This is a genomic window from Arthrobacter sp. 24S4-2 (assembly GCF_005280255.1).
Lineage (GTDB): Bacteria > Actinomycetota > Actinomycetes > Actinomycetales > Micrococcaceae > Arthrobacter.
On sequence record NZ_CP040018.1, the window covers coordinates 569,322 to 626,992 of the forward strand.

Annotated in this window: 47 protein-coding genes and 3 pseudogenes (1 of these 50 only partly in view); 25 read left to right on the top strand and 25 right to left on the bottom strand. The window is 65.4% G+C overall.

Annotated elements, in window-relative coordinates:
• The 11 genes and pseudogenes from FCN77_RS02755 to FCN77_RS02805 all read right to left on the bottom strand — a co-directional run.
• A protein-coding gene (locus FCN77_RS02755) for a DUF6226 family protein (RefSeq protein ID WP_137321018.1) crosses the window boundary here: on the bottom strand, positions 1–92 show its beginning. The gene continues 1,072 nt to the left of window position 1, outside the view; only the first 92 of its 1,164 coding nucleotides appear in the window; the start codon lies at positions 90–92; its stop codon lies off the left edge, out of view.
• 169 nt (positions 93–261) lie between these two features.
• Entirely contained in the window at positions 262–465 is a 204-nt protein-coding gene (locus tag FCN77_RS02760) for a cold-shock protein (RefSeq protein WP_013599688.1), read from the bottom strand.
• 289 nt (positions 466–754) lie between these two features.
• Positions 755–3,478 carry a PEP/pyruvate-binding domain-containing protein gene (locus FCN77_RS02765; protein ID WP_137321019.1) on the bottom strand — a complete coding sequence of 908 codons (2,724 nt, stop codon included), beginning with the start codon at positions 3,476–3,478 and terminating at the stop codon, positions 755–757.
• Between the two features lie 10 nt (positions 3,479–3,488).
• Positions 3,489–3,806 carry a hypothetical protein gene (locus FCN77_RS02770; RefSeq protein ID WP_137321020.1) on the bottom strand — a complete coding sequence of 106 codons (318 nt, stop codon included), beginning with the start codon at positions 3,804–3,806 and terminating at the stop codon, positions 3,489–3,491.
• 80 nt (positions 3,807–3,886) lie between these two features.
• Positions 3,887–5,064: pseudogene (locus FCN77_RS02775) on the bottom strand (diguanylate cyclase).
• Positions 5,065–5,200: 136 nt separating this feature from the next.
• Positions 5,201–6,255 (bottom strand): annotated as a pseudogene (locus FCN77_RS02780) (zinc-dependent alcohol dehydrogenase family protein).
• A 61-nt stretch (positions 6,256–6,316) separates the two neighbouring features.
• Positions 6,317–7,543: a hypothetical protein gene (locus FCN77_RS02785; RefSeq protein ID WP_137321021.1), complete on the bottom strand. Its 1,227-nt coding sequence runs from the start codon at positions 7,541–7,543 to the stop codon at positions 6,317–6,319.
• Positions 7,540–8,829, bottom strand: coding sequence for a glucarate dehydratase family protein (locus FCN77_RS02790; RefSeq protein WP_137321022.1), 1,290 nt, complete (start codon positions 8,827–8,829; stop codon positions 7,540–7,542). The genes FCN77_RS02785 and FCN77_RS02790 overlap by 4 nt, the downstream gene beginning before the upstream one ends.
• Positions 8,830–8,879: 50 nt before the next feature.
• Positions 8,880–9,788 (bottom strand): carbohydrate ABC transporter permease, encoded by a 909-nt coding sequence (locus tag FCN77_RS02795; protein ID WP_137321023.1) that lies wholly within the window; start codon positions 9,786–9,788, stop codon positions 8,880–8,882.
• Positions 9,785–10,735, bottom strand: a complete 951-nt coding sequence (locus FCN77_RS02800; RefSeq protein WP_137321024.1) for a carbohydrate ABC transporter permease — start codon at positions 10,733–10,735, stop codon at positions 9,785–9,787. The genes FCN77_RS02795 and FCN77_RS02800 overlap by 4 nt, the downstream gene beginning before the upstream one ends.
• Entirely contained in the window at positions 10,732–12,063 is a 1,332-nt protein-coding gene (locus FCN77_RS02805) for an ABC transporter substrate-binding protein (protein ID WP_137321025.1), read from the bottom strand. The genes FCN77_RS02800 and FCN77_RS02805 overlap by 4 nt, the downstream gene beginning before the upstream one ends.
• A gap of 102 nt (positions 12,064–12,165) precedes the next feature.
• Here FCN77_RS02805 and FCN77_RS02810 point away from each other — a divergent pair, with 102 nt between their 5' ends.
• Entirely contained in the window at positions 12,166–13,002 is an 837-nt protein-coding gene (locus FCN77_RS02810) for an NAD(P)-dependent oxidoreductase (protein ID WP_137321026.1), read from the top strand.
• Positions 13,003–13,041: 39 nt separating this feature from the next.
• Positions 13,042–13,851 carry an IclR family transcriptional regulator gene (locus FCN77_RS02815; protein WP_137324612.1) on the top strand — a complete coding sequence of 270 codons (810 nt, stop codon included), beginning with the start codon at positions 13,042–13,044 and terminating at the stop codon, positions 13,849–13,851.
• On the opposite strand, the pseudogene FCN77_RS02820 reads toward FCN77_RS02815, so the two are convergent.
• Positions 13,848–14,134, bottom strand: a pseudogene (locus tag FCN77_RS02820) (response regulator transcription factor); the annotation flags it as partial. The gene FCN77_RS02815 and the pseudogene FCN77_RS02820 sit on opposite strands and share 4 nt — an antisense overlap.
• A gap of 333 nt (positions 14,135–14,467) precedes the next feature.
• Here FCN77_RS02820 and FCN77_RS02825 point away from each other — a divergent pair.
• The 5 genes from FCN77_RS02825 (at position 14,468) to FCN77_RS02845 (ending at position 22,377) form a co-directional block, all read left to right on the top strand.
• Positions 14,468–16,396 carry a hydantoinase/oxoprolinase family protein gene (locus FCN77_RS02825; RefSeq protein ID WP_137321027.1) on the top strand — a complete coding sequence of 643 codons (1,929 nt, stop codon included), beginning with the start codon at positions 14,468–14,470 and terminating at the stop codon, positions 16,394–16,396.
• A 49-nt stretch (positions 16,397–16,445) separates the two neighbouring features.
• Positions 16,446–16,886, top strand: a complete 441-nt coding sequence (locus FCN77_RS02830) for an acetone carboxylase subunit gamma (protein WP_254678824.1) — start codon at positions 16,446–16,448, stop codon at positions 16,884–16,886.
• 27 nt (positions 16,887–16,913) lie between these two features.
• Complete coding sequence (locus FCN77_RS02835; protein WP_137321029.1) at positions 16,914–19,040, top strand: hydantoinase/oxoprolinase family protein; 2,127 nt, start codon at positions 16,914–16,916, stop codon at positions 19,038–19,040.
• A gap of 63 nt (positions 19,041–19,103) precedes the next feature.
• A complete protein-coding gene (locus FCN77_RS02840) occupies positions 19,104–21,434 on the top strand; it encodes a hydantoinase B/oxoprolinase family protein (RefSeq protein ID WP_137321030.1) in 2,331 nt (776 codons plus the stop codon).
• 121 nt (positions 21,435–21,555) lie between these two features.
• Positions 21,556–22,377: a hypothetical protein gene (locus FCN77_RS02845; RefSeq protein ID WP_137321031.1), complete on the top strand. Its 822-nt coding sequence runs from the start codon at positions 21,556–21,558 to the stop codon at positions 22,375–22,377.
• Positions 22,378–22,388: 11 nt separating this feature from the next.
• Here FCN77_RS02845 and FCN77_RS02850 read toward each other — a convergent pair whose 3' ends face one another.
• The 5 genes from FCN77_RS02850 to FCN77_RS02870 form a co-directional block, all read right to left on the bottom strand.
• The gene (locus tag FCN77_RS02850) at positions 22,389–23,240 is read right to left on the bottom strand and encodes a LuxR C-terminal-related transcriptional regulator (protein ID WP_137321032.1); all 852 of its coding nucleotides are present in this window, start codon (positions 23,238–23,240) and stop codon (positions 22,389–22,391) included.
• Entirely contained in the window at positions 23,201–25,192 is a 1,992-nt protein-coding gene (locus FCN77_RS02855; RefSeq protein ID WP_137321033.1) for an AAA family ATPase, read from the bottom strand. Before FCN77_RS02855 ends, FCN77_RS02850 begins: the two co-directional genes overlap by 40 nt.
• 145 nt (positions 25,193–25,337) lie before the next feature.
• A complete protein-coding gene (locus FCN77_RS02860) occupies positions 25,338–26,522 on the bottom strand; it encodes an acetyl-CoA acetyltransferase (protein WP_137321034.1) in 1,185 nt (394 codons plus the stop codon).
• Entirely contained in the window at positions 26,519–27,208 is a 690-nt protein-coding gene (locus FCN77_RS02865) for a CoA transferase subunit B (RefSeq protein ID WP_137321035.1), read from the bottom strand. Before FCN77_RS02865 ends, FCN77_RS02860 begins: the two co-directional genes overlap by 4 nt.
• A gap of 101 nt (positions 27,209–27,309) precedes the next feature.
• Entirely contained in the window at positions 27,310–28,029 is a 720-nt protein-coding gene (locus FCN77_RS02870; protein WP_137321036.1) for a CoA transferase subunit A, read from the bottom strand.
• A gap of 208 nt (positions 28,030–28,237) precedes the next feature.
• On the opposite strand from FCN77_RS02870, the gene FCN77_RS02875 reads away from it, so the two are divergent.
• From FCN77_RS02875 to FCN77_RS02885, 3 genes are all read left to right on the top strand, one after another.
• The gene (locus tag FCN77_RS02875) at positions 28,238–29,014 is read left to right on the top strand and encodes an IclR family transcriptional regulator (RefSeq protein WP_137321037.1); all 777 of its coding nucleotides are present in this window, start codon (positions 28,238–28,240) and stop codon (positions 29,012–29,014) included.
• Between the two features lie 471 nt (positions 29,015–29,485).
• A complete protein-coding gene (locus FCN77_RS02880; RefSeq protein WP_137321038.1) occupies positions 29,486–30,451 on the top strand; it encodes a plastocyanin/azurin family copper-binding protein in 966 nt (321 codons plus the stop codon).
• 44 nt (positions 30,452–30,495) lie between these two features.
• On the top strand, positions 30,496–31,398 hold the full coding sequence (locus tag FCN77_RS02885) for an NADP-dependent oxidoreductase (RefSeq protein ID WP_137321039.1): 903 nt from the start codon (positions 30,496–30,498) through the stop codon (positions 31,396–31,398).
• A 166-nt stretch (positions 31,399–31,564) separates the two neighbouring features.
• Here the strand turns inward: FCN77_RS02885 and nadE are convergent, their stop codons facing one another.
• Together nadE and FCN77_RS02895 are read right to left on the bottom strand one after the other, a co-directional pair.
• Positions 31,565–32,386, bottom strand: a complete 822-nt coding sequence (gene nadE / locus FCN77_RS02890; protein ID WP_137321040.1) for an ammonia-dependent NAD(+) synthetase — start codon at positions 32,384–32,386, stop codon at positions 31,565–31,567.
• Between the two features lie 73 nt (positions 32,387–32,459).
• On the bottom strand, positions 32,460–33,518 hold the full coding sequence (locus tag FCN77_RS02895) for a LacI family DNA-binding transcriptional regulator (protein WP_137321041.1): 1,059 nt from the start codon (positions 33,516–33,518) through the stop codon (positions 32,460–32,462).
• 215 nt (positions 33,519–33,733) lie between these two features.
• On the opposite strand from FCN77_RS02895, the gene FCN77_RS02900 reads away from it, so the two are divergent.
• The 11 genes from FCN77_RS02900 to FCN77_RS02950 all read left to right on the top strand — a co-directional run bounded on the left by FCN77_RS02900 (position 33,734) and on the right by FCN77_RS02950 (position 47,730).
• A complete protein-coding gene (locus tag FCN77_RS02900; protein ID WP_175417119.1) occupies positions 33,734–35,095 on the top strand; it encodes an ABC transporter substrate-binding protein in 1,362 nt (453 codons plus the stop codon).
• Positions 35,096–35,098: 3 nt separating this feature from the next.
• Positions 35,099–36,127 (top strand): carbohydrate ABC transporter permease, encoded by a 1,029-nt coding sequence (locus FCN77_RS02905; protein ID WP_137321042.1) that lies wholly within the window; start codon positions 35,099–35,101, stop codon positions 36,125–36,127.
• Complete coding sequence (locus tag FCN77_RS02910) at positions 36,124–37,047, top strand: carbohydrate ABC transporter permease (protein WP_137321043.1); 924 nt, start codon at positions 36,124–36,126, stop codon at positions 37,045–37,047. Before FCN77_RS02905 ends, FCN77_RS02910 begins: the two co-directional genes overlap by 4 nt.
• Positions 37,048–37,049: 2 nt before the next feature.
• Complete coding sequence (locus FCN77_RS02915; protein WP_137321044.1) at positions 37,050–37,898, top strand: sugar phosphate isomerase/epimerase; 849 nt, start codon at positions 37,050–37,052, stop codon at positions 37,896–37,898.
• The gene (locus tag FCN77_RS02920; RefSeq protein ID WP_137321045.1) at positions 37,895–39,061 is read left to right on the top strand and encodes a Gfo/Idh/MocA family protein; all 1,167 of its coding nucleotides are present in this window, start codon (positions 37,895–37,897) and stop codon (positions 39,059–39,061) included. Before FCN77_RS02915 ends, FCN77_RS02920 begins: the two co-directional genes overlap by 4 nt.
• A gap of 4 nt (positions 39,062–39,065) precedes the next feature.
• The gene (locus tag FCN77_RS02925; RefSeq protein WP_137321046.1) at positions 39,066–39,971 is read left to right on the top strand and encodes a sugar phosphate isomerase/epimerase; all 906 of its coding nucleotides are present in this window, start codon (positions 39,066–39,068) and stop codon (positions 39,969–39,971) included.
• A gap of 4 nt (positions 39,972–39,975) precedes the next feature.
• Positions 39,976–41,379 carry a glucuronate isomerase gene (gene uxaC / locus FCN77_RS02930; protein ID WP_137321047.1) on the top strand — a complete coding sequence of 468 codons (1,404 nt, stop codon included), beginning with the start codon at positions 39,976–39,978 and terminating at the stop codon, positions 41,377–41,379.
• Entirely contained in the window at positions 41,376–42,809 is a 1,434-nt protein-coding gene (locus tag FCN77_RS02935; protein ID WP_137321048.1) for a mannitol dehydrogenase family protein, read from the top strand. Before uxaC ends, FCN77_RS02935 begins: the two co-directional genes overlap by 4 nt.
• A 5-nt stretch (positions 42,810–42,814) precedes the next feature.
• Entirely contained in the window at positions 42,815–44,044 is a 1,230-nt protein-coding gene (manD, locus tag FCN77_RS02940; protein WP_137321049.1) for a D-mannonate dehydratase ManD, read from the top strand.
• Positions 44,034–46,403 (top strand): gluconokinase, GntK/IdnK-type, encoded by a 2,370-nt coding sequence (locus FCN77_RS02945; RefSeq protein WP_137321050.1) that lies wholly within the window; start codon positions 44,034–44,036, stop codon positions 46,401–46,403. The genes manD and FCN77_RS02945 overlap by 11 nt, the downstream gene beginning before the upstream one ends.
• A 79-nt stretch (positions 46,404–46,482) precedes the next feature.
• Positions 46,483–47,730: an FAD-dependent oxidoreductase gene (locus FCN77_RS02950; RefSeq protein ID WP_137321051.1), complete on the top strand. Its 1,248-nt coding sequence runs from the start codon at positions 46,483–46,485 to the stop codon at positions 47,728–47,730.
• Here FCN77_RS02950 and FCN77_RS02955 read toward each other — a convergent pair.
• The 5 genes from FCN77_RS02955 to acsA are packed head-to-tail and all read right to left on the bottom strand — an operon-like array spanning position 47,709 to position 53,166.
• Entirely contained in the window at positions 47,709–47,951 is a 243-nt protein-coding gene (locus tag FCN77_RS02955) for an acyl carrier protein (protein WP_137321052.1), read from the bottom strand. The two genes, FCN77_RS02950 and FCN77_RS02955, sit on opposite strands and share 22 nt — an antisense overlap.
• Positions 47,948–49,375 carry a 2-oxo acid dehydrogenase subunit E2 gene (locus tag FCN77_RS02960; RefSeq protein ID WP_137321053.1) on the bottom strand — a complete coding sequence of 476 codons (1,428 nt, stop codon included), beginning with the start codon at positions 49,373–49,375 and terminating at the stop codon, positions 47,948–47,950. The genes FCN77_RS02955 and FCN77_RS02960 overlap by 4 nt, the downstream gene beginning before the upstream one ends.
• Positions 49,368–50,348, bottom strand: a complete 981-nt coding sequence (locus FCN77_RS02965; RefSeq protein WP_137321054.1) for an alpha-ketoacid dehydrogenase subunit beta — start codon at positions 50,346–50,348, stop codon at positions 49,368–49,370. The genes FCN77_RS02960 and FCN77_RS02965 overlap by 8 nt, the downstream gene beginning before the upstream one ends.
• Positions 50,345–51,346 carry a pyruvate dehydrogenase (acetyl-transferring) E1 component subunit alpha gene (gene pdhA, locus FCN77_RS02970; protein WP_175417120.1) on the bottom strand — a complete coding sequence of 334 codons (1,002 nt, stop codon included), beginning with the start codon at positions 51,344–51,346 and terminating at the stop codon, positions 50,345–50,347. Before pdhA ends, FCN77_RS02965 begins: the two co-directional genes overlap by 4 nt.
• Positions 51,343–53,166, bottom strand: a complete 1,824-nt coding sequence (gene acsA / locus FCN77_RS02975) for an acetate--CoA ligase (RefSeq protein WP_137321055.1) — start codon at positions 53,164–53,166, stop codon at positions 51,343–51,345. The genes pdhA and acsA overlap by 4 nt, the downstream gene beginning before the upstream one ends.
• Positions 53,167–53,312: 146 nt before the next feature.
• Between acsA and pyrE the strand changes: the two genes are divergently transcribed.
• The 4 genes from pyrE to FCN77_RS02995 all read left to right on the top strand — a co-directional run bounded on the left by pyrE (position 53,313) and on the right by FCN77_RS02995 (position 56,605).
• Positions 53,313–53,885, top strand: coding sequence for an orotate phosphoribosyltransferase (gene pyrE, locus FCN77_RS02980; RefSeq protein WP_137321056.1), 573 nt, complete (start codon positions 53,313–53,315; stop codon positions 53,883–53,885).
• 125 nt (positions 53,886–54,010) lie between these two features.
• The gene (locus FCN77_RS02985) at positions 54,011–54,793 is read left to right on the top strand and encodes a GAF and ANTAR domain-containing protein (RefSeq protein ID WP_137321057.1); all 783 of its coding nucleotides are present in this window, start codon (positions 54,011–54,013) and stop codon (positions 54,791–54,793) included.
• A gap of 127 nt (positions 54,794–54,920) precedes the next feature.
• A complete protein-coding gene (locus tag FCN77_RS02990; protein WP_175417121.1) occupies positions 54,921–55,514 on the top strand; it encodes a hypothetical protein in 594 nt (197 codons plus the stop codon).
• Positions 55,515–55,564: 50 nt separating this feature from the next.
• Positions 55,565–56,605, top strand: a complete 1,041-nt coding sequence (locus FCN77_RS02995; RefSeq protein ID WP_137321058.1) for a thioesterase domain-containing protein — start codon at positions 55,565–55,567, stop codon at positions 56,603–56,605.
• A gap of 25 nt (positions 56,606–56,630) precedes the next feature.
• Here the strand turns inward: FCN77_RS02995 and FCN77_RS03000 are convergent, their stop codons facing one another.
• Positions 56,631–57,461: an HAD-IIA family hydrolase gene (locus FCN77_RS03000; RefSeq protein ID WP_137321059.1), complete on the bottom strand. Its 831-nt coding sequence runs from the start codon at positions 57,459–57,461 to the stop codon at positions 56,631–56,633.
• Positions 57,462–57,671: the final 210 nt, after the last annotated feature.

Here is a 57,671-nt window from a genome sequence, read left to right on the forward strand (position 1 = left end):
CCGGACCCCTGTTGGTAGAGCGCGCTGCCGCGCGGCACGGGCGCCGGCAAACCGGTTGGCTCCCCTTCGAACAGTTCCTCTATGGTCCCCATACCGGGATCCTAGTCCTTTGTGGTGCCGGCGATGTCCTGCCGGGCGCCGGAAGCTTACCGGGGCGCCATGCCTCAACACACAACAGCCCCTCCGAAACTTTCGTTTCAGAGGGGCTGTTGTGCTGGTACAGGGTGGCCCGGCTGTGCGCCGGAGCCGTTACCCTAAGCCTTAGAGAGGGCGGATGTTTTCTGCCTGCGGGCCCTTGGGGCCCTGGGTCACATCGAATTCGACCTTCTGGTTCTCATCCAGTGAACGGTAACCGCTGCTCGCGATCGCCGAATAGTGGGCGAAAACGTCAGCTGATCCGTCATCGGGGGCAATGAAGCCAAAACCCTTTTCGGCGTTGAACCATTTAACTGTGCCTGTTGCCATGGCTGCATTCCTTTATGTGACTCTGATTCTCTCCGCGGACACAACGGCCCGCGGAGCGGAGAACGTCCCCCGCTGTCCCCAACGTACGGGGCAGACGCCCCGGGTGCAAGGGTATAAGTGCTCTTTCGCCTCATAGTCCGGGGATCGTGCCCATATTTCCGGCAGCGTTCCGCCGCGGAATGACGCGGGGACGCTGGGCGGACTGCCTCCCGGCGCTCGCGGATCGCCGCCCCAAATTCTTCGTAACATAGGCGCACTGGCCCGGCTGTTGCGGACCAGGGCAAGGAACTCACCACGTTACGGTCCCGGACGCCCCGTCCACCGTGACGGTCTGGCCGTCATGCAGCCTCGACGTCGCATCAACGACGCCGACGACGGCGGGGATCCCGTATTCGCGGGCCACCACAGCCCCGTGGGAGATCACTCCGCCCATCTCCATCACCAGGGCGCCGGCGGTCATGAACAATGGCGTCCAGCCGGGGTCGGTGGAGGGAGCAACCAGGATTTCCCCGGGTTCCAGATGGGCGCCCACCGGGTTCATGACCACCCTGACCCTCCCGGTGGCCGTACCGGCAGAGGCGGGCGTCCCGGCCAGCCCGGCCGCGGCGGACTGGGGGAGCGCTGCGGTTTTCGCCAGGAAGGCGGCCTCGACGTCGGTGCCGTCCGAGAGCAGCAGGCGCGGTATGCGCCGTCGCCGCAGTTCAACGTCGTACAGCCGACGGCGGTCGCTGACCATGCCCTTCAGGTCCGCCCCGCGCAGTCCCACGAGCACCTCGTCGAAGTCCAGGAAAAACACGTCGGCGGCGGAAGCGACGGCACCGGAACGCGCGAGTTCGGCACCGACGGCAGCGAGTTGCCGGTGCATCTCGGCAAGGACCATCACGATGTAGAACTTGGGCAGCTCGCGGAGGCCGGCCAGCTGTCGCGCCCTCCGGAGGCAGAGCCCCACCAGCCACCCGCGCAGCCGGCTTCTGGTGCCCGCACGCTCAACCAGGTCCTGGACCCGCGCCTCCGCATGATCCGCTGCCCGGGCAAACTGGCGGTCCGGCGCCTGTTCCGGGTCTTCAACCCTGAGGTAGTTGGAGATCATTCCCAGCAGGTGGTCCGGTTCCTCGGACCACCGGGGCATCCCCAGGTCGATCTCCGCCACGGCGCGGTGGCCGTACTCTGCCAGGAATGTCCCGAGCCCGGCCTGGGCAGCTCCGGGCAGCGTGCCCGCCCTGTACCGGGCGGCCAGCTCGCTGGGGCTGTGCTGCAGGAAGGCACCGCGCACCTCGGGATCCTGTCCCAGCGAAACCGCCAGCTGCCACAGTTCAAGGTCCATGATGGTGGTCACGTTATGTGGCAGCCCGCGCAGGACAGCCTCCAGCTCGCGCGGCTTGGCAATTCCGCGCAGCAGCCGGCGCGCCAGGGCCAGCATGAGGTACCCGACCGCCGGGCCGGGCAGCGTGGCCTGCATCAGCCCGTCAACCGTTCCGTCCAGGACATCCCGCGCGTGCTGGAGGCGACTGGCCGGAGTCGCCGGATCGGGCAGCCTCAGCCGGGCTTCGAGCCGTTCTTGGAACTTCCGCGCCCTGCGCAGTTCCGCGTCGGGCCGCAGTGCGGCACGGACCAGGGCCGGAATGAGCTTGACGGCCAGGGCACGGCTCTGGGCTTGTTCAGTCCCCCCGCTTCGCTTCCTGCGGGCGCCCGAGGCTTCCTTCCTGCCAGGCTTCCTACGGTGAGACCGGACGATGCCGAACCTTGGGTCTTCAAGTATTGCGGGCAAAATGGCTGCCGACCTCCCGTCCGCCAGCGGGATCATCCTCAGCAGTGCCCGGCGGCCGGATTTACTGCGCACGATCGGCGTCAGGTCGACGTACATCCGCAGCCCGGGGTTGGCGTATTTCCACGGGCCGTTGTCGTTTCTCATGAGGCCCAAAACGGACAGTCCCATCGGAGTGATGGGGCGGGTGAGACCCTGAAGCAGCGTGCCGCACAGGTAGATGCGCGGCTCCGTCCCGGCGGCCGGGTCCGTTCCGGCGGCCGGCTCCGGCAGCGGATACAGCGTGGTGATGGGCCGGGACTGCGTGAGCCAGGTTTTGCCTTCAGCGTCGATCACCCATTCCACGTCCTGGGGCGCCCCAAGGAGGCGCTGGGCGTCATCGCCCAGGGAGGTCAGCTCGCGAATCTGTGTGTGGGCCAGGCTCCGTCCCCGGTCCGGCGGAGATTGCAGGATCCGGCCCGTGGCGGTTTCCACCACGAAGTGGTCGGGGTTCACCGCTCCCGAGACCACCGCCTGGCCCGCCCCCGGGCTGGCATCAATCACCGTCTCCGTGCGCGTGCCGGTCACGGGATTGGCGGTGAACAGCACTCCGGCCATGCCGGCGTCCACCATTTGTTGAATCACGACGGCGAGGCTCACCTCGCCGTGGCTGATCCCGTTCGCGGCGCGGTAGGCGACGGCCCGGTCCGTCCACAGCGACGCCCAGCACCGCCGGACCGCCGCCAGGACGGCGTCGGCCCCGACGACGTCCAGGAACGAGTCCTGCTGGCCAGCGAAACTGGCGAAGGGCAGGTCCTCGGCAGTGGCTGACGAGCGCACGGCCACGGGCCGGGCACCCAGCGCCGCATAGGCTCCGCGGATGGCGGCCTCAACGTCGGGAGGGACCGGCGCAGCCGCCACGGCGTCGCGGGCGCGCCGGGCCAGATCATCCCGCTCTTCTGCCCGGTGGCTGGCCGTGATGTTCAAGCCGTCCGGGCTGCCCGGGGCGTCCGCGGTGTTCAGGCCGTCCAGGGCGTCCAGCCGGGCCACCATGCCATCAAGTTCTGGTGGCGCGGCCATCCGGTAGGCGGCTGTTGTCAGGCAGAAACCGGACGGCACGGGAAAGCCCGCTGCGGTAAGCCTGCCGAGATTCAGGGCCTTCCCGCCCACCAGCGCCAGGGACGCTGAACCCGTTTGGGCCAGCTCCACAACCAGGTTCCCGGGGACCCCGGCGGAAATGTCCGGGGCGGCAGGGCTTGTGGAACCCATCGTCGGGCTTCTACGGGTTATCCGTGGTGTCTCCGGTGTCCTCCCACAACACGTCCAGGTTGCGGAAGACCGGAGGCGCGTCGCAGAGGGCCGCCATCTTGGCAGCGAAATCCGAGGTTTCCGGACGGCTGGAATTTTCCATGGCCGATTCGTAGGAATCGAAGTGGACGATGGTGTAATACGTCCCGGGCCTGTCACGGTCAGCAGTGGCCACAATCTGCCGGAACGTGGGCGCGGTGCTTCCCTCGGTCCTTGACGGACGGCCCAGTTCTTCTATCTCCTGGATCCGGGAGGTCTGGAATTCGATGATCTGCACAAAACCGGCCATGACGGCTCCTCGACGGCGGTGGATGCTGATGCGGATCAGGCTAGACCCCGGGCCGGTGCGGCGCAACAGGTAGAAGTGCCCTACCTTGGCGGGGCCGTGCCGGGTGCCACGGCGCGGGTACTTCCCCGGACCGCGCGGTTGCGCCCCAGCGACTTGGCCCGGTACAGGGCGGCGTCCGCAGTGGCGATCAGCTCGTCAAGACCGGACGCGTCGTCGCCGATGGGAGCAATGCCGTAGCTCGCCGTGGGCATCCGGGCGCCGCCGGGACCGTGGACCGTCCCCAGCTGCCGGTTGATCTCCGTGGCGATGGCTTCGGCGCCGTCCGCATTGGCGCCGGGCAGGAGAAAGATGAATTCCTCGCCCCCGTAGCGTCCCACCAGGTCCGTTGACCGGACCGTGGCGTTGCAGGCGGAGGCGAAGGACTGCAGCGCCACGTCCCCGCGGCGTGGCCGTAGGTATCGTTGACCACCTTGAAATGGTCGAGGTCGGCAAGGATCAGGGACCCCGAGGCCCGGTTTTGCTGCAGGCGCTGGAGCTCATCCGAGGCCAGCTCCAGGAAGGCCGCCCGGTTGAGCAGGCCCGTCAGGCCGTCCTGCGTGGCCACGGCCCTCAGCGCGCGCGTCTGCTGCTCGCTGCTGAGTGCCGCCATGCTGAAAGACACCACCACCAGCAGCACCATGGTGACCAGCGTGGTTACGGCGGACCCGAAATAGCCCGCAAAGAGCGGCCCGCCGGGGCCCTCGAAGATGAACACCACCATCCGGCAAAAGTAGTACGCGGCAAATATTCCGGCCGTCAGGGCAAGAGGTATGCGGACGCGGGAGTAGCCCGGTTCGAGCCGCCACAGTTCCCGGGCGGCGAGACCGATCATCAGGCTCATGGCGCCCAGGAACACTGCTCCTCCGGGCCAGATGTTCACTGCAGGATGGTCCACCGCCGCCGCCACCGTGCTGACGGCCGGAGCAGCGGCCAATTGCCACCATTTGGGCGTAGCCGCCCTGAGCGAACGGGCACCGGCCCAGACACTGGCTGAGCCCGTAACGGCCAGGCAGTTGCCCAGCGGGTTCGCCCACACCTGATGGACTGTTCCGTTGAGAAGGTACGCAGCGGATCCCGCGAGGAAGAGCGTCAGGGCAACGCACCACCAGGCGCTGTAGGCGGACCGGGTGGTCCGGTACGCCGCGAAGTAGAACAGGAGGGCAAGGGTGAATGCGACCACGGCGAAGGCAACCCTGAGGGTTAAGGTGTCGAGGTGCATTCGGATTCCCCCAGTTCGCGATCATGCGAAATCCCGGACCAGGCCCGGAACCAGTGCATGCGTGGACTTAGTATCCCATCCGTAGGCGCCGGCGCCAGCTCCGCAATCGGTTAAGCGGTGCGGCAATCCGGCCGGGTCAGGGGGTGTGCAGCACCTTGATGGCGCGCCGTTCGTCCATGGCCTTGTAGGCTTCCGGTGCTTCCTCCAGGGGCATCACGGAATCGAACACCCGGCCGGGATTGATGTTTCCGGCCAGCACATCCGCAGCAGTTCCGGGATGTAGGTCCGGGCGGGCGCCATCCCGCCTGCGATGGAAACGTTGGTGTCGAAGAGGTAGCGCAGCGGGGCTTCCGCGCCGCCGGTGGGGACGCCCACAAAACCCAGGGCGCCTCCCGGGCGGACGCAGTGCAGGGCCTGTTCCATGGACTCCTTGGTGCCCACGCATTCCAGCACGGAGTCGGCCAGCACGCCGCCGAGAAGCTCGCGGACCCTGGTTGCGCCGGCGTCGCCCCGTTCCTCCACGATGTCGGTGGCCCCGAATTCGCGGGCGATCGCCTGTCGGTCCGCGTGGCGGGACATCGCGATGATCCGCTCCGCCCCGAGCCGCTTGGCTGCCAGTACGCCGCACAGCCCGACGGCGCCGTCGCCCACCACTACAACGGTGCGGCCGGGTCCCACCTTCGCGGACAGCGCCGCGTGGTGGCCGGTGGCCATGACATCGGACAGCGTCAGCAGGTTCGCCGTGAGAGCGGCGTCCGGGTCACTGACGCCCGGAACCTTGACCAGGGTGCTGTCCGCCCGCGGAACCCGGACGGCCTGGCCCTGGCCGCCGTCGATCTTGTGGCCGGTGTCATCCTTCCCGCCCCAACCGGCCAGATAGTCGCACGCGACGGTGACGCCATTGAGGCACTGCGGGCACTTGCCGCAGCTGACCACGAAGGGTGCGATCACGAAGTCGCCCTCCGCCAGCCCGGTCACGTCGTCGCCGACGCTTTCCACCACGCCGACGAATTCGTGGCCGATTGCGGACGGTTTGTGGGTTGGCTTGACGCCGCGGTACGGCCACAGGTCCGAGCCACAGACGCACGATGCGGTTACTTTCACCACAACATCGGTGGGTAGCTGGATGGTGGGGTAGTCACGGTCTTCGACCCTGATGTCTCCAGGGCCGTGGATGATGGTGGCGCGCATGAGGGCTCCTTCGAACGAGTGCTGGGCCAGGACTGAGTCTAAACCCGGCTCAAGCGCCTGGTCATTCCTCCGGGCTGGTCCCCTCCCGGCCACGAAGCAGTTCCAAGGCACCTGCGGCTGCCTCCCTCCGACGGGTCGAGGCGAGCCCCAGGTGATAGAGGTGAAGCTCGGTGCAGCCTCCGTCCAGCAGCGCCTTCCATTCCTGCGAGAGGGCACGGCTATCTGCGGACTTCGGTGGCAGCGCGAGCACGTAGGCGCCGGTTGCGGCCGCTGGCGCGTCGCTCCGGAAGGACCTGAGCGCTGCGGTGCTGTCCGTCGTGGCGCCCCAGCACGGGAGCACCGCTGTCGCGCCCGGAAAGCTGTCCCACAGTTTGCTTCGCTCCAGCGCGCGCAGGGGCGCGAACGGCCCGGTGGCCCAAGGGTCCGGGGAGGCATGGATCGAAAGCCGGACGTCCGGCCGTGCTGCTGCCTCCGCCAGGACACTGTCCAGGAGCCTGGCAGTGGCATCCCACCGGCATTCCAGGAGCGGCACGAACCCGTCTGCCACACCGCCCGCTCCCAGTTCCAGACGGTGATCCTCACCGGACCCCGTGGAAACGGACAGCACCGCGGATCTGACTTTCGCTGCCATGTCGCCGGCATCCATGCCCCGGCGTCCGTACCCGCAGCGGCAGGCATCGCAGAAGCAAAGGGAGAGCAGGGCCTGGACCCAGGGCGAATAGTCCGCCCCCTCGGTCTTTTCATGCTGGTTCTGGTGGCTGAAGCCGAGTGGCCCGGCTGCCTCAAGCACCAGGCCGTCCGGATTTCCGTGCCGGAGCACCTGGCCCACGATCATGCGCGAGTAATTCCGGACGGCCTCGTTCGAGGGGCACAAGGCATGGAGGTAGTTTTCCCCAAAGGCGTTGCGGACGCACAACTGCGGATGCCTTGCGCCCAGGGAGCTGGAGTGGGTCAGCACTGTCCAGGCATCCACCGGGACACCTGCGGCCCGCAGCTCCCGGGCAGCTTCGCCAAAGGCGTCACTTGTTCCCGTCCAGCCTGTGCCCTCGGCGGGAACCAGGCACTGGCCCTCCCAGGCGTCGGTCACCGGGACATACAGGGCCGCCGTGCGGGCGTCCACAACGCGGCGGCGGGGGTGGCGGGGTGTTGCTGCCCGCACCGAGTGATAGGAAGCAGCCAGGGCAACCCGGTCCACGCCCATTGCAGCGACGTCCCCTGCGGCGCCGGGATCATCCAACACGTCCCAGGGGTAGAGGTAGCCGGTGACGCTGACTCTCGGATTTTTCACCAGCGCGGAAGGTCCGCTGTGTAATCCGGGACGAACTTCTGCATGTAGCCGGTGTCGTCCCTCGCCGTCATGCCGGCGTCAAGGTATTGCTGGTGGAGTTCTCCCAGCTTCTCCCGGTCCAGCTGGACGCCCAGTCCCGGACCGGACGGGACCTTGACGCTGCCGTCAACGAATCGCAGGGCGCCCGGTTTCACGACGTCGTTGTGGCCGTTCCACGGATAATGCGTATCGCAGGCGTAGGTAAGCGCGGGGGTCGAGGCGGCGACGTGCACCATGGCTGCCAGGCTGATTCCCAGGTGCGAGTTGGAGTGCATCGACAGGCCGATCCCGAACGTCTGGCAAATCGCTCCGAGTTCACGGGTATGCCGCAGGCCTCCCCAGTAATGGTGATCGCCGAGGATGACCTGCACCGCGCCGAGTTCAACGCTGCGCTTGATGTGGTCAAAAGCCACCACGCACATGTTGGTGGCCAGCGGCATGCCGGCGGTCGCGGCCACCTCCGCCATGCCGTCAAGGCCTGGAGTGGGGTCCTCGAGGTATTCAAGTAGCCCCGACGTTTCCTGGGCTACCCAGCGCGAGGTTTCCACGGTCCAGGCCGTGTTGGGGTCGAGCCGCAGCGGCAGCCCGGGGAAGGCCTGGCGAAGCGCCTTGATTGCTTCGATTTCCTGGTCGGGCGGAAATACGCCGCCCTTGAGTTTGATCGATTTGAAGCCGTACTCGGAGATCATCTTGCGGGCCTGCAGGACGATGCCCTCCGGGTCCAGGGCTTCACCCCATTCGTCGGAAATGGCGGGCTTTCCGTCCAAGGCCGGATGTTCCGCCCACTTGTAAAAGAGGTAAGCGCTGAAGGGAACCTCGTCCCGGACCGTGCCGCCCAGTAGTTCGCTGACGCTCCTGCCCGTTGCATGGCCCTGGATATCCAGCGCCGCTACTTCGAAGGCGGAGAACACGGCGGCCCGCTCAAACACTGAGGGCTCAGCAGCGAGCGCTTCATTGATGAGCAGCTCCATAAGGGTGGTATCGAAGACGCTCGCGCCTGTGATGGCCCTTGCCCCGACTGCCAGGTTCACCAGCCGGCTCTGCCCGCCGGCGCACTCGCCCAGGCCGAGCAGGCCGTTTGCGGTGCGGATCTCGATCACTACCCGGTGGACCAGCGGTTCATGGACGCCGACGGCGTTGAGCAGCGGTGGATCGGAGAAGGCGATGGGGGTGATGGTGATGTCAGTGATCTTGAGGTCCGCGGCTGTGGGAGTGCTGATGGCCTGGAAAGTGGTACTGGTGTTCATTGAGCTTCTTTCGGGGAAGGTAGGGGACTAGGCTGCCGCGACGGCGGAGCCTATCCCTTGGTGGCGCCGGAGGTGATGCCGCGAATCATGGATCGTTGCAGGAGGAGGTACACCAGCAGGCTGGGGATCATGGCCATCACCGCGCCGGCAACCAGGACTCCGGGACCAACTGTTGTGTCGTTGCGAAGCACGGAGAGTGCCACGGTGAGCGTGTAGTCACTGGGATCGTTGGCCGCGATCAGGGGGAGCAGGTACTGGTCCCACACCATCATGAAACCGAAGATTCCAATCACGCCCAGCGCGGGCTTGCAGAGCGGCAGGATGATGGTGAAAAGCATCCGGAATTCGCCCACGCCGTCCAGCCTGGCGGCCTCCTCGATTTCACCGGGGATCTCCTTCATGAACTCGCTCATGATGAAGATCGAAAACCCCCAGATGCCCACCGGCAGGATGACGGCCAGGACGCTGCCCTTCAGGCTGATGCCAAGCAACGGCAGGTCGCCAAGGACCAGGGATAGCGGGATACCGATGACTTCTTCCGGCAGCATCATGGTCATGAGGACCAGCAGCAGCACCAGGGCCTGGCCGCGGAATTTCTTCCGGCTCAGGCTGTACGCCGCGAACACCGAGACCGTCATCTGAAGCAGCAGTCCGCCGCCCGCGATGACCAGCGAGTTCAGCAGGTAGCCCCAGAGGCCCTGTTGCTGCGCCACCTCGAAGTTCTGCAGGGTGAAGGTCTTCGGCAGCAGCGAAATTTCCGTGGGGCTGGAGTTCCGGTCGAAAGCCGCCGAGATGATAGCCACGAACGGCAGGGCGAAGATGCAGAACACCAGGATGCAGAGGGCGATTCGCAGGGCCATGTTGGCGCCGAACTGCGGCGACCAGCCAATCGCTGTATCAAACCGGGCTGACGGGGACGGCCGGCGCCCGGGAGCAGCCGTTGTGCGGGTCAGGGTCATCGATCGGCCTTCCGTTTGGCAAGGTACTGGGTTCCGACTGTCAGCAGCAGCGTGACAACCAGCAGAAGCACGGCGGCAGCTGACGCGACGCCGATGTCGTTGCGCTGGAACCCGAGCGAGTACATCCGGGTCATCCAGACTTCGGTGGATCCTGCAGGGCCGCCGCCGGTGAGCACGTACACTTCCGTGAAGCTGCGCAGGCTCCGGATCGCGGCGAGGGTAAGGACGATGACCAGCGAGGGGCGCAGCGCAGGCAGGGTGATGTAGCGCAGCCTCTGCCAGACAGTGGCTCCGTCAACGCCCGCTGATTCGTAGAGGGAGCGGTCCACCCCGGTCAGCCCTGCCAGGATGATCACCATGTTGTACGGGGCGCCGCTCCAGATTCCCACCACCGCGATGGACCACAGCGCAGTGTCGGTGCCGTTGAGGAACTGCAGCGGACCCAGACCCAGCCAGCCGAGGATGGAGTTCAGCGGCCCGTCGGCAGTGGGAAAATACAGGATCCGCCAGATTTCGCCCACCACGGCCAGGGCGGTGACGACGGGAAGGAAGATGGCCGTCCGAAGGAACCAGAGTGAACGCGCCTGGCCCTCCAGAAGCAGTGCCAGCACGAACCCCACCAGTAATGCGCCCAAGGTCTGGGTGACACCGAGGAATATGGTGTGGCCCAGGGCCTCCATGAAGCGCTGGTCACCGAGGACCTTGGCATAGTTCTCGAAGCCCACGAAAACGTCCCCAAGGAACGGCTGGACCTTGAAGAGGCTCAGTCGGACGCCCTCGAACATCGGGATGAACTTGAAATACAGGCCAAGCGCTGCAGCCGGCACCAGGAACAGCCAGACGGCGAGCGCCTGTTTGCTGCCCCTGCGCTTCCGGGAGCTTCCTGCCGCCTTGGGGGCGGGAGGCGCCGGCCGGGAAACCGGGGTTTTCGTCGGAGTTGCTGTCATGACTTGGCGTTCTGGCTGTTCAGTTCGTCATTGATGGCCGTGTCCAGTGCCTGCAGGCCGGAGGTAACGTTGTCCGCAGGGCAGTCGGCCACGATTTTGTTCAGCGCCTCAGCCGCGGCCTGCCGGAACGGGACGAAGTTGATGGCCGACGGGAAGGCCTTGGACGACGATTTCAGCGCCTCCTGCACCACTGACCAGCGCGGATCCTTGTAGACGGCGGCAGCATCGACGTCGGAATTCACCGGCACGCGGACGATCGGCTGCTTGCCGGCTGTCATGCCGGCCTTCTGGCCGTCCTCGGAAACCAGGTAGTCGATGACCTGCTTGGTCTGGTCCTTCTTGCCGTTGCTGGCCGTGACGTAGATGTTCTCGCCCTCGGCCAGCACAGTGTTGTCCTTTGAGCCCTTGGGGGCTTCGACGACCTCGTAGGCGTCCTTGCCGGGAGTCTTGTCGAACGACGAGAAGTTGTAGGGACCGGTGAGGATGATGCCGGCCTTGCCGGTCTGGAAGAACGGGGAGGCGACGCTGGTTGCTGCGGTCAGAGCGCCTGGCTGCGTGTTTCCGGGAGTGCAGAACTGCTGCTTGATCCAGCTGACGCCAGCACGGGTTTCCGGGGAGGAAGCGCTGGACGAATACTTTCCGTTGCCCTCGTCCTTCAGGTAGCTGCCGCCGTCCTGCCAGATGTACGAGGAAGCCCACCAGCCCAGGTATCCGCGTTCGGTGGAGCCGGGAACGGCCATGCCGTAGGTGTCCGCCTGGCCGTTGCCGTCCGGGTCCTGGGTGGCGAAGGCCGTGGCGAGCTTCGCCAGGTCCTCCAGCGTCTTGGGGACGGGAAGCCCCAGCTTTTCGCGCCAGTCCTTGCGGATCATGGTGACCATGGTCTGGCGGGAGAACGGAACTCCGTAGCTCGCTCCGTCCAGGCCTTCGGTCTCCTTCCACAGGGAATCGGCAATGCGGTCATTGCCGGTCACCGAGGACTTGTCGATCTTCTGGAGGTAGCCCTGCGCTGTGTAGTTCCCCAGTGCAGCGGAGTCGTTGATGACGATGTCCGGCAGCTTCTTGGAGGCCGCGCGGGTCTGCAGTTGCTGGTCCAGGTCCGGAACCCCCTGGAAATTAACCTGAACGCCGGTCTTCGCCGTGAATTCCTTAAACATGGCGGAGTAGGTGGTGGTGGCGTCGGTGCCGGCGCGCGCCCACACCTCGATGGGCTGGCCGTCGTCAGTGGCGGCCGGGGCTGATGACCCGCCTGCGCAGCCGGTCAGTGCAGCCGCTGAGGCAATGGACAGGGCCACGGCAACCCGTGCTCGAAACCTGATCTTGGAATCCACTTTGATTCTCCCTTTTTACATATGTAAATGAGTGTTACTATGTGAAACATACTTCATGAGAGTATGATCGGGATCACAGGCTGTCAATATCGGGAGGAAGAAATGTCAGCAGAGTCGAAGCCGACCACCATTGCTGTGACGGGTGGCGCCGGAATGATGGCTACCCTGCTGCGTCCGTACCTGAGGAACGCCGGTTACGCGGTGCGGCTGATCGACATTGCAGAGCCCGCCAGCCTGGCCCCTAACGAATGCGCGCTGATCGGATCAGTGGATGACAGTGCATTCATGACAGCGGCCCTGGCGGACGTGGACGGCGTGGTCCATCTCGGCGGTATCCACCGGGAAAAGCCTTGGGGCGATATCGTCCGGACCAACATCACCGGGACCCAGGTGACACTGGAAGCGGCGCGGAGCAACGGCGTCGGCAGGGTCCTGCTCGCAAGTTCGACCCACGCCGTCGGGTTCACTTCCACGGCGGAGGCCGCAGGGGACCGTGCGCTGCCGCCGCGGCCGGACACGTTCTACGGCGTGAGCAAGGCGGCCATGGAAGCATTGGGAGGCCTCTATGCGGATAAGTTCGGCATGAAGGTGGTCAGCGCACGGATCGGGACCGGAGGCGAACGGCCGGGCAACACCAGGGGCCTGTCCTCGTGGCTTTCGCCCGGGGACTCGTTTCGCCTCGTGGAGGCCACCCTCAGCGAAAAAGGGGCGCCGGGGCACCATGTTGTCTGGGCGGTTTCAAACAACACGAGGGGCTGGGCGGACCTGTCGGCGGGAAAGCGCATAGGCTTCGAGCCTCTGGACGATGCGGAAGACTACGCTGACCAAATCCCCGCGGCTTCAGTTCCAGCAGACTGGGACGGCCTGCTGGGCGGCTTCTGGGCCAGTTCAAGCCACCGTCTCGGTGTGGACAATTATCCTGAGCTTGAGCCGAAGTGAACGGACCAGGTTAGCGGAGTGGGGGAGATGAACGCAGTGATGAAGCCGGCAAATGCCGCGCCAGCCATGCCGGCCGGGGCAGCAGGAGACGTGAAGCTGGTCAAATCGGCCGAAAGAACAATCGCCATTTTGGAGATGCTTGCGTCGGCACCGAAACCGCTGACTACAGCCGAGATCTACAAGCAGACCGGCTACCCGCGTTCGAGCCTGCACTGGCTGCTGCTGACCTTGCTTGAACTGAACTGGATCGAGCAGAGCCCCGAAGGCGGATACCGGATCGGCACGCACGCCTTGCTGTGCGGAACGGCGTACCTGGACAGGGACCCGGTCATGGAACACGTCTCCGGCGTACTCGAAAAAGTTCGGAACGCCACCACGTTCACAACGCACTATGCGCGGCTGGACCGTTCGGACGTCATCTACCTGGCCACACGGCAGGCCGTGGATCGCCGGCGCCTTTCGTCCCGGGTGGGGCGCAAGCTTCCTGCGCAGGTGACGGCCCTGGGCAAGGCTATCCTGGCCGAACTGACTGACGCTGAAGTGAGGGACAGGCTTGGTGAGGGACCCTACCCTCTGCTCACCCCGAACTCGGTGCCGGATCTCGCGGCGCTCCAAACCGAGCTCGCAGATTTCCGCAAGACGGGCTATTCACTCGAACGCGAGCAAAACACGGTGGGACTCTGCTGCGTTGGAATCGTGGTTCCGTATCGGATCCCCGGCACGGATGCGATTAGCTGCTCGATTCCCACGGAGCTGGCAACCGAGCAGCTGCTCAGCGACGTCGTCGACACCCTGAAGGATGCCGCGGCCGAGCTGGCGGCGACGCTTCGGGGGGCCGGAATCCGCTAGCGCATCCCCTCGCGGCGTATCGCGGTGGCGGTCGCGGCGGCCCGGGTCTCCACCCCGAGCTAGGCGTAGATGTGGGCCGGGTGCGTCTTCACCGTGGCCTCGGAGATGAACAGGCGCTGGCCGAGTTCACGGTTGCTGAGGCCCTCGATCAGGAGGCTCAGCAGCTCCGCCTGGCGCGGCGTGAGGATCTCATCCGGGTTCCTTAGCTATGGAAGAGCCGCGAAGCCACCGGGGCGCTCATCACGCTCCTGCCCTGGACGGCGCCGCGGATGGCAGAGAATAGCCGGCGCTGTTCGGTGGCGTCCTGGTCGATGCGGTCGTATATCAGCGTCAGCATGACGCCCACGGCCAGCCGTCCCAGGAGCGTGGCAATGTCGCTGCCGCCGAAGAACAGCCGCCATCGCTGCCGGGACCGGGAAGCAGGTCCTGAACCACCACTCCACCACCCACCCGGGTGGCCGTCCAGGCCCCGAATAGTCCACCCGGTCAGGTGGTTGCGGGCCACTCCGGCTGCTGAGCCACACTGAGGTCAGTCCTCAATGTGGCTTGGATCACAGTCGCATGTTGAGGAATCCGCCGCTGGTGTCACCGCGCCTCAACATACAAAGGAGTATCAATGGAACGGCTCATTAACATCGACAACGGTGGGACGCTGACCGATATCTGTGTCTGGGACGGTGAGAATTTTTCGTTCACGAAGACTCTCACCACGCCCTTTGACCTCTCCCAGTGTCTCTTCGACGGCATGGCCAAAGCTTCCAAGGAAATCTTCGGCGAAGAGGATCTCCCCGGGCTTCTGCACTCAACCCGTCACATCCGGTACTCCACTACCCAGGGAACCAATGCCCTCGTGGAGCGCAAGGGTCCCCGGATCGGCATCCTCACTGACAGCCCCGCACTGGCCGGCGAACTCCGCGACGGCGAGGCGGCGGCAGAGCTGTTCGAAGACCTCGTCGGCACCCGGGTGGCAGTCATCAACGCTGACCAGGACGTGGAGGAGCTCTCCCAGGACATCGTCAAGCATGTCAACCGGCTGACGACCGACGGCGCCGCACGGCTTGTCATCGCCCTGGCGGACCGCAACAAGGAGAAGGCCGTCAAAGGCGTCCTGCTCCGGAAGTTCCCCCGCCACCTGCTGGGTTCGGTACCCATGCTGTTCTCGTGGGAATTCACGCCCGACACCGTGCAGGCCCGCAGGGTGTGGTCCGGAATCATCAACTCCTTCCTGCATCCCACCATGGAGCGGTTCCTCTACAACACCGAGCACCGGCTGCGCGACCACAAGGTCAAGAACCCGCTCCTCATCTACCGCAATGACGGAGCATCATCACGGGTGGCCAAGTCCGTCGCGTTGAAGACCTACTCCTCCGGCCCCCGCGGCGGGCTGGAAGGAACCAAGGCCCTCTCGGAGGCGTATGGACTCGCACACGTTCTGATGATCGACGTCGGCGGCACCACCACGGACGTCGGCTCGGTGAAGAACTCGGCCATCTCGACGGATCGCCGGGGCTCCATCCAGGGAGTTCCGGTGTCATTCGAGATGAGCAACGTCCACTCCAGCGGCGTGGGAGGCAGTTCCGTCATCGCCGTCCGCCACGGCGTCATCACCGTCGGCCCCGAGAGCGTCGGGGCTGCACCGGGGCCTGCTTGTTTTGGTTTTGGGGGCAAGCAGGCCACCATCACGGACGTCAATCTGCTGCTCGGCGTGCTGGATCCGGACACCTACCTCGATGGAGGTTTCAGCCTGGACGCGGAACGCTCCCGCGCCGTCATCACCGAAGTCATCGCCGAACCTTTGGGGATCACCCTGAATGACGCCCTGATCCGGATGGAGGCCGCCTACTTCGAACGCATGTCGCAGTCCTTCGCTGCCGACGTCGAGGATGCGGACGCCACAACAGTTGCTGCGTTCGGAGGTGCCGGACCGATGAGCGCCTGTGGTGCCGCACGGATCGCAGGAGTCCGCCGTGTCCTGGTGCCCAAGATGGCCGCTGTCTTCTCAGCCTTCGGAATCGGCTTTTCCGACATTGCGCAGACCTACGAGGCGAACGTCGCGGGAATGGACGCGGAAAACTTCGGCGCAACCAAGGAGACGCTGCTGGCCCGGGCCACCCGGGACATGTTCCAGGAGGGCCACGACATCGGCGAATGCCGGCTCGAGTGGAACGTGGTGCTGGAAGACGCCGAAGGCCAGCTGGTTTCGGAACTGCCGTACCTGGCGTCCGATCCGCAGCCCGGCACCAGCGAACACAACACCATGCTGACCCTGACCGCCCGGTACGAACTGCCGCACGCATCGATCAGGCGGGCCGAATCGGTGGCGAAGTCGCCCGCCGTCGCCGCCTCCACGCGAAAAGTCCGCTCCGCCGTGGACAAGGTGGACGAAGTTCAGGTCTTCGAGCTGGACAGCCAAACGGCCGGGGCATCGGCCGCGGGCCCCGCAATCGTCGAAGGCCCCTACTTCACGGCCCGCGTGCCGCACGGCTGGGTCTTCGACGTGACGGTCTCCGGTGACCTCATGCTCACAGACACCCTCCAGAAGTGACCCCATACAACCAGCAAGAAAACAGGTGAGACACGCTATGCGAATTCCAATGACGGAATATCTGATCATCGATCTCGACACCGAGCGGTGGAACTGCAAGGTATGCGACCAGGACCTCGGCGACGCCAGAGGCAACTACAAGGAGGGGACACTCGTCTACGACCGGGACCCCACCGAAATCCACCAGTCGATCCTGGATCCGGAGAAGTACGAGTTCACGTTCGCTCCGGACCCCACTTTCTGCCGGATTCTGGAGTTCTACTGCCCGGGTTGCGGGACACAGCTGGAAACCGAGTACGTACCGCCGGGACACCCGCCCACAGTGGACATGCTGTGGGACATCGACTCGCTCCGCGAAACGTGGATCAAGCGGGGCACCAAGCCTGAGACCGTCATCAACTACGGACCCGGCGAAGAGGCCGTTGCCGATTTCACCCCGGCCCTCGGCTCATACAACACCCACAACCATTCCCCCCATTCGTTCAGCTAGTACTTGGAATAAAGGAGACCACTGGTCATGAAACGAATCTCCGTCGACATCGGCGGCACATTTACCGACTGCTTCTTTGCCTGGGACGACCAATACGTTGAAGCAAAGGCGCTCACAACGCACCACAACCTGGCCCAGGGCTTCAATGAAGCACTCGACCTCGCCTGCTCCCGCGCCGGACTGGACCGGGACCTTGTCCTGAAGGAAGTCGATTCCGTCCGCTATGCCACCACCCTCGGCACCAACGCCCTGATCGAAGGTAAAGGTCCGCGTGTGGGGGCACTGGTCACCCACGGCTTCGAGGACACCATCCCGCTTTCCCGCGGCCGTGGCTACGGCGAAGGCCTGGATCCTTCCAAGCAGCAGAACATGCCTGACGCCACCCGCCCTGATCCGCTCGTGCCCCGCGCCCTGATCCGGTCGGTGAAGGAGCGAATCAACTCAGCCGGCAAGGTGGTCGTATCGCTAATGGAAGACGATGTCCGTATCCAGGTGCGGGAACTCGTCGACGCCGGGGCGGAAGCGATCGTGGTCTCCCTGGTCAACTCGACCGAAAACCCCGTTCATGAGCAGCAGATCCTGGAGATCATCCTGGACGAGTACCCGGCGCACGAGCTCGGGGCGATCCCCGTCCTGCTGGGAAGCCAGGTGTCGGGCCGTAAAGGCGAGTACGTCCGTGCGACGTCGACGATCGTGGACGCGTTCCTGCACGAGATCATGTTCCACGCGCTGGGACAGCTGTCCAACAACCTGCGCACGTCCGGTTACGACAAGCCCATGCTGGTGATCCACAACTCGGGCGGTATGGCGCAGTCCAACTCGACGGATGCCCTGCAGACCATCCACTCCGGTCCCATCGCCGGCGTGGGCGCTGCCCAGCACCTGGCTGACAGCACCGGTCTGGGAAACGTGATTTCGACGGACATGGGCGGCACGTCCTTCGACATCGGACTGGTCCCGGAAGGCGGCGTCAAGCACTACGACTTCCAGCCGACAATCGGCCGCTGGCTGGTATCGGTTCCCATGATCCACCTGCTGACGCTGGGTGCAGGTGGCGGTTCGATTGCCAGTTATGACCGCATCCACCACGCAGTCCAGATCGGGCCGGAATCAGCAGGCTCGGATCCGGGCCCCGCGTGCTACGACCGCGGCGGCCTCCGCCCTACAGTCACGGACGCCGACCTGGTCCTCGGGTATCTGGATCCGGACAACTACGCCAACGGCTACATCAAGCTGAACAAGAAGCGTTCCGCCTACGCAATCGACGAGGTCCTCGCTGATGACCTGAACATGGACACCATCCAGGTGGCCAAGATCATCAAGAATGCTGTCGACGAGCAGATGGCGATCGGAATGGCCAAAGAACTGCGGGTCCGGGGATACCTTCCGGAAGACTTCACCATGCTGGCCTATGGCGGCAACGGCCCCCTGCACGCCTGCGGCATCGCCGATCACGCCGGCATCCGCAGGATCCTTGCACCGCCGTTCTCCTCGGTATTCTCGGCCTGCGGCGCCGGCAACATGAAACCCCTGCACATCCACGAACGCGGCTCCCATGTGGTGCTGTACAACCCCACGGACCGCAGCCTCTACCAAAGCTACGACGAACTGAACAATGTCATCCAGGAGCTGGAAGCCAAGGGCAAGGAAGACCTGATCCGCCAGGGGTACGACGCCGCCGACATCCGCTACAGCCTCGAAATGGACATGCGCTACGGAAACCAGCTGGTGACTACGGCCGTTGTTTTCGACATCAACCGCGTGAACGGCGTCGCCGACGTGCTTCACCTGATCCGGACGTTCTCGGATATCTATGGCAAGCGCTACGGTGCCGGCAGCCAGGCTCCCGAGGCCGGCATCCGGGCCCAGACCGTGCGGGTGTCGTCCTATGTGGACGGGGACGTGGTCAAGTTTGATTCGATCGACTCCGGGCATGACAGGACCATGCCCAGCCCGGTCGGCACCCGGCAGGTCCACTTCGTGAAGATCGACGGGGCCGTCGACACTCCGGTGTACGACGCCGAGGCCCTCCACCACCAACACGTCATCCATGGACCGGCCATCGTCACCACGGAAAACACCACGTACCTGGTTGAACCGGGCTGGCGCCTGGAACCGACTTCGCAAGGAGCCGTGTGGTTCCTCAAAGACTGATCCCGTGCCTCACGGATCCCCTCCAGACCTTCCAGCTACTCCCATTGAAGGAGCTCGACAGCAATGACGCTTACAGCAAATGAACCCAGCACGTCCGGCCCAGCCGGAGAAGTTTCCCAGCCGCTGACTGCCCAGGAGCAGCAGTGGGTGGACCAGTTCATGGACGAAACAACCCTCTTCCTCGGCCCGGACCCGGCCATCATGCGAAGCCACCAGATCACGTCCCGCTCCGCCTACGAGGAAGAGTGCATCTCCAAGGGCGTGGACCCCATCAAGGTGGACCGCATCCGTAAGCGCCTGGCCGGCGCCCTGGATGAGGGCTACGAAATGTGCGAGGCCATGGGTGCCGCTCCCGGTGCCAAATGGGGGGACCTGACGACGGCGATCTACACCGCCGAAGGGGACGTCACTTACCTGTCATGCCATGGCGTGATCGCGTTCTCGGCGATCCTGCACCACCCGATCCGCTACATCATGAAGTACTGGAAGGACGAGCCGACGGTGGGGATCAACCCCGGCGACGGATTCATCCACAACGATGCCCGGTACGGAAACGTCCACAACACGGACCAGTCCATGATCATGCCGATCTTCCGCGAGGGAAAGATCATCGCCTGGGTCGCCGCGACCATTCACGAAGGCGAAAACGGGGCGTGCGAGCCCGGCGGAATGCCGTCAGGCTCCGAGACCCCGTTCGACGACGGGCTCCGGATGTCCCCGTTCAAGATCGTGGAAAAGGGTGATCTGCGCCGGGACCTGCTGACGTTCCTGCAGCACTCGGTCCGTGACCCCAAGCTGCAACTGGCTGACCTCAAGGTCAAGATCGGTGCCGTCCAGCGCATCCAGGAACGCGTCGACAGCATCATCGACGAAGTGGGAGTGGAGACCTTCGTCGCTGCCCTGCGGGTCACCGTCGAAGACGTGGAGCAGGAAGTCAAGCGCCGCATCAGCGAACTCCCGGACGGGACCGTGTCCTTCAACCAGTTCATGGACTCCACGCTCAAGGAGAACATCCTGATCAAATTCGCCTGTAAGGTGACGGTCAAGGGTGACAAAATGACGGTGGACCTCAGGGGCACGGGGCCCGAAATCCTCAACCGGGCCATCAACTCCCCGCTGTGCTCGGTCAAGTCGATGATGATGCAGGCGATCCTGGCGTTCTGGTGGCCGGACCTGCCCCGCTGCACCTCGGCGATGTCGCCCATCGACATCATCTCGGACGAACACACCTGGGCCGACGCTGGTTACGATGCCCCGATGGGGCAGTCGCTGCAGGCCTCGTTCCGGGGATTCTCTGCCCTTCAGACAGCCTTCGCCAAGATGCAGTTCTCCAACCCGGAGAAGTTCTCCAATGTCCTGGCTCCGTGGTTCAACCAGATCAACACCTTCCTGTGGGGAGGCCTGACCCAGCACGGCGACCAGGTGGGAAACCTGTGTGCCGACCTCAACGGCATGGGCGGCGGCGCCAAGGCATTCCGCGACGGTGAAGACGCCGTCTCGCCGTTGTTCTGTGCCATGGCTGACACCGCTGAACAGGAAGTCATGGAAGAGGAAGTTCCTTTCATGCAGCTGGTCAGCAAGCGGATCGTCCGCGACAACCAGGGCTTCGGCAAGAACAGCGGCGGCATGGGCTACGAGATGATCGTCGCCGCCGAGGGAACGCCGATGTGGGGCTTCATGACCGTCACCTCGGGATCCAAGTTCTCGTCGGTCACGGGAATGTTCGGCGGCTACGGCTGCAGCACCACGCCGCTGGCCATGGTCAAGGGCATCAACATCTACGACGTGATCCGCAAGGACTCCAGCAAATTCGATTTGTCCATGGAACGGATCATGAACGAGCAGCCCTACGAGGGCGGTAAGTACACCACTTCACATATGGGACTGCAGTTCGACGTCGCCAAGGATGGCGAGATGTACATGATCGCCCAGGGCTCCGGCGGGGGCTACGGCGACGTTCTGGAACGTGATCCGGAGGCGGTGGCCAAGGACCTGGAACTCGGCCGCATTTCACCGAAGGTCGCCACCAGCATCTACGGCGTCGTCTGGGATCCCGAAACCTTCGTGGTGGACCAGGAAGCAACCGCCCGGTTGCGCCACGACTCACGGCAGGCCCGGATCGCCCGCGGCAAGCCGTACAAGGAGTTCCTTGAAGGCTACGTGAAATCCGAGCCACCGAAGGACCTGCTCTACTACGGGTCCTGGGGCGACGACACGGAGGAGCTCACCGCCACCCACTTCACCAACAACGGACCGGAACGGGTCAAAGCGACCATCGACAAGCTGCCGCTGATCATGCTTCCGGACCGCAGGGAAGTCAAGATCAGCGCACTGGAGGACCGGATCCGCGAGCTCGAACTGAAGCACGGGGAAGTTGTCCACCGTAAGTCCTAGCCCGTTATGGCACGTCCCGGCCCGGGGCGCAGCAACTCACGAAGCCTTCAGCGCCGCATCCCCCATCCAGGACGGTGCGGCGCTGAAGGCCGCTATCAGCCACAGTATGGAGAAAGACGTCATGACCACTTCCACCGCCACCACCCTCGCCAACGTTGTTGCCTCCCCTCCGTCGGGGCGGCCGAAAGCCGTAGTGTTCGACCACCACGAGTACGCAGCTTCCGTGATTCTTCGCGGCCGGCCCGTCCCTTGGGACAACGCCACGGCGTATGCGGCCTTCTTCGCCCAGGCACAGGGGCTGCTCCGGCCGGACGTGGCGCTCCTGGACCTGGACCGGTTGTACGGTCACCTGCAGACCGGCAACACCAGGCTCGAGACCGCCATGGCGGCCAGGTCCCGGACGGGGTTTGCGCTGAGGACTTTGCTGGGGGACGAGGACCTCAACCGGGCGGTGCTGGACTTCGTTACCGTGTTCGCCAAGACAGCCCGCCAGCCTGTGGTGCTGCGCATCCCGTCGCCGATGAGGTGGCTGATGGCAACGCACCGATTCTCGGGCGCGGATGACTCCAGCGGCCTCGACGCCGACAACGCCGAGAATGCCTCCATGTATGTCAGTGACTGGCTGCGGGCGTTCGCGGGGCTGCCCGTCGCGGGACTTTTGCTGGACAACCGAACGCCTGCCGGCGCCTCACGCGGCGTGCACGTTCCGCTGGAGGCCTACACTCCGATTGCCAATCTGGCCGGCAACTACCGTTGGACGCTGGGGCAGCTCGACGACGACCGGGCGCGCCTGCATGGGAACGCTGCGGTTGGCGCCTACATTCCTGCAGGGTTCTGGCTGGAGTCGGACGTCGAACTCCCGGCCGGGGACTTCTACCTGGGCGAGATCCCTGGCGCCGCTTCGCCGGAGGGCGTCCTGGCCAGACTGGAAACCCTAGGGTAACTGACCACTGGTTACTTCAGCGGGAGCAGGTGCCGGCGTCGGGCCTCTATGACACAGGCCCTTCGGTCACTGACGCCGAGAGTATTGAAAAGACTCTTGAGATACCACTTGACGGTGTTGATGCCCAGATGCAGCTCCTGGGCGATTTCGCGGTTGGACCGTTCCTTCTCCACAAGTCGCAGGATCATCTGTTCGCGCTGCGACAAGCCCGGTTCCGGAACAGTGGTGCCCGCGCCGGTGGTGGGAGAGACGGCCTCTGCTGACCACCCGGCGTCGCGGTTGGTCTTGGCCTGGGAATCCAGCCGGATGAGGATACTGAGGAAACGCGGTAACTCGTGGCCACCTTCCCGGGCAGGCTCGCGCCGCAGCCTGGCCGAGATGGCGCGCACCAGCTCCGGGCAGCCTGCACCGCCATCGAGCACGGGTCGGACAAGGCCCAGCCGGGAACACGTCTCCAAGGCCGGCCAGAGCGTCGTTTCGGCTTCCTCGCGGTTCCCAGCCTGTTCGAGCGCGGCCGCCAGCAGGATACGGGCATTAAGTTCTGCCCTCGGCCCCAGATAGGCTGCAGCCCGCGACAGCAAGCGGCGGGCGCCGTTCACCGTGTCCAGCCTGCCGGGGGAGTCCGGGCCCCCGTGCCCGGCGTCAGCCATGGCTGACCGCAGCTGCGTGGCCAGCTGGATCTGGTGCTTGGTCTCGGCCAGCCCTTCCAGCCGTGGCCCGGTGGTCGCTGCTTCCTGGCCAACTGCCGCGCCCAGTAAGTCACCGTGAGGTTCGGCGTCGCTGGTCCGGGGGCTGAACCCCAACTGCACGCGTTCCAGGTTCATTACGAGTTTGAGCCGGTCCAGGCCGAGACTGTCGGCCACAAGATCGCCTTCGTCGAGTATTTCCCGGGCCCGTGGAGTGTCCCCCGGAGTGCTTTTATTCTTGCCAGCGTGGCGTATGTGGACACCATGAAGTCCACCACTCCGCCTTCGGAACCCAGCTCGCGGGTTTCTTCCAATAGCTTCTCGGCCTTGTCGAGTTCGCCGCGTTCATAGAGAAGCTGGCCCATCATCGCTCCCGCCAGCCGCGCCGCATGCGAGTATCGCCCTGCCTTCCGCCGGCCGAGTTCCACGGCCGCGGTGAAATGTTGGTCCACGCTGTCCAGATCGAGCAGGGCGTAGGCGGCAAGCCCCGCGAAACACTGTCCGTACACGCCACTGAAGGGGCCCGAGGTGAGGCCGTGGAACTTCGCGGCCCAGCGCTGTTGTTCCAAAGCGAGAGGGTAGTCGCCGTCGTGGATCTTCTTGAACGTTGAGACGTTCGCAGCCACCGAGACGATCCAGGGCCGGAGCAGCTCCGCCTGGGCGAAGCACTTCCCGTCCAGTTCGTCCACGTGATTTACCCTGTCCCCGTACATGTCGATGCAGCTCTGCACAACGAGCCCTTCGACGCCCAGCTCAAAACGGTCGTGTTCGGTGAGGGTCGCATCGGCGGGCATCACGGCTTCGGCCCGGTCCAAGGCGCCCTGCGCCGCTGCTGATTGGTGAAGCAGTGTGTGGGCCCAGGCGATCGCCGTCTGGAGCCGCGCTTGCCCGGCAACATGGTCAGCCGGGATCTTTCCGACAAGCGCCAACAGGGTGGACATACTGGAGTGTTCCACCAGCCACATTGCGCGGAATTCGACGATCTCCATCGCGAGCTCAACGTCCCCGGCAGCGAGGGCATGGTCCACTGCGTCGCTGGGGAATCCGTTGTCCGAATACCAGCGGGCAGCGATCAGATTCAGTTCCTTGGTCCGGCCCGGGTAATCGCGCTCCAGGCGGCGGCGCAGGTAGTCCTCAAACAGGTGGTGATAGCGGTACCACGTGCCGTCCTCGTCAAGGGGCTGCAGGAAAAGATCCTGTGCCTGAATCTTCTCCAGCATTGCCTGGCCCAGTTCCACTCCCGAGAGTGCGGACGCCAGTCCCGCACACAGCCGCTCCGGGACCGACGTCATCAGGAGGAAATCCAGCGTTTGGGGGTCGAGGGTGTCGAGGACGTTTTCGGCCAGATATTCACCAATGGACGCGTGCCTGCCCGAGAGCCGTCCGATCAGTTCTGAGGCCTCGCGGTGGTCCCGGAGAGACAGGGAGACCAGTTGCAGCGCAGCGATCCATCCCTCAGTCGTCCGGTGGAGGCTGGCCACGTCTCCCGCATCCAGGTCGAGCCGGTTGATGCCGACCAGGAAGTCCTGGGATTCCTTTTCATCGAACCTCAGCGCGACCGCGTCCACCTCCAGTAGCTGGTCCCGCACCATAAGCCGGCCCAGTGGCAGGCCCGAGCGGGTGCGGCTGGTGATGATGAAGGACAGATGTGAGCCGCCTGCATCCAGCAGCCGTTCCACTACCGCCCTGGTTCTGGGCTCCGTGATCAGGTGCCAGTCATCCAGGGTGATGACCATGTCCTGGCCGCCCTCATCGATGGCGTTGATGAGAGCGGGAACCACGTATTGCTCAGCGTCGTCCGGCCGCTCCTCCAGCAACTGCTGTAGTTCCTCCTCGAGTCCGGGCCGGGCCTTGCGGATTGCCTGAAAAAGATGGGAAAGGAACCAGATGGTGTTGTTGTCGTCCCGGTCCAAGGACAACCAGACGGTAATCAGGCCCTGGGACGCAAGGTTTTCCATCCATTGGGCGGCAAGGGTCGACTTGCCAAAACCCGCGGGGGCGTGGATCAACGCAAGCCGCCGTTTCCGGTCCGAGTGGAGCATCCCGGTCAGGCGCGTGCGGGGAACCCACTGGCCAACCGGCTCGGGCGCGCGGAACTTGCTTGATGCACTGGGTGGTCCTGTCGGCATCCGCCACCTCCTTGTGGTCCGGCGGTCGCCGGGAATGCATGTGGCCCTCTGAAATCCTATGGGAACGGCGGCATTACTGACAGGTGTGATCCTTTGGCAGCTCCTCCGTGCGGGTTGCTGGCCCCGGAGGCCGCGTTGGTTTTTCCTAGACCGCTTCGAGCACGCTGACGTAGTTGGCGATGCCCACGCCGCCCATGTTCTGCACGGCGGCCCGGCGGGGGTTGGCGAGCTGCATGCCGCCCGCGGTGCCGGTGAGCTGCATGGCCGCGATGACGTGCTGGGATACGCCGGTGGCGCCGACGGGGTGGCCCTTGGCCTTGAGTCCGCCCGAGACGTTGATAGGCAGCTTGCCGTCCTTGAACACCCAGCCTTCCTCGATGGCGCGAGCACCCTGGCCGGGTTCGGTCAGGCCCATTGCCTCGTACATCAGCAGTTCGGCGATGGTGAAGCAGTCGTGTACCTCGGCGAAGTCCAGGTCCCCGAGCCCGACGCCGGCCATCCCCAATGCCCGCTGCCAGGACACGCGCGTCGCGGCGAAAGCGGTTGGGTCGCGCCGTTCGGCGGGGAAGAAGTCATTGGCGTGGCCGAAGCCGGCGAGCCGCACCGGGGCGGTTGCCCCGCCGGTGGGCGAGACAGAAAGCACGACGGCGGCCGCGCCGTCGGACACGGGGGAGCAGTCGGTGCGGCGCAGCGGATCGGCCACCATCGGGTTCTTGTCCGAGACCGTGCGGCAGAATTCCTCGCCGAGGTCCTTGCGGAGCTGGGCGTAGGGGTTGTCCACGCCGTTGCGGTGGTTCTTCGCCGCGATGGTGCCGAGGACGTCGGACACCGGTCCGTAGCGCTTCCCGTAGTGCTTAGCCACCTCGGCGAATAGACCCGTGAATCCGGTGGTGGAGGCCTTGCCGGCCATGTCGTAATCCGCGCCAAGCAGGGCCGAGCCCACCACGTCCGCCCCGGCGTGGGTCATCTTCTCGGCGCCGATGACCAGCACGGTCTTTGCGGTGCCGGCCAGCAGCGACTTGGTGCCCTGCTGGACGGCGGCGGAACCGGAGGCGCAGGCGTTCTCCACCCGGGTGGAGGGGACGTTGGCCAGCTGCTCCGAGACCTGCAGGGCCAGCGAAGAGGGGAACGCCAGCGGCATCATGCCGGAGTTGAACTGGCCGAGGTAGATCTCGTCGATCTGGCCGGGCTCAATGCCGGCGTTGCCGATCGCCTCCGAGGCGACCTGCACGATCAGGGACTCCAGGGTCTCGTCCGTGAGCTTGCCGAAGCGGCTGTGCCCCCAGCCGGTGAGCAGGACGTCTTTGCCGAACTGTTCTTTGAGGCTCATGCTGTGGCTCCTTCAAGGGTGGGGGTTGCGTCGAGGGACGGGGCGACGTCGAAGCGGGCTTCGGTTTTCCCGCGGAGTTCCTCCACGGTGACGCCCGGGGCGAGCCGGGTCAGCGTGAGCTGCCGGACGCCGTCGTCCGCCTTTTCGAGGTCAAACACCGCGAGGTCGCTGATGATGCGGTCAACACAGCTCAGGCCGGTGAGCGGGAGGGTGCACTCCTTCACGATCTTGGCGCTGCCGTCCTTGGCGTTGTGTTCGGTGAGGACCACGACGCGCGGCGTCCCGGCCACCAGGTCCATGGCGCCGCCCATGCCCTTGACCATCTTGCCGGGGATGGTCCAGTTGGCGAGGTCGCCGCTGCCCGAGACCTGCATGGCGCCCAGTATGGCCACCTTCACGTGACCGCCGCGGATCATGCCGAAGGACGTGGCGGAGTCGAAGATGCTGCCGCCGGGAAGGACCGTGACGGTCTGCTTGCCGGCGTTGATGAGGTCCGCGTCTTCCTCGCCCTCGTAGGGGAACGGGCCCATGCCGAGCAGGCCGTTCTCGCTCTGCAGGACCACGCGCACGCCCTCGGGCAGGTTGTTGGCCACCAGCGTAGGGATGCCGATGCCGAGGTTGACGTAGTCGCCGTCATTGAGTTCTTCGGCCGCGATGGCAGCCATTTCATCCCTGGTCCAGGCCATGGGGTTCTCCTTGGGTTTTTGAAGTCTTGGGGTTAAGTGTTCGTTCGCGCTGTGGTGGGGCGGGCGCCGGAAGGGTGCGGCAGACCGCCGTCGGACGGGGCCTAGGCGGGCACTGCGGCGGAGGTGCGGGGGCGGACCGTGCGCTGTTCGATGTCCTTCACGCGGCCACTGGCCTGGACGAGGCGCTGGACGAAGACGCCGGGGGTGATGATGTGGTTGGGGTCCAGAGCGCCGGGTTCGACGATCACCTCGGCCTCGGCGATGGTCACCGCACCGGCCGTGGCCACAACCGGGTTGAAGTTGCGGGCGGTGTAGCGGTAGATCAGGTTGCCGTCGGTGTCGGCCGTGTGGGCGTGGACCAGGGCGACGTCGGCCTTGATGGCGCGCTCCTGGACGTACGTTTCGCCATCGAACTCGGCGAGCGGCTTGCCTTCGGCGACGAGCGTGCCGACGCCGGTCTTGGTGTAGAAGGCCGGGATGCCGGCGCCGCCGGCGCGGAGGCGTTCGGCCAGGGTGCCCTGCGGTGTGAACTCCACCTCCAGCTTGCCCGCGAGGTACTGCTCGGCGAAGAGTTTGTTCTCGCCCACGTAGGAGGCGATCACCTTGCGGACCTGGCCGGCCTCGATCAGTACACCGAGGCCCTTGCCGTCCACGCCCATGTTGTTCGACACCACGGTGAGGTCCTTGACGCCGGAATCGCGGACGGCCTCGATCAGGTCCGCAGGGATGCCGCTGAGCCCGAAGCCCCCGACGGCGAGCGTCATGCCGTCCCGCAGTACGCCCTGCAGCGCGGCAGCCGCACCGGATTTCACCTTTGACATTGCATCTCCTCATTGAGCGGGCGGGGCCGGCATGCGGGTTCCCTGCGGGACCGGTTATCCACTTTGTGGACTGTTGTTCTGAAAATTGAGCGTACGGGGCGGCTGGAGGCGCTGTCAAGGCCACCATTAGCCGGGAATTTGGGCATTTCTACAGTGTGGACGGTAGGCTAGGAAGTATCCATATTGTGGATACTCTGAAGGGAATATCATGAATTCAGCACCGGTTCAAGGCGCTCAGGTGGTCAGCCGGGTCGCATCGCTGCTGCGCATTATCGGACGGAAACCGGAAGGCGCCCCGCTGGTTGAAGTGGTCCGGGAATCGGGCCTCACCCGGCCCACCGTCCACCGGCTTCTGAGCTCGCTGGCCTCCGAAGGGCTGCTGGACCAGGACCCGCAAACCGGCAACTGGGTGCTGGGCCCGGAAATCCTGCTCTTGGGTTCCGTGGCCTCTGCCCGTTTTCCCCTGGAGGACCTTGCCCGGCCCAGCCTGCGCCGGCTAGCTGAGGAGACCGGCGAAAGCGCCTTCTTCTCCATCCGCCGCGGAGCGGAAACGGTGTGCCTGCTCCGCGAGGAAGGCAGCTTCCCCGTGCGCTCCTTTGTGCTGCACGAGGGCGTCCGGTTTCCGCTGGGGGTGGCGTCCGCCGGAACAGCGATCATGGCGTTCCTGCCGGAAGCCGAGCAGGAGGAGCTGCTTGCCGGCTGGGCCGTCCACGCCGGCAGCTTCGCCTCAGGCCACACCGAGGCCCTGGTCCGCCAAAACCTGGCCAAGACACGGCAGGCCGGCTACTCGGTCAACCCCGGGCTGGTGCTCGAGGGCAGCTGGGGCATGGGCGCGGCCGTATTCGATCAGCGCGGGCGCCCCGCCTGGGCACTGTCGCTGACCGGGATCGAGCCCCGGTTCCGTGGCGAACGGCAAGAGACCCTGGGCCGCCTCCTGATGGAAGAAGCGCACCGGATCTCCACGCTCCTGACGCGTGCGCCCTGAGATGATTCGAACGTCTCGACAATTCCCCGGTTGCAGAGCACGATTGGAACTGTATCCGCGATATCGAATATCTGCTCGTGGAACCGGCCGGCGATGACCGCCGGCGCCGGTTCCCTTCCGGGACTCTGACAGTTCACCGGATCCACAATGAACAGCCTCCGAGAAACGGGAGGACATTGCATGGGCCAATTGTCGTGGCACCGCACCGTGCGAGGGGGCAGCGCGGCAGCTGCGAGCTGAAAGCGCTTAGGGAAGACAAAAGTAACCGCGTCAACGCCCCTATCGGGCTGGCGCGTCCGATCAGAGTACCTTCTTTCCCGCCTTGAGCCTGGGCAGCGCGGGGCGAAGGAGCGTGGCTGGCGATGTCCAGCCCGGCTGCAGACCGCCGTCGCGCTCGACGGCGGCAGTCACTTGGAGGCCGGCTCCCGGCCGCACCCAAATTCACGGAGAAATACAGAAGGAATGAGTCTTATGGCTCTCCAAAAAGAAGACCGCCGAATACCGCGCCTGATGCGCGCAATCGTGGCGGCGTCGATCGCGCTGCTCATGCCGGTGGCACTTAGTGGCACCGCCGTCGCGGACGGCGGAAAATCATCCAGGACCTGGACTGTCCAGGTCGGTTCCGAGTCATCGGACCAGGCGATTCAGGGGATGTCCTTCCTCCCTGAAAATATCTACATTAATGCGGGGGACAAGATCACCTGGAAAGCGAACGCGGCAGAAATCCATACCGTGACGTTCCTTGCCGAAGGCCAGTCGCTCGAGTCCACGCAGCCGTTCAATCCGGGCAATCCCCAGTACGTCGAACCCCAGGGCGGCAACTCGTATGACGGAAAGACATATTACAACTCCGGTGTCATGACGAACGTGTCAGACAGCGGCTTCAAGGAGGTGGGACGCTACGCGCTGAAATTCCCGGATGCGGGCGACTTCACCTACTACTGCCTGGTTCATGGCATGGCCATGAAGGGGACCGTTCACGTTCGGGATGCGGGTACTGACTACCCCTACACCCAGTCCCAATATGACCGTCAGACAAACAAACAGGAGCGGAAGATCCTTCGCGACGGCTACGAACAGTGGGACGCGGCGCGAGCCAAAGCCGATGACCATACCGTCATCGCGGGTGCCGACAATGGGACGGCCATGCTCATGCGGTTCGTCCGGGCGCACATCGTGGTCCACGTTGGCGACGAAGTGACCTTCGTGAATGACGGAATGGGCGCCCCGCACACTGTCACGTTCGGTGAGGAACCGGCGGACGAGCTCGCCGCAGTGGGCGATCCCGCTGACTTCACCGGCGGCGACCTGAGCTCGGGCCTGATGCCGCCGATGAGCACCTTCACGGTGAAGTTCAACAAGGCCGGAGAGTTCGATTACATCTGCGCCCTCCACGACTTCATGGGGATGAAGGGCACAGTGGAAGTCCGGGACTGATCGGTACCGGCGGTTTGTACTGAACGGGGAGCGGGGATGTGGCCATGGGCACCAGAATGTATTTTGCCGAATATGGGGAGCCCGAGCTGGTCACAGCGGGCGAAGAATCCGTGGACGTGCCAGGCGATGGCCAGGTCCAGGTGGGAATCCGTGCCATCGCCGTCAATCCGATGGACTGGAAGATCGTTGCCGGCTACTTGCAGGCGTTCTTCCCGTTGCAGTTGCCAGCTGTTCCTGGTTGCGAAGCGGCCGGAACGGTGACCGCCGTCGGCAATGGCGTCACTGACTTCAAGGTGGGGGACGAGGTCATCTGGAACGGTTTCGCCGGAGGCTACCGCTCGGCGGCCAACTTCCCGGCCGGCCAACTGACGCTGAAACCCGCAGGCTTGGATTTTGAGCAGGCGGCGTGCGTCGCGATAGCTGGCGGCGCAGCGTATTCGGCGCTGGTCCAGCTTGGCATTGGCGTAGGGGACACGGTGCTGATCCACGGTGCCGCGGGCGGGGTTGGCTCGGCGGCAGTCCAGATCGCGCGGCACCTCGGTGCCCGGGTCATCGGCACTGCTTCAGAACAGAATCATGCCTATCTGCGCGGGCTTGGCGCCGAGCCTGTGGCCTATGGCGAAGGGCTCGTGGAGCGCGTCCGCTCCCTGGGCACCATCACCGCCGTCGTGGACACCTTTGGCGGGGAAGGTACGACGGCGGCGACGGTCCAGTTGCTGGGCGGTCACGGCACCGCGGTGACTACGGTGCCTGGTAAGGAGGCCAATGCCGCCGGAATTGCACCGGTCAAGATGCTGGCCGGACGGGTAGCGGAGGCGGCCCGGCTGGCTGCCGACGGGAAGCTCCGCTTCAGCATCCAGGAGCGGATTCCCCTCACCGATGCCGCCCGGGCGCTGGGCATCAGCCGTGCGGGCCATGTCCGGGGCAAGATCGTGCTGGTCCCGTAGCTGGAACCTGAGCGCGGCCTTGTCGGTCGGACGCGGTGTGGATGCCCGGCCGTCGTGGGGCACTTTGACGCGGACACGCCGGCATTTTCGGCTGAAAAAGTCCAGCCAGGGTTCAAACTGCCCCGTTTCGGCCTGCGGCCCCCGACCCGGGGCTCCTCAATTCAGGCTATTTCCACCAGGTGTCGAAGATCGTGACCGGAACGGTGCGCTTGTGGCGGGTGCGGAGGTACTTCTGCTCGATCGATTCGGCCACGGCGTCCGGCACCTCGCGGCCTTCGAGGTAGTCGTCGATCTGGTCGTAGGTGATGCCCAGTTCGTCCTCGTCCGTCCGTCCGGGCTTGCCATCGAGGAGATCGGCGGTGGGGACCTTCTCCCAGATGCGGGCGGGGGCGCCGAGCTCGGCCAGGAGCGCCCTGTTCTGGCGCTTGTTCAGCCCGAACAGCGGCAGGACGTCCGCGCCGCCGTCGCCGTATTTCGTAAAGAAGCCGGTGACGGATTCGGCGCCGTGGTCGGTTCCGATGACAAGGTAGTTGTGTTCGCCGGCGAGGGCGTACTGCGCGATCATGCGCGTGCGGGCCTTGGTGTTGCCCTTGTGGAAGTCGGAGATCCCGTTGCCCACGGTCTTTTCAAATTCGTCTTCGAAGCCGTCCACGGCTGCGGAGATGTTGAAGGTCCAGTCGGTCTTGGCCTGGATAAAGTCCAGGGCAGCCTGGGCATCATGCTCATCGTGCTGCACGCCATAAGGAAGGCGGACCGCCACGAAATTGGCGTCCGTCCCTTCGGCCGCGAGCTCCTCTACCGCGAGCTGGGCCAGCCGGCCTGCGAGCGACGAATCGAGGCCGCCTGAGATGCCCAGGACAAAGCCCTTGGTATGCGTTGCCTTGAGGTATTCCTTCAGGAACGTGACGCGTTTGCGCACCTCCCCGGCTGGGTCGATCCGGGGCTGGACGCCCATTTCTTCAATGATCCTGGCCTGGAGTTCGCGCATGTGATCCACACTAGTCAGCAGTGTCAACCATGCTCAACTGTGTCCGCCCGAACCATGCCGCAGCGAAGCGTCGCTAGGCCGTCCCCGGGGCCGGTCCGGTGGAGCCCCGGACGGTGAGGTGAGTGGGCATCACAGCCAGCCGCCTGGTGGTTCCGCCGTGGAGCGGATTGAACTGCGAAAGGAGCATGGAGACTGCAACGCGTCCGGCCTGCTCGATCGGCGAGGAGATCGTTGTCAGCGGAGGATTGCAGAAATCAGCGCCAAAAATGTCGTCGCAGCCGACGATGCTCATGTCCTCAGGCACGCGGATTCCCCGCTCGCGCAGCCGCTGCAGCATTCCGATGGCCAGCAGGTCATTGAAGACGATGCACGCTGTGGCCCCGGTGCGCACCGCTGCGTCCGCGGCAGCAGCGCCGGAGGTGGTTTTCGGGGTGAACGGGCCCACCCTATGGGTCTCGAGTCCGCGCTGGGCTGAGTCTTCCTCGAAAATTTTCCAACGCCGGGAGTTGGACCACGACGTCGGCGGGCCGCTGACGTAGCAGACCCGCTGATGGCCGAGGGAGACAAGATGCTCCAGGGCCTGGATCATGGCCGACGGCGTATCGATCACCACAGTGGGCGCGTTCGCTGACGCACGGTTGATGGTCACCAGCGGCTGTGACCCGGACACTTCGGCAAGCTGCGCATCAGTCAGGCGCGAGGCCGCAAGGATGAAACCGTCCGCCGACCGCCGCATTTTGTGCAGGGCTTCCAACTCCATCTCGCTTGACTCCTCGGTATCAACCAGAAGCTGCGTGAGACCGGCGGCCTTGAGCTGATGCTGCGTCCCGCGGATGATGTCGAAGTAGAAGGGGTTTGTGATGTCCGGTACCAGGACGGCTACGGTGTTGGTGCGTCCCGAGCTGAGTCCCCGTGCCTGTGAGCTGGGCACGTAGTTGAGCTGCGCGGCCGCCTCTTCGATGCGTTCCCTGGTGTGCCGGTTTACCCGGTCCGGCTTGGACAATGCGCGTGAGACGGTGGACGTGGCCACTCCTGCCAGTTCCGCAACGTCCTTGATTGTTGGCATTCTTTCGGCAGGAGAACGGCGGTCCACGGACCCCTCATCCCCTGCATCCAGGATGGCTGAGGTCATGGAGCAGTCCTTTCATGGCGCCGACGCCGCAATGCCCCGGACTTCGGCCAAGGGCCCTTCGACCCGAGGCTTCCTGGCATCATCACAACATGTTTGGCAACTTTTGGCAATCGCTTGCCGCAACATTGCAGCGTCCCTAGACTGAATCCGAATCGCCCGCAGTGGTGTGCGCCACATGACGTTGTGGCCGTGTGGGTGTCCTAGAGGAGAAAACAATGAGGTTTAGATCGTCTACCGGGATTGCGGCAATCGTCACGGCTGCGGCTTTGGCCCTGACCGGCTGCGGTGCGGGCTCAGGAACCACCGGCGGTTCAACAAACGCGGACGGGAAGGTGGACGGCACGGGCAAGACGCTGAATGTCTTGACCGGCGTCCTGAGCCAGTACCCGGAACAGCAGAAGAAGTGGCAGAGCGACATTGCGGCCAAGTTCAAGGCGGAGACCGGGGCCGACGTGAAGTTCGAAACCTTTGCCTCGGCCAACGACGAGCTCACGCGCATCCAGACCTCCGTGGTGTCGGGGCAGGGCCCGGACATCTACGGGCTCGGCACCACGTTCACTCCCACTGCTTTCGCCACCAAGGCTTTCGTGACCTTGTCCGACGACGACTGGAAGAAGGTAGGTGGCAAAGACCGGTTCAATAAGGCAGCTCTTGGGATTTCCGGTCCGGACGAGCAGCACCAGGCCGGCATCCCGTTCGTCAGCCGCCCCTTCGTGATGGCCTACAACAAGGAAGTCCTTGCTGCTGCGGGCATCGAGAAGCCTGCCACCACATGGGATGAGCTCGCGGAGCAGGCCAAGAAGATGACCAAGGACGGCACCTACGGTATTGCCACCGGGTACAAAGATGCCTACGACCCTTGGAAGTTCATCTGGGCCATGTCTGTCCAGGCCGGCAATCCCCTGGTGGACGGCAAGAACCTCAAGATGGATGATCCCACCGTGAAGAAGGCCTACGAAACCTACTTCGGCTGGCTGACCAAGGACAAAGTTGTGGACCCTGCCTCCGTCGGCTGGAGCAACAGCAACGCCGTTGCCTCCTTTGCCAGCGGAAAAGCCGGCTACCTGATGATGACGACGTCGAGTTCCATCCCGACGCTGGACAAGTCGGCCGTGGCCGGAAAGTACGAATACGCGCTGATGCCCACAACCGCTCCGGGCGAAACAAGCCCGAAGGGTGATGGCGGAACTGCCGCGAGCATCCTCTCGGGAGACAACCTTGTTGTCGCTGACTACTCGCAGCAGAAGGACCTGGCGTTCGCCTACATCAAGCTCATTACTTCCAAGGACGAGCAGCTCAATTACCAGAAGACATTCGGCGACCTGCCGGCGAACGCCGAAGCACTGGCCAGCCTCACTGATCCCAAGCTCAAGCCAATCGCCGATGCCGCAGCCAAGTCCAAGGCCACCCCGTTTACAGGTGCCTGGGGCGACATCCAGCTCGGATTGCTGAACGTGACCGTGCAGTCGATCCCGGAACTGTCGAAGGGCAGCGTCGATGAGTCCGCCCTTGAAACAAGGATCAAGGAGGCGCAGACAAAGGGTCAGGCGTCCCTCGACCGCGCTTCAAAAGGATAAGTAATGTCTACTGACGCTTCAAACGAAGTCCGGCTTGCGGCGGAGTCCGCCGCAAGCCGGACCTCCCGGAAAGCGGCCGCCGTCGCAGTGGCGCCACCAGCCGGGAAGCCACCCGTAAATGAGCCCACACAGCGCCGGAAGGGCCTGAGCGAGCGCGACCGCCCGCTCTGGATGCTCATTCCGGGCGGCGCGCTGATGCTCATCATCATCGTTGTACCCCTGGTTCTGGGCATCTACATGTCCACGCTCAACCTGGACCAGTACACGCTGCGCCGATGGATCAGTTCTCCGTTCATTGGAGTCGAAAACTTTGTCGAGGCAGTAACCGCATCGCCACTCCTGCACGCTGTCTGGCTGAGCGTCAGCTATTCGCTGCTCGCCATGGTGGTGACGTTGCCGCTGGGCATCGCTGCCGCCGTCGCCACCCAAAACGCGTTCAAAGGACGGGCCGTGGTGAGGTCCATCTTCCTCATCCCCTATGTGCTTCCGTCCTTTGTGGTGGCCACCGTGTGGCGCACCATGTTCCAGCCGGACGGCATCATCGACCGGGCGCTCGGAACAGTGGGCATCGACACGGGACTCTGGCTTAACGGACCCCAGAGTTTCTGGACGCTTGTCCTGGTGCAGATCTGGGCATCCTGGCCATTCATCTACCTCCTGGCACTCTCAGGGCTGCAGGCCGTGGACCATGAGGTCCACGAGGCGTCGGCCCTGGACGGAGCACTCTGGTGGAACAAACTCCGTTATGTGGTTTTCCCCTACCTAAAGGGTCCGCTCTCGCTGGCATTCCTCATCGGAATGCTCCACCACATCAACAACTTCACGCTTCCCTTCGTCCTCTTTGGCGTCCCGGCGCCGTCCGACGTCGAGGTTCTGCCCATCCTGACCTACGTCACTAGCTTCCAGAGCTTCCGCTTCGGCCTTAGTGCCGCGATGGCCTTTATTTCCCTGGTGCTGGTCGCCATTCCGCTTTTCGTCTACCTGCGTGCCGTCAAGCTTGACGACGCTGAAACACCGGGAGGAAAGAAATGACCACCTCCGCAGCAAGCAGGCTCCGCTCCGCCGAGGCCTCTGTTCCCCGCCCGGGTTCGGCCCGGCAACACGAAGTGACGCGGCTGCTGCCCCGTCCGCTGCTTGCCATCATCATGGTGTTCCTGGGCGCACTTGTCCTCATCCCGGTGCTGTACATCTTCCTGGCATCGGTGAACTCGGACATCGGTGTTGCCAATGGTGAGTTCTGGCCCTCGACGGTCACCTTCGAGAACTATTCGAAGATCTGGACCAGCGTGGGGCTGGCCACGGGCCTTGCCAACAGCGTCCTGGTGGCCGGCGCCACGGCAGTCGTGTCGGCAGCCATGTCAGTGTCAACAGCGTTTGTCCTGGTGCGCTACACATTCCGCGGCCGCCTCACTATCCTGCGGGGGCTCCTCGCACTGCAGTCCGTGCCCGGAACCCTCATGGTGCTGCCCGTCTTCGTACTGTTTTCTTCGGCAGCCACCTACCTTGGCATCCAGGTCATCGGTACCCAATGGGGACTGTTCGTCACGTACCTGACGTTCGCCATGCCGTTCTCCACGTGGGTCATGGTCACCTACCTGCGCGGACTTCCGCGTGAGCTGGAGGAAGCGGCGCGGATCGACGGCGCCAGCAATGTGGGCGTCCTGTTCAGGATCATCCTGCCGTTGAGCTGGCCGGGCATCGTCGTCTCGGGCATCTTCGCCTTCCTGCTGGGCTGGAACGACGTCCTGTTCGCGTCCGTCATGACCCGTCCCGAAAGCCAGACCGCGGCCGTTGCACTACAGATTTTCGGCGCGTCCCAGGAAGGAGGCGCTATCCCGTACTACGGCCAGATGATGGCCGCGGCCCTGGTCTGCGCAGCCCCTGTGGTCATTCTTTACCTGATTTTCCAGCGTTATCTAGTTGGCGGGCTGACCGCCGGAGGAGTTAAGTAACCATGGTTTCAACCACTCAGGCTTCGTGGCCGCTGTCAGGCTTCGGGGATGAGATCGACGACGACCCCGCCGTTCAGATCGCCGTGCTGCAGGCGCTCGGCGCCAACCACATCGAGGTGCGCAGCGCTTGGGGCACCAACATCGTGGACCTCTCCGATGACCAGCTCCGCACACTCGCCGAGCTGCTGACAGCGAAGGACATGAAGGTTTCGGCCATCGCTTCGCCGATCGGGAAGGTCGACGTCAGCCTTCCGGTGGAACACGAGGTGGAGCGCCTGCGCCGTGCCGCCAACGCCGCCAAGGTCCTGGGCGCGAAGTACATCCGCATCTTCTCCTTCTACTACGGCGAATCCGTGCCCGTGGACAGCATCCGTGACGCCGTTATGGAACGGATGAGCGCGCTGGCCGCCGTCGCTGAGGAAGAAGGCGTGGTTCTGCTGCACGAGAACGAAAAGGACATTTTCGGGGACGTTCCGGACCGCGTGCTGGACATTATCGAATCCGTGAACTCGCCGGCGCTGAAAGTGGCATGGGACGCGGCCAACTTCGTGCAGGTAGGCGTGAAGCCGTTTGACGAGGCATACGGGAAGCTCCGTCCCCACCTGGAGTACCTGCAGGTCAAGGACGCTCTTTTCTCCAACGGACATGTGGTTCCCGCAGGGGAGGGCGACGGCGACGTGCTGCGCACTGTGGAAGCGCTCAAGGCGGACGGCTTCAGCGGCTTCGCTTCCCTTGAACCGCACCTTGCCGGCGCCCACGGCCTCGGCGGATTTTCCGGCCCCACAGCATTCGGCATTGCCGCCAGGGCGTTTGCAAAAGTCGCAGCTGAAGCAGGAGTACAGACAGTATGAGTGAGACATTGAAGGTCGCCATCACGGGTTGCGGCGTCATCGGCCGCACCCACGCGGTTGCCCTGCAGGAGTTTCCCGGGGCCAGCGTTGTGGCGCTCGTTGACGCCATCCCGGACGCGGCCGAGTCCCTTGCGGATTTCATCGAGGCCAGCGGGCGGCCGAGGCCCTCCGTGCATACGTCCCTCAAGGATGCCTTCGCGGCGGCCGACATCGATCTGGTGGCCCTCGCCACTCCCAGCGGACTGCACATCCAGCAGGGCCTTGAAGTCCTCGCGGCCGGCAAGCACGTGGTCATCGAAAAGCCGCTCGACGTTGATCTGAGTCGTGCCCAGGAGATCGAGGCGGCTGCAAACGAAGCGGCACGCCGCGGCGTCGTCGCCTCCGTGATCAGCCAGCACCGTTTTGACCAGGCGAGCGTGGCTGTTGCGGATGCCGTGGCCAAGGGCCGCTTTGGCCGGCTGACCTCCGCCATAGCCTCTGTGGCATGGTGGCGCGGGCAGGGCTACTACGATTCCGGCGATTGGCGCGGCACGTGGTCGATGGACGGAGGGGGAGCCCTGATGAACCAGGGTGTCCACACTGTTGACCTGCTGCTGTGGTTCATGGGCCGGCCGGTGGAGATCCACGCCCACACGGCCCGACTGGCACACGAGCGGATCGAGGTGGAGGACACTGCCGTTGCCACGGTGACATTCGAGAATGGCGGCCTGGCAGTGCTGCATGCTACGACGGCCGCCTACCCGGGCTTGACGGTGCGGGTCCAGCTGATGGGCTCGGAAGGCTCCGCGGTGGTGGACAACGACCAGCTGCAGTATTTCCATGCCAAGGAGATCGGCGGCGCCTCGGCTGACATGGGGCTGCAGGGCGGGGGCAACCAGGCCCAGGAGGAACTCGCCAAGTACCCGGCGGAGGACTATGAGGCCAAGGACCCCACGGTGTATCCGGCGGGGCACGTACGCCAGTACCGCGACATCCTCGGGGCCATCGCCGAGGGCCGCCAGCCCGGCGTGACGGTCAGCGATGCAGTCAACGCGCTGGCCACTGTGCGTGCTGTCTACGTGTCGGCCACGCTGAACCAGGCAGTCCTGTTTGAGGACGTCCTGGCCGGCAAGTACAACGACCTTGAAGTCCGGACGGGCAACACCTCGACAGAAAGCGCCTGAAGCGATGAAATTCTCAGTATTCACGGCCTCCACTCCTGACTGGACTCCCGAGGAAGCCGTCACCCAACTTTCCGCGCAGGGATGGGACGGCATCGAATGGCGGATCACGGACCAGCCGGAGGCGCCGGAGCCGGGTTTCTGGGCCGGCAATAAAGCCACCATCCCGCTGACGGGGATGGAAGACAACCTGGAAAGGATTGCCGCCATCACCCGCGAAGCGGGCCTTGAGTTCTCCGGGATCGGCGGCTATGCACGGTGTGATAACCACGACGACGTCGAACGCATGCTGGCGGCAACCGCCGCCTTGGGCGCCGGCCAGGTCCGCGTGACCACGCCTCCGCTGGGAACTGCCGGATGGGGGAACGAGGGGCGGAGCGGGATCCCCTACCCCGTCCTCTTTGAGTCAGCACGCCGTGATTTCGAATGGGTGGCAAAACGTGCCGCCCACCATGGAGTGAAGGCACTGGTGGAACTGCACCACCGCACCATTACGGCGTCAGCCTCCTCCGCCCGGCGCCTGCTGGAGGGCCTGGACCCCCAGCATGTGGGGGTCATCCATGATCTGGGCAATCTCCTGATCGAGGGGCAGGAAGACTACCTTCCCGCCTTCGAACTCCTGGGGGAGTACTTGGCGCATATCCACGTCAAGAACGCCGTGTGGGTCCGCCGGGACGAGACGGACGCCTCCGGTGCTGCAGTGTTCCAGAACGAATGGGCACCGCTGCAGTCCGGACAGGGGAGCGTCCTTGAGTACTTCAAGGCGTTGGCTGCCCATGGCTACGACGGCTGGGTCACGGTTGAAGACTTCTCCACGGAGCTTCCCCTGGCCGAACGAACCGCCGCCAACCTTGACTACCTGCGGCGTACGGCGGCCCTCGCCGGGCTCACCGCAGGGGCCGGGGCCCGTTGAGGCCATGGCGCAGTCAATAGCAACCCATCCGGACCGGCTCCTCCCCGCGGAACCCGGCGTACGGGACATAGCCCGCTCGCTTTACAGCAGGGTGGAGGGTCTTCCGATTCTCTCCCCGCACGGCCACGTGGATGCGGCGGTGATTGAGCAGAACCTGCCCTTCCCCGATCCTGCCGCACTGCTGGTCACACCGGACCACTACGTGACCCGCCTGATCCACGCAGGGGGTGTCCCGATGGACCAGTTGGGCCTCGGCGATTCAGCCGCAGGCTCGCGCCAGGTCTGGCGCAACTTCTGTGCCGCGTGGCCTGACTTCGAGGGCACGGCCTCAGGGTATTGGATCCGGCAGGAATTCGAGTATGTCTTTGGCCTGCACGGCGAACCGACCGAGGAGAATGCCGACAGGATCTTCGATGCTATTTCGGCCAAGCTCGCCGAGCCGGGATTCCGGCCACGACAGCTGTTCAAGGAGTTCAACATCGAGGTGCTGGCCACCACGGACGATCCGCTGGACTCCCTCGACAGCCATGCCGCCCTGGCCGCGGACCCTGCCTTCGCCGGCCGCGTCCTGCCAACCTTCCGCCCGGACCAGTACCTGAACATCGCCCATCCGGCGTGGCACCACAACGTGGAACGCCTCATCGCCGCCGCGGGTTCGGGTGCCTCCGGATATGCGGGCTACATCAGCGCTCTGGAATCACGACGGCGCCACTTCGTGGAAAATGGAGCCGTGTCCGCGGACCATGGCGTCCGCACTCCGGCCACGCTCAAACTGGACGACGCCGATGCGGAGCGGCTGTTCGAGCGCGCCCGGGCTGGCAAGGCCACTCCCGAGGACCGTGAGGCCTTCGAGGCCCACATGATGTACCAGATGGCCAGGATGTCCGTGGAGGACGGGCTGGTCATGACCATCCACCCGGGCTCGTACCGTAACCACCACGCTCCCACGTTCCGGGCCTTTGGCGCGGACACGGGGCACGACATTCCGTTCGCGGTAAATTACACCGAGGCCATCCGGCCGCTGCTGCAGGACTTCGGCACCGCCAAGGACTTCCACCTGGTGCTGTTCACCCTGGACGAGACCGTGTTCTCGCGGGAACTGGCACCGCTGGCGGGTTTCTATCCGTCCGTGTACATCGGCGCCCCGTGGTGGTTCCTGGACGCGCCCGATGCCATGCTGCGCTTCCGGGCCGCGGTTACGGAGACGGCCGGGTTCTCAAGGTCCTCCGGGTTCATCGACGACACCCGCGCGTTCTGCTCCATTCCGGCGCGCCACGACACGTCCCGCCGGATCGAGGCATCCTTCCTGGCACGCCTCGTGGCCGAGCACCGGATCAGCGAGGACCGTGCGCACGAACTCATCGTGGACATCGTCGATTCCTCGCCGCGCAGGGTTTTCAAGCTGTGAGCGCCAACAGCGTGCCCGTGCTGAACCGGACGCTCAGGCCGCTGCCCAAGGCGCCGGTGCGGATCGTCCATCTTGGCCTCGGGGCCTTCCACCGTTCACACCAGGCCTGGTACACGCAGCATGCCGGTGACGGAAGGGAATGGGGGATTGCCGCGTTCACCGGCCGGCGGCCCGATGCGGCCGTGGCACTTACGGCGCAGGACGGTCTGTTCACGCTGATCGAGCGCACCGGTACCGGGGACAGTTTCGAAGTCATCGGAAGCGTTGTCGAAGCGGTGGACGGCGCCGACGTCGGCCGCCTCCGCGAACTGGTCTCCGCGCCGGCTACCGCCATCGTCACGCTGACCATCACGGAAGCCGCCTACGGGCTGGCCCCCAACGGCCGCTTCGACTCGGATTCGCCCCGCGTCGCCGGCGATCTCGCCGTACTGGCCGGTTCCGCCGGCACGGGCGGGACGCTGACGACGCCGCTGGGCCGGCTGGTGTCCGCCCTCGCCGCCCGCAGGGACGCCGCGGCCGGCCCGATCGCCGTCGTCAGTTGCGACAACCTCTCCGGCAACGGGGAGGTTGCCCGCCGCGCAGTCACCGGAATGGCAGAAGCCTGGGACGGGACGCTGGCAGCCTGGATCGGGGAGAACGTCAGCTTTGTCAGCACGTCCGTGGACCGGATCACGCCGCGGACCACGGACGCGGACATTGCCGAAGTGGAGGAGCGTTGCGGCTACCGGGACAGCTCGCCGGTTGTGGCAGAGCCGTTCCGGGACTGGGTGATCAGCGGGGACTTCCCGAAAGGCAGGCCCCGCTGGGAGGACGCCGGGGCCGTCGTGGTAAACGACATTGAACCCTATGAGAACCGCAAGCTGTGGCTCCTGAACGGCGCCCATTCGCTCCTGGCATACGCCGGCCAGGTCCGTGGGCACACTACGGTGGCCGAGGCACTTAAGGACCCTCTGTGCCGGGATTCCGTAGAGGCCTTCTGGGATGAAGCGGCGGCCCACTTGCACGGTGAAGAGCTCCATGTCCCCGAATACCGCCTCGCCCTGCTGGACCGGTTCGGCAACAGCCGCATCGCCCACCACCTCTCCCAGATTGCCGCGGACGGCACCACCAAGCTCCGGATGAGGGCCCTGCCGGTCCTTACCGCCGAAAGATCCCAGGGCCGCTCCGGTGCCGGCAGCGCCCTGATGCTGGCGGCGTGGGTCGACTATGTGTCCGTACACAAGGAGCTTCAGGACCCATTGTCCGAAGCCATTGGCACGGCGAACCGGTCCCGGGGACTGGAAAGGGTTGCCGCCCTCCTCAGCCTGGTCAGCCCGCAACTGGGAAACGACGCCCGGATCGTGTCGGTGGTGGGGGGCCTGTGCGGCACCTTCACCGTCACCGACACCATCGCCACACCTCCCCGCCTGATTCCCGGAAGGAACAGCTGAAGTTCATGAAGATCGTTGCAGCAGAAGTATTTGTCACCAGCCCGTCCCGTAACTTCGTGACCCTCCGGATCACCACGGAGGATGGTGTGACCGGTATCGGTGACGCCACCCTGAACGGCCGCGAGCTCGCCGTGGCTGCGTACCTGAAGGAACACGTTGCGCAGCTGCTGATCGGCAAGGACCCGCACCGGATCGAGGACACCTGGCAGTTCCTGTACCGCAGCTCCTATTGGCGCCGCGGGCCGGTGACCATGGCGGCCATTGCCGCTGTGGACATGGCGCTGTGGGACATCAAGGGCAAGATGGCGGGCATGCCGGTCTACCAGCTGCTCGGCGGCGCGTCCCGCAACGGACTGCGCGCCTATGGCCATGCCTCCGGTGCGGACATCCCGTCCCTGTTCGATTCGGTCCGTGAGCACCTGGAGCTCGGCTACAAGTCGGTCCGCATCCAGACCGCTGTCCCGGGCATCAAGGCCGTCTACGGCGTGGCCGCCCAGGCCCAGGCTTCGGGCGAACGCTACGACTACGAGCCCGCCGGGCGCGGTGCGTTCCCGGTGGAGGAAGACTGGGACACCCGCGCGTACCTGCGCCACCTGCCCACCGTGTTCGAGGCCGTCCGGAACGAATTCGGTCCGGAACTGCCGCTTCTGCACGACGGCCACCACCGCATGACGCCCATACAGGCCGCCAAGCTGGGCAAGGCACTGGAACCGTATGACCTGTTTTGGCTCGAGGACTGCACCCCGGCCGAGAACCAGGAGGCACTGCGCCTGGTCCGCCAGCACACCACCACCCCGCTGGCCATCGGTGAAATCTTCAACACCGTGTACGACTACCAGACCATCATCAAGGAACAGCTGATCGACTACGTCCGGGCAGCCTCCACGCACTTCGGCGGTATTTCCCCGCTGAAGAAGGTCATGGACTTCGCCGCGCAGTACCAGATCAAGTCCGGCTTCCACGGCCCCACCGACATCTCGCCGGTCGGGTTCGCCGCGCAGCTGCACGTGGGCCTGGCCATCCACAACTACGGCATCCAGGAATACATGCAGCACTCGGACGCCACCAACACGGTGTTCGAGCAGTCCATGACGTTCGTGGACGGCTACCTGCACCCGGGCGACAAGCCCGGCATCGGCGTCGAATTCAACGAGGAAGCCGCCGCCACGTACCCGTACCAGCAGGCCTACCTGCCCTACAACCGCCTCGTCGACGGAACCGTCCATGACTGGTGAGGCGCCGCTCGTCGAGCCGACTCCAATCCCCGCCGCAGCCCGTCCGCAGGTGATCGTCATGGGCGTCTCCGGCTGCGGCAAGACCACCATCGGTGACCTCGTGGCCCGCGAACTGGGCGTGCCGTTCCTCGACGGCGATTCGCTCCACCCGGTGGAGAACGTCGCAAAGATGGCAGCGGGCACACCCCTGACGGACGAGGACCGATGGCCCTGGCTCGCCACGGTGGGCGCCGAACTCGCCAACGCCGGCCAGGGCGGACTGGTGCTCGCGTGCTCCGCCCTCCGCCGCAGCTACCGCGACGCCATCCGGGCGCAGGCACCTGACACCGTGTTCCTGCACCTGCACGGCAGCAAGGAAGTGCTGAGGGCCCGGACTGAAGGGCGTTCCGGCCACTTCATGCCCACCGCGTTGCTTGATTCGCAGCTCGCAACGCTGGAACCGCTCGGGGCCGACGAAGCCGGAATCGTGGTGGACATCGCCGCCCCGGTCAGCCAGGTGGTGGCCGACGCGCTGGCCGGCATTGCCGCCATCGCCGGAACCGTCGCCGGTGCCGCCGTCGCCGGTTCCAGGACTCCGGCGCCCAACGGCGCCGGTGCCCAGGGAACCCACCGGCGCCAGTTCGACGTCGACCTCCAGGCCGCGCCGTTCAACCTTGATGATGACGCCGTGGCGTGGGTGGACTCCACGATCGCCGGGATGAGCCTTGAGGAAAAGATCGGGCAGCTGTTCATCAACCACAACAACGACTACTCCCCGGAGTATCTGGACGGTGTCCTGGACACCTACCACGTGGGTGGCATGCGCTACCGGCCGGGCCCCTCGGCCGCGGTGCAGGAGCACATCCGGTATGCGCAGTCCAGGACCCGCATCCCGCTCCTGGTGGCCTCCAATCCGGAAATGGGGGGAGCCGGAAGCTGTGACGACGGGACATTTGTGTCGACGCACCTGCAGGCCGGCTCGCACCCGGACAAGGACATCGCCCGGCAAATGGGGCAGGTCGCGGGGGTGGAAACCGCTGCGCTTGGCTGCAACTGGGCATTCGCGCCGATCGTGGACATCCACTACAACTGGCGGAACACGGTCATCTCCACCCGGGCCTTCGGCAACACGCCCGAAATCGTGGTGGAGCGCGCCAAGGAGTACTTCGACGGCATCAGCGAGTCACCCACCGTCTGTGCCATGAAGCACTTCCCCGGCGACGGCGTGGACGAACGCGACCAGCACGTGGTCACCTCCTACAACACCCTCGGCTACCCGGAATGGAACCGGAGCTACGGGCACGTGTACCGCGAGATGATCGGGCACGGCGTGCAGTCGATTATGGTCGGGCACATCGGCGCGCCGGAACTCACGCGTCATTTCCGCCCGGGCACGGCGGACAAGGACATCCTGCCCGCCACGCTCTCCCCGGAACTGCTCCAGGACCTGCTTCGCGGCCAGCTGGGCTTCAACGGGCTGATCCTCACTGATGCCTCGCAGATGATTGGCCTCACCCAGGCCATGAAGCGAAGGGACCTGGTGCCGGCAACCATCGCGGCCGGCTGCGACATGTTCCTGTTCTTCCGCAACCCCTCGGAGGACTTCGGGTACATGCTGGACGGCTACAAGTCCGGAGTCATCACCGACCAGCGCCTGCATGACGCGCTGCGACGGATCCTGGCCCTCAAGGCGAGCCTGGGACTGCACCTGAAGCCTGCCGCTGAGCTTGTCCCGCCGGCGGAGGCACTCGCAGTGATCGGCAGCGATGCGCACCGGGCCATCGCGGCCGGGATCGCGGACAAGACCGTCACACTGATCAAGGACACAGCCAACAACCTGCCCATCACCCCGGAGACGCACAAACGCATCCGGCTGTACGGCATCTCCGGCGGCTCGGACTTCACCAGGGCTGATCCGCTGGCCTACCTGGACACCGTCAAGGCCGAGCTGGAGAACGCCGGCTTCGAGGTGCACCTGTTCAAGACGGCGGACCAGCGCGAGGCGGCGGGGGAGACCGGCGTGAATTTCATGTCGATCATCTCCGAGGAAGCCACCGGCGACTACGCGGACAAGTATGACGCCGCGTTCGTGTTCGCCAATGTCAAGGGCTTCGCCCAGGAGGCCGCCATCCGGATCAAGTGGTCCTCGCCGATGGCCGCGGAGATCCCGTGGTACGTCACCGAGGTACCCACGGTGTTCGTCTCGCTCAACCAGCCCAACCACCTGATTGACGTGCCGATGGTGAAGACCGCCATCAACGCCCACGCCGGGTCGCCAGAGGCCATTCGGGCGACCATCGCAAAGATCATGGGCAAGTCGGCCTTCCAGGGAACGTTCAACGAGAACGTCTTCTGCGATTCCTTCGACACCCGGCTCTGACGCGGTTGGGCGGCACGCCCCGGCCGCACGTGCAGCAAACGCGCGTGCGGCCTTTGCGTGCGGGGCGTAGCGTGGGTGCATGGAGCGAACGGGGTGCGCTGTTGTAGGCGGAGGGCCGGCGGGCATGATGCTGGGGTTGCTGCTGGCCCGGGCCGGGGTGGAGGTCACGGTCCTCGAAAAGCACGGCGACTTCCTGCGGGATTTCCGCGGCGACACCGTGCACGCTTCAACCATCCGGCTGATTGACGAACTCGGGCTCGGCGACGGATTCCGCAAGCTCCCGCAGAGCCGGCTGAACAACGTCGCCTTCCCCATCCCGGGCGTCGGCCTGGTCACGCTGGGCGATTTCGCTTCCTTGAAGCCCCCGTACAACTACATCGCCATGATGCCGCAGTGGGATTTCCTGAACTTCCTGGCCACCGAGGCCGCACGCGAACCCACGTTCACGCTCCTGATGGAGCATGAAGCCACGTCGTTGATGTACGACGGCGGGCGCGTCACCGGCGTGCGCTACCGGACCCGGGACGGTTCGGAAGGGGCGCTCCACGCGGACCTTGTGGTGGCCACGGACGGGCGCCATTCCGTGCTGCGCCGGGCCGCCGCCCTGCGGCCGAAGGACTACCCGGTTCCCTTCGACACCTGGTGGTTCAAGCTCCCGCGCCACGCCTCGGAAAAAGGCGCAGTGGCGGGCATCGTTCCGGCCTTCCGGAACCGCGAAGCCATGATCGCGCTGTTCCGCGACGACTACTACCAGATGGGGTACCTCGGCCCCAAGGGAGCGGACGCGCGGATCCGCTCCGAGGGAATTGAACGGTTCAGGGAGCGCGTTGCCGCCCTGCGCCCGGACCTGGCCGACCGCGTCGACTCGATCCGATCGATTGATGACCTTCACTGGCTGGACGTGCGGCTGGACCGGCTGCGGCGATGGTACGTGGACGGGCTGCTGTGCATAGGCGACGCCGCTCATGCCATGTCACCGGCGGGCGGCGTGGGCATCAACCTGGCGATCCAGGACGCCGTGGCCGCAGCGGCCAGGCTGGCGCCGGCACTGCTCCGGGGGCAAGTGTCGAAAAAGGACCTCGCAGCGGTGGAACGGCGGCGCCGGATGCCCACCGTTATTGTCCAGACCGTCCAGCGCGTCATGCACCGGGCGGTGTTCGTCCCGCTGTTCGCCGGAAGAAGGCCGGGTGCTCCGCCGGTCCTGCTGTTCTTTGTCCGGCACGCCCCGGTGGTGCGGCGGCTTATGCCGCGGCTCATCGCGTTCGGACCCCGGCCGGAGCACGCGCCGGCTTTTGCCCGCCGCGCTCAGCCGCGGGAGGCGACGTAATCGATCAGGCCCTTCACGGTGGCCACCGCGGTGTAGTCGCGTTCAGGAATGTCCACGCCGGTGGCCTCGTTGATGGTTTCTACGAGCCTGAGGAAATCCAGCGAATCAAGCTCAAGGTCCTGCCGCAGCCGGGAATCCTCGTCGAGGCCGTCAAAGTCAACGTCCGGCGCAACCTGGCTGATGGCCGTGTGCACGGCCTGCCGTGCGTCCTGCTCGTTCATAGCTCCTCCGGTTTTTGCAGCAGTTCGTCGATGCGGGCCAGGAAGCGGCCGCCCCGGAGCCCGTCGCTGACCCGGTGGTCGGCGGACAGGGTGGCGGTGACAGCAGGCCGCACGCCGAGCATCCCGTCGTGTGCCCAGGCTTGCTCCACCACCTTGCCCAGACCCACCATGGCCACCTGCGGCGGATAGATGACGCCGTAAACAGCCTCCACCCCGAGGTCGCCCAGATTCGTGACCGTGAGCGTGGGATCGGCCATTTCCGAACGCTGCAGCCGCCCGGCACGCGCCCGGCTGACCAGGTCCCGCAGCTGCTGCATCAGGACATCCACGGCCAGGGTGTCGGCGTCGTGGATGGCTGGTGCTACCAGACCGCCGTGCCGCAGGGCCACGGCAACGCCGAGGTGCACGGATCTGCTCGGCCGGAACACTCCGTCGGTGAAGAAGCCGTTGACTTCGGGAACCTCCCGGGCGGCCAGAGCAGTTGCCTTCAACAACAGCGCCGAGGGGACCAGCCGCGAGGCCACCGGCCGCTGTTCGTTGACCAGTTGCATCCACGCGATGGCGGCGCGCAGGTCCAGCGTGGTGCTGAGGTAGTAGTGCGGAATGGTCTTCTTGGACCGGGTCATCAGCGAGCCGATGGCCCGCCGGAGGCTGGACAAGCGGTCCTGCGCTTCCGACGGCGGCGCCTCCTCCGCGGGGAGCGCACCTTCCCCGGGCGGGGCCAGCACCGCACCCGGCGCCTCCTTCGCAGGAACAGATGCCCCGGGCCCGCTCACGGCACGCTGGATGTCGGCTTCCGTTACGGCGCCATCCGGTCCCGTCCCCGGCACGGTGCCGATGTCGACGCCGAGCTGGTCCGCCAGCCGCCGGGCGCGCGGCGAGGACCGCACCCGGGCCCCAGGGGAGACCGGAACACCTGACGGAGCCGCCGGGGCCCGATGGGGCGCGGCGGCTGCAGCGTGTTCCACGTCGGCGCGGGTGACCGTGCCGCGCTTGCCCGTGCCGCGGATCCCTGACGTATCCACCCCAAGCTGGTGTGCCAGGTGCCGGACCGGGGGAGGAACAGGCGCACCTGCCGCGGCAGGGCTTTCCGGCTCTGCGGCCGCGCCTGCTGCCTCGGCCGTTTCCGGACCCGGCTTCGCCTGCGTGCCTGCAGGCCGCGCGACTGCCTGACCGGCGCCGTCGTCGGGGGTCTGGGTAATCCGTGCCAAGGGAGTGCCGATGGGAACCGTGGTGCCAACATCCACCAGGAGTTCGGCCACGACGCCCTCTTCGAAGGACTCCACATCCATCACGGTCTTGTCCGTGTCCACAACGGCCACTACATCGCCGCGGTGCACGAAGTCTCCCGGCTTGACCAGCCACTCCACCATCTTGCCGTGCTCCATGTCCGCACCAAGGGAGGGCATCCGGAATTCACCCACGGGCCCCTACCGCCTCCCGGGCAGCAGCCACGATGCGTTCGGCCGTGGGAAGTGCTGCCAGCTCCTGGTGTTTGGCGTAGGGCAGCGGCACTTCGGCGCTGCAGACGCGGCCCACGGGGGCGTCCAGGTCGAAGAAGGCGCTTTCGGTGATTCTTGCACTGAGTTCGGCGGAGATGCTGCCGCTCCGCCAGCCTTCGTCCACCACAACGGCGCGGTGGGTCTTGGCCACGCTGCCCAGGATGGCGGCGTCGTCGAGCGGGCGCAGCACGCGCAAATCGAGCACCTCGGCGTCGATGCCGTCGGCTGCCAGCCGGGCGGCGGCGTCGAGCACTACCGGCAACGTTCCGCCGTAGGTGATGAGCGAAATGTCCTTGCCGGGGCGGCGGACGGCAGCTGTGCTGATATCCACGGGGCCGGCGTCGTCAGCGAGGTCCCCGGCCACGTTGTACAGGGTGCCGTGCTCGAAGATCAGCACCGGATCCGGGTCTTCCAACGCCGTCCACAGCATCCCGCGGGCGTCCTCAAGGGTTGCGGGAGTGAGGATCCGCAGGCCCGGGATGTGCGCGTACCACCCCTCCAGGCTGTGCGAGTGCTGGGCGCCCAGCTGGCGGCCCGCACCGGTGGTCATCCGGATGACCAGGGGAACGTTGAACTGCCCGCCGGACATGTGCAGCAGCGTGGCCGCGTTGTTCACCAGCTGGTCCAGGGCCAGCAGGCTGAAATTGACGGTCATGATCTCAACAATGGGCCGCATCCCGCCCAAGGCGGCCCCGATGCCTGCGCCGACGAAGCCGGATTCGGACAGCGGAGTGTCCCGGATCCGTTCCGGACCGAACTCCTCGAACAGGCCAAGGCTCACGGCGAAGCACCCGCCATACGCGCCAACATCCTCACCCATGAGGAACACCCGTTCGTCGCGCTGGAGGGCATCCCTGATGGCTGCCCGCATCGCTTCGCGGTAGGTGGTCTTCATTGCGGGCTCCGTTCGCTGTAGACGAACCGGGTCAGATCCTCAACCGGCTCCAGCGTGCCCGCTTCGGCGAATTCCACCGCGGCCTTCACTTCGGCCTCCACGTCCTGCTGGATGGATTTCCAGTCCTTTTCCGTCAACTGCCCGGCAGCTTCCAACGCGTTCCGCAGCGAGTTGATCGGATCGCGCTCCATCCAGCGGGAGACCTCCGTCTTTTCCCGGTATCGTTCGGGATCGAACATGGAGTGGGCCCTGAACCGGTAGGTCCGCAGCTCAAGGAAATGCGGTCCGCCTCCGGCCCGGACGGCGTCCACTGCGCGCCGCGCAGCCTCTTCGACGGCAAGCACATCCATCCCGTCCGCGGACCACGAGGCAATCTCGTAGCCGGCCGCCTTGAGGGCAATATCGGTCTGCGATTCGGAGCGGGCCAGCGCGGTGCCCATGGCATACAGGTTGTTTTCGCAGCAGAACAGGACGGGCAGCTGCCACAGCGCGGCGAGGTTGAGGCTTTCGTGGAATGCGCCCTCGGCCACGGCGCCTTCGCCGAAGAAGCAGGCGGTCACCCTGGAGCGCCCTGACATCTTGTCGGCGAGCGCCAGGCCCACGGCCAGCGGCAGCCCGCCCGCCACGATCGCGTTGCCGCCATAGAAGCGGGTGGCAGCGTCGAACAGGTGCATCGAACCGCCGCGGCCACGGCAGCAGCCCTCCACATAGCCGTACATTTCGGCCAGGATGGCTCCGGCGGGTACGCCGCGCAGCAGCGCGTGGCCGTGTTCCCTGTACGTTGCCACCACGGCGTCGTCCGGACCCAGGGTGCTCATCACACCTGCGGCCACCGCTTCCTCACCGATGTAGACGTGCAGGAATCCGCGGATCTTGGCCGCACTGTAGAGCTCCACGCACTGCTCCTCGAGCCGACGCACCCGCAGCATCTGGTGGAGCAGGTGGCGTGCATGGCCGGATTCCGCGCTTCCCGTGCCGCGCGATGATGTGCCGGTCATGAGGGTGCTCCCGGATAGTGGCCGGGAGGTGACTCGATTGTTGAGGTGTCACCTTCGGGCAGGCCGAGTTCGCGGGCCTTCAGGAGCCGCCTGAGGATCTTGCCGCTCCGGGTCTTGGGCAGCGCCTCGGTGAAATCCAGAAGCCGGGGAGCCACCGCCGGGCCCAGCCGTTTGCGGGCGAAGCCGATGATGTCCAGCCTGAGCGCCTCCGAGGGCTGCCACCCTGTGCGAAGCTCCACGAAGGCCTTGACCACTTCGCCGGCAACGGGATCGGGGACGCCGATCACCCCTGCCTCGGCCACCGCTTCGTGCTCCATCAGCGAGCTCTCCACCTCGAACGGGCCGATCAGGTGCCCGGAGGACTTGATGACGTCGTCGCCCCTGCCGACGAACCAGAAGTACCCGTCGGCGTCCTTCTTCGCGAGGTCCCCGGTGAGGTACCAGCCGCCGGCAAAGCAACGCCGGTACCGCTCGTCTTCGTGGAGGTAGCCGCGGAACATGGAGGGCCAGCCCGGACGGAGGGCCAGTTCGCCCACCCCTTCCGGTTCGGTCACGAGGACGGCCTCGCCGTTCCGGAGCACCGCTTTGCCGTTCTGGTCCCGGGCCACAATGGCGGCCTCGACGCCGGGCAGGGGCCGGCCCATGGAGCCGGGCCGGATCTCCATGGCGGGGTAGTTCGAAATCATGATGCCGCCGGTTTCGGTCTGCCACCAGTTGTCATGGACAGGCTGGCCAAAGGCTTCCTGGCCCCACACCACCACTTCGGGATTGAGCGGCTCGCCTACGCTGGCCACAAACCGCAGTGCGGACAGATCGTGCCCTGCCGCATGGTCGGCACCGGCCTTCATCAGCATGCGCAGCGCGGTGGGGGCGGTGTACCAGACGGTGACGCGCTGCTCGGCGAGGATCCGGTACCACCTGTCCGCGTCCATCTCCTCTTCGTCCACGATGGTGGTCACCCCGTGGGTAAGGGGAGCGATCACACCGTAGGAGGTGCCCGTGACCCAGCCGGGATCGGCCGTGCACCAGTAGACGTCGTCCGGGTGGAGGTCCAGTGCAAAGAAGCCGGTGGCGCGGTGCGCCGTGACGGCGTCGTGCACATGGATAGCCCCTTTGGGGGTGCCGGTGGTGCCGCTGGTGAAGTGCAGCAGGGCCATTTCTTCGGCGCGGGTCGGAACGGTTTCCCGCGGCTGCGCGTCCCGCATCAGTTCGGCCAGATCCAGGGTTCCGGGGTCCGGCAGGCCCTCAGCATCGATCAGCAGCACGTGCTCCAGCTCCGGCAGCTCGTCCCGTATCTGGGCAACCTTCCGCCGGTACAGTGCCCGAGTGGTGACCAAGGCACGGCCGGATCCCAGGTGAAGACGCTGACGGACAGGCTCCGGGCCGAAGGCGGAAAAGAGGGGGCAGAACACGCTGGCGTTCTTGAGCGTTCCCAAGACCGCCACGTACAACTCCGGGCTGCGGCCCATGAGCGAAAAGACACGTTCCCCGCGGCCGATTCCCAGCCCGTGCAGGACGCCGGCAAACCGTCCGGTCTGTTCCGCCAGCTCTGCGTAAGTCAACGAACGGGCGGTACCGTCGGCGCGAATGAAGCGCAGCGCTTCATGACCTGCCCGTTCGCCCGCGGCGTGGCGGTCCACGGCCTCGTAGGCAATGTTGATGCCGCCGTCGGGCAGTCCGGACAGCGCGTGCCGCGCCTCATCCCAAGAGAACGCGGCGCGGCTGGCATCGTAGTCCACCATGTTCGGGCGGACGGCGAGGCCGCGGATGTCCTTGGGGATTGCGGGCCAGCGTGTCGAGGGAGCGGTTCCGGCCGTCATGATTCAATCGGACTCCTACCCGGGAAAGCTGCATAGAGTAGAAAGTCCTGTGGCACTCCAAGGCCCGCCCGTCCGGCGGAAGGCCCGCCCGTCCGGCAACGCGGGCACGGGCCGTCACAAACTGCGGAGCCACTAAACTGGACCCCATGACTGCTCCGCTTGATGCTGCCGCCGCCCGTGCCCGCCTGCTTGAACTCATCAAAGAACTCGCCGTGGTCCGCGGCAAGGTGATCCTGTCCAGCGGAGCCGAGGCCGACTACTACATCGACCTCCGCCGCATCACGTTGCACCACGAGGCGTCCAAGCTGGTGGGGCAGGTCATGCTCTCGCTGATCGACGACGCCGGCATCGACTTTGAATGCGCCGGCGGCCTGACCATGGGAGCCGATCCCGTGGGCACCGCCGTGATGCACGCCGCCGGGGACGCCGGCCGCACCGTCGACGCATTCGTTGTCCGTAAGGCGCAGAAGTCCTACGGCATGGGCCGCCAGGTGGAAGGGCCCTCGGTGGAGGGCCGCAAGGTCCTGGTACTCGAGGACACGTCCACCACCGGCGGGTCCGCGCTGACCGCCGTCGAGGGCGTCCGCAAGGCCGGCGGCAATGTGGTGGCCGTCGCCGTGATCGTGGACCGCGACACCGGCGCCAAGGAAAAGATCGAAGGCGAGACCGGTGTTCCCTACCTGTTCGCCTTCGGCAAGGATGAGCTCGGCCTGAGCTAGGGTCCAAATGCCGGCAACGCGACGGCACAATTCAGCCGGAAGCAAACCCCGCTTGGATGGCCAAGAGGCGTGTCCTTACAATTTGTGTAGCTCAAATTCAAGTCACGCACCTGGAGAAACGCGCCATGCCCCCGTCCAACCCAAGCCCCACCACCGTCGACCAGATCCAGAACCTCATCTTGGAGAGCGCTGATTTTGAGGACTTCCTCAACGAACTGGCGCGCTTTTCCGCGCACCAGGTGGCGGGCGACGGCGACGACGCGCTGTGCGGCATCACCTTGCTGCGCGACCGCAAGGCGGCGACCATCGGCTGGAGCAGTGAGTCGGCGCGCGAGGTGGACGAGATCCAGTATTCGCTGTCCCAGGGGCCGTGCCTGACGGCGGCGGAGGAAGAACGGGAGGTCCACGTTCCGGATCTCTTCGAAGAGGACCGCTGGGGCCCTGACTACGCCAACGCCGTCGCGTCGCACGGGCTGCGGTCGGTCCTGTCGCTGCCGTTCCACCTTCAAGGGGACGCCCAGGCCGCGCTGAACCTCTATTCGGACGTCCCGCACAAATTCGACGAGAAGGCGGCCGCCCGTGCAAGGGGCTATACCCGCGAGATTTCGCAGGCGCTCCGCCTGGCCGTCAGGTTTTCGCTGCATACTGACAGTGCCGCCAACCTGCGCGCCACGCTGGAATCCCGGACCACCATCGACATCGCGGTGGGGATCGTCATGGCACAGAACCGCTGCAGCCAGGTGTCGGCAGTCCGGATCCTCACGGATGCGTCCAGCAACAGCAACGTCAAGCTGCGCGACGTCGCAAAATCACTGGTGGCTTCGGTAGGCGGCGCGGAGACCCGTACGCACTTCGAGGAACCAGGGCAGGGACAGGGCCGCGGTCAGGGCCAAAGCCAGGCCGGCTAACGCTGGCATTGCCGAGCCCGCCAATGCCGAACTCCACGCTGAATTCCGGGCTTGTGTTGCCGGCTTCCGGCGGATACGCTGGCCAAGGTTGAGCCGTCGGCCATAGACACCCTTTTTTGGAGTACCTATGGACCGCAAGCTTCACGCCCTCGTTAAACTCGACGTCACGTCCGATGTTGTCCGGATCGACGTCCGGGGGAGCCTCAGCCAGGAAACCCGCCCCGCCCTTGTGCTGGTTATTCGCCGCATCCGGCTGATGGGTATCACCTCCCACATCCGTGTGGATCTCTCCCAGGCCGCCTTCGTGGAATCGGCCGCCCTCGTGGGGCTGCGCAACGACCTCAACGCCATCGACCACGGCGTCAGCGAAGCCGGAGCCTCCGGCGGATCGGGAGTTTCACTGGACTTCCTGCCGCGGCGGGAGGACGTTGCCGGAGACGACGCCCGGTTCTCAAAGACGCTTGAAATCACCGGGGAATTCGCCGCGTCCATCGATCCGTCGGGATCCGGGCCGCTGGCCAAGTACTCCGACGACGAACTCCTTGCGGCCAGCGACTCCATCTTCGGAATGCTGGACGACCCGGCGGCGGTCGCCGGTACCGAACTCCTGGCCCGGTACGACGCGATCGGCATGGAAATGTCCCGGCGGGAGCGCGCCAAAGCCAGCCCGGGGGACACCCCGGACAGCCTGGTGGCACTCCCGTCCGAGCCTGCGAGCTAGCACATTTCACAGGTTTCATATCCGGCTTCCGCAGTGGCTACGGTAGAGGTGTGCCGCGTGCCCAGGAGCCACACCCCGAGGGCGGCCCCGGATCACCCGAGGGCCGTCTCCTCAAGCATGCCGCCGACCTCAAAAGATTCTCGCGCCGCAACTTCCTGATCGGAGCCGGCGCCGCCTCGCTCCTGGCCACCGACATGTTCTTCACCCGGCATGTCCAGGAGGAGCGCCGCACGAACAAGATCCTGGTGGTCGGTGACGACTTCGCGGAGAGCTACTACCCGCACGCCAGCTGGATCCTGTTCCCGGGGTACAAGACCAGCTGGGAAGAGGCGCAATGGATCCTCAACTCCCTGCGCGGAGCCCTGCGGCAGCGGGGCCAGCTGGCCGCCGTCGGCTACTCCAATGAGGGCCTGGACATCGACCAGATCGTGATCGCCGTGATCGAACACGTCCGGGCGAAGCAGCTGACCAAGCTGTATTTCTACGGCCACAGCTTCGGCGGCATGGTGGCAACCCAGGTCGCTGCCCGGTTGCGCGAGCTGCACGGCGTGGAGGTGGAGTTCATCCTGCTGGACTCAAGCCCCTACAGCAAGTTCGACGTCCTGGACCAGAGCTGGTTCGAAGGTGTGGTGGTCCTCTACGAGGGCGGGTTCCGTGTTCCCACCGTATTGCGCGGCGGGTATGAGCTGGGCGAGCGGCTGCTGCACAAGGACGAACGGACCTGGCGCCAGGTGGTGGACCAAAGCATGGAGCAGCTGTCCCCGATCGCGCCGTCAAGCGTGCTGATCCAATCCGAATCGGCCTACATTTACCATTTCGACGCCACCCGGTTCGCCGGCAAACTGGGCGCGACCCGGATGGCCTTCATCGGCAACCCGCGCGACGGCACAGTGAACTACGAGACGGCCCGCGAGTCCTGGGCACAGAATTTTCCGGCGAACATGGTGTCCAACGACCGGCGGACCGACGATGCCCTGCCGGCGCACGCCAGTCCGCAGTGGAACCCGTTCGTCTACCGGCCCGTCCTGCAAGAACTGCAGGACGAAATCTTCCCGCTGCCTTCGGGCGGCGGGAAGATGACCCCGTTCTGAGGCCGCGTTCCGCCGGCGTACCGGCCTAGATCTGGCTCTTGAGGTCCGCCACCGAGTTCAGGATCTGGTTGGGCCGGAAGGGGTAGGCCGCGATGTCGTCCTTGTGCGTGATTCCGCTGAGCACCAGCACCGTGTGAAGCCCGGCCTCCATGCCCGCGATGATGTCGGTGTCCATCCGGTCGCCGATCATGGCCGTGGTCTCGGAGTGCGCGTCGATCTGGTTCATGGCTGAACGGAACATCATGGGGTTCGGTTTTCCCACAATGTAGGGCTCGCGGCCGGTGGCCTTGGTGATCAGGGCCGCGATGGCTCCGGTGGCCGGCATGGGGCCGTCCTTGGACGGGCCGGTGGCATCCGGGTTGGTGGCGATGAAGCGGGCGCCGGCCAGGATCAGCCGGATGGCCATGGTAATGGCTTCGAAGGAGTAGGTGCGCGTTTCGCCGAGCACCACGAAGTCCGGGTTCTGGTCGGTGAGGATGAAGCCGGCCTCGTGCAGCGCCGTCGTGAGTCCTGCTTCGCCGATGGTGTAGGCGCGGTTCCCGGATTCCGAGCCGCGCACCTGGTCCTTCAGGAACTGCGCCGTGGCCAGGGCGGACGTCCAGATGTTCTCCTCCGGGATCTCCAGGCCGGAGGACCGCAGCCGGGCGGCCAGGTCACGGGGCGTAAAGATGGAGTTGTTGGTGAGCACCAGGAACCGCTTGGAAGTGTCCACCCAGCGCTGGATCAGTTCCGCTGCACCGGGGATCGGCTGGTTTTCGTGGACCAGCACGCCGTCCATGTCGGTCAGCCAGCACTCGATCTCCTGGCCGCTGCGGTAAACCGCTGCCGATGAACGTACTTCGTCTGATTTTGCCATGGTGATCCTCCAACGCCGATGTGCCGGTTTCGGATCCCAGTCTGTCATTCTTCGGTCGCCGGAACACCCGGCGACCGAAGAATGACGGACGGGCGCCTCTATGGTTTCCGTCAAGCGGCTGTCCGGTCGACTAGGCTCGTGCCTGGCACCACGGTGCTAGCTACCGGGGATCGGGGGATGTCTGCGGCGGTTGTTGTGCCGGCGTGCGCC

Bases quoted from the DNA above. Each gene is read 5' to 3' on its own strand.
- FCN77_RS02880 (WP_137321038.1), top strand. From the start codon at position 29,486: ATGGCTCTCCAAAAAGAAGACCGCCGAATACCGCGCCTGATGCGCGCA.
- FCN77_RS02990 (WP_175417121.1), top strand. From the start codon at position 54,921: ATGGACCGCAAGCTTCACGCCCTCGTTAAACTCGACGTCACGTCCGAT.
- FCN77_RS02760 (WP_013599688.1), bottom strand. From the start codon at position 465: ATGGCAACAGGCACAGTTAAATGGTTCAACGCCGAAAAGGGTTTTGGC.
- FCN77_RS02945 (WP_137321050.1), top strand. From the start codon at position 44,034: ATGACTGGTGAGGCGCCGCTCGTCGAGCCGACTCCAATCCCCGCCGCA.
- FCN77_RS02950 (WP_137321051.1), top strand. From the start codon at position 46,483: ATGGAGCGAACGGGGTGCGCTGTTGTAGGCGGAGGGCCGGCGGGCATG.
- FCN77_RS02765 (WP_137321019.1), bottom strand. From the start codon at position 3,478: ATGGGTTCCACAAGCCCTGCCGCCCCGGACATTTCCGCCGGGGTCCCC.
- pyrE (WP_137321056.1), top strand. From the start codon at position 53,313: ATGACTGCTCCGCTTGATGCTGCCGCCGCCCGTGCCCGCCTGCTTGAA.
- FCN77_RS02845 (WP_137321031.1), top strand. From the start codon at position 21,556: ATGACCACTTCCACCGCCACCACCCTCGCCAACGTTGTTGCCTCCCCT.
- FCN77_RS02905 (WP_137321042.1), top strand. From the start codon at position 35,099: ATGTCTACTGACGCTTCAAACGAAGTCCGGCTTGCGGCGGAGTCCGCC.
- FCN77_RS02790 (WP_137321022.1), bottom strand. From the start codon at position 8,829: ATGAACACCAGTACCACTTTCCAGGCCATCAGCACTCCCACAGCCGCG.
- FCN77_RS02830 (WP_254678824.1), top strand. From the start codon at position 16,446: ATGACGGAATATCTGATCATCGATCTCGACACCGAGCGGTGGAACTGC.
- FCN77_RS02885 (WP_137321039.1), top strand. From the start codon at position 30,496: ATGGGCACCAGAATGTATTTTGCCGAATATGGGGAGCCCGAGCTGGTC.
- FCN77_RS02900 (WP_175417119.1), top strand. From the start codon at position 33,734: ATGAGGTTTAGATCGTCTACCGGGATTGCGGCAATCGTCACGGCTGCG.
- acsA (WP_137321055.1), bottom strand. From the start codon at position 53,166: ATGACGGCCGGAACCGCTCCCTCGACACGCTGGCCCGCAATCCCCAAG.
- FCN77_RS02875 (WP_137321037.1), top strand. From the start codon at position 28,238: ATGAATTCAGCACCGGTTCAAGGCGCTCAGGTGGTCAGCCGGGTCGCA.
- pdhA (WP_175417120.1), bottom strand. From the start codon at position 51,346: ATGACCGGCACATCATCGCGCGGCACGGGAAGCGCGGAATCCGGCCAT.
- FCN77_RS02815 (WP_137324612.1), top strand. From the start codon at position 13,042: ATGAAGCCGGCAAATGCCGCGCCAGCCATGCCGGCCGGGGCAGCAGGA.
- FCN77_RS02795 (WP_137321023.1), bottom strand. From the start codon at position 9,788: ATGACCCTGACCCGCACAACGGCTGCTCCCGGGCGCCGGCCGTCCCCG.
- FCN77_RS02825 (WP_137321027.1), top strand. From the start codon at position 14,468: ATGGAACGGCTCATTAACATCGACAACGGTGGGACGCTGACCGATATC.
- FCN77_RS02965 (WP_137321054.1), bottom strand. From the start codon at position 50,348: ATGAAGACCACCTACCGCGAAGCGATGCGGGCAGCCATCAGGGATGCC.
- FCN77_RS02810 (WP_137321026.1), top strand. From the start codon at position 12,166: ATGTCAGCAGAGTCGAAGCCGACCACCATTGCTGTGACGGGTGGCGCC.
- FCN77_RS02835 (WP_137321029.1), top strand. From the start codon at position 16,914: ATGAAACGAATCTCCGTCGACATCGGCGGCACATTTACCGACTGCTTC.
- FCN77_RS02800 (WP_137321024.1), bottom strand. From the start codon at position 10,735: ATGACAGCAACTCCGACGAAAACCCCGGTTTCCCGGCCGGCGCCTCCC.
- FCN77_RS02915 (WP_137321044.1), top strand. From the start codon at position 37,050: ATGGTTTCAACCACTCAGGCTTCGTGGCCGCTGTCAGGCTTCGGGGAT.
- FCN77_RS02910 (WP_137321043.1), top strand. From the start codon at position 36,124: ATGACCACCTCCGCAGCAAGCAGGCTCCGCTCCGCCGAGGCCTCTGTT.
- FCN77_RS02925 (WP_137321046.1), top strand. From the start codon at position 39,066: ATGAAATTCTCAGTATTCACGGCCTCCACTCCTGACTGGACTCCCGAG.
- FCN77_RS02895 (WP_137321041.1), bottom strand. From the start codon at position 33,518: ATGACCTCAGCCATCCTGGATGCAGGGGATGAGGGGTCCGTGGACCGC.
- FCN77_RS03000 (WP_137321059.1), bottom strand. From the start codon at position 57,461: ATGGCAAAATCAGACGAAGTACGTTCATCGGCAGCGGTTTACCGCAGC.
- uxaC (WP_137321047.1), top strand. From the start codon at position 39,976: ATGGCGCAGTCAATAGCAACCCATCCGGACCGGCTCCTCCCCGCGGAA.
- FCN77_RS02860 (WP_137321034.1), bottom strand. From the start codon at position 26,522: ATGAGCCTCAAAGAACAGTTCGGCAAAGACGTCCTGCTCACCGGCTGG.
- FCN77_RS02865 (WP_137321035.1), bottom strand. From the start codon at position 27,208: ATGGCCTGGACCAGGGATGAAATGGCTGCCATCGCGGCCGAAGAACTC.
- FCN77_RS02840 (WP_137321030.1), top strand. From the start codon at position 19,104: ATGACGCTTACAGCAAATGAACCCAGCACGTCCGGCCCAGCCGGAGAA.
- FCN77_RS02870 (WP_137321036.1), bottom strand. From the start codon at position 28,029: ATGTCAAAGGTGAAATCCGGTGCGGCTGCCGCGCTGCAGGGCGTACTG.
- manD (WP_137321049.1), top strand. From the start codon at position 42,815: ATGAAGATCGTTGCAGCAGAAGTATTTGTCACCAGCCCGTCCCGTAAC.
- nadE (WP_137321040.1), bottom strand. From the start codon at position 32,386: ATGCGCGAACTCCAGGCCAGGATCATTGAAGAAATGGGCGTCCAGCCC.
- FCN77_RS02920 (WP_137321045.1), top strand. From the start codon at position 37,895: ATGAGTGAGACATTGAAGGTCGCCATCACGGGTTGCGGCGTCATCGGC.
- FCN77_RS02955 (WP_137321052.1), bottom strand. From the start codon at position 47,951: ATGAACGAGCAGGACGCACGGCAGGCCGTGCACACGGCCATCAGCCAG.
- FCN77_RS02770 (WP_137321020.1), bottom strand. From the start codon at position 3,806: ATGGCCGGTTTTGTGCAGATCATCGAATTCCAGACCTCCCGGATCCAG.
- FCN77_RS02985 (WP_137321057.1), top strand. From the start codon at position 54,011: ATGCCCCCGTCCAACCCAAGCCCCACCACCGTCGACCAGATCCAGAAC.
- FCN77_RS02855 (WP_137321033.1), bottom strand. From the start codon at position 25,192: ATGCCGACAGGACCACCCAGTGCATCAAGCAAGTTCCGCGCGCCCGAG.